A 57,339-nucleotide genomic window follows, 5' to 3' on the forward strand; every position below is an offset into this window, starting at 1 on the left:
CTTGCATCAATTTCAGAGAGCGACTCCTGCTGCAAATAGGGGTGAAGTTCAATCTGGTTGACTGCAGGAGTTACTCCCGTTGCCGAAATAATCTCAGTGAGGTGTTCCTCTTCAAAGTTGGATACACCGATGGACTTCACAAGACCTTTCTCGCGCATCTCGATGAGGGTTTCCCATGCAGCAAGAAAGTTGCCCCTCCATGGTGAAGGCCAGTGGATCAGATACAGATCAACATATTCGAGTCCCATGAGATCAAGGCTTTTGTGAAGGGCTGGCCAGGCAGCATCAGGAGCTTGGTCTGTGTTCCACAGTTTGGTTGTGACAAAAATCTCCTCGCGTGGCAAACCTGAGGCCTTCAGCGCAGCACCAACTCCGCGTTCGTTCTGATAGATGGCTGCCGTGTCGATGTGTCGGTAACCTGCCTCAAGTGCGTCTAGGACATAGTGCTCTGCAACGTCGTCCTCGACCTTGAAAACGCCATAGCCAATCTGAGGAATGACCAATCCGTCATTCATGTCAAGACGAGGACCGCCTCCGTGGTCAGTCATGATTACTCCAGATGGTTAGCCAAAGTATTTTGGCAGGGTTTCGTTACTGCGCTGCCTAATTTCCTCAACAGAGACCTCGAATAGTCCCTGAACGTCAAGCTTGGCATCTGCCCCGCCCTGGTCGGTAACACCAATACGCAAAACAGGGTAGTTGCGTGCTTCACACAGTCCCAGGAATCGAACGTCGTCTTCGCGAGGAACAGAGACAATCACACGACCGGTTGATTCAGAGAACAACGCGGTTGCGGCGTCGACACCATCGCGCTCGATGATTTCATCAAGCCAGACGCGTGCACCAACACCAAAGCGCATCACAGACTCAGCAAGTGCCTGGCCCAGCCCACCATCGCTGAGGTCGTGGGCAGAGAGAATCAAGCTCTCGATAGCAGCACCCTGGAGGAGATCAGCAAGCTCTTTTTCTTGAGCCAGGTCAACAACAGGTGGAACACCACCGAGGTGGTTGTGGATGGTGCCAGCCCATGCCGAACCATCGAGTTCGGTGCGGGTGTAACCCAGGAGGTAAATGTTGTTGCCCTCGTCCTGCCATGCGGAAGGAATACGACGGGCAACATCATCGATGACACCGAGCACACCCACAACTGGAGTGGGGTGGATAGGGGCGTCACCGGTCTGGTTATAGAAGGAGACGTTTCCACCGGTGACGGGGATCTCTAGCTCTAAACAACCGTCTGCCAGACCAGCAACAGCTTGCTTGAACTGCCACATCACTTCGGGGTTCTCTGGAGAACCGAAGTTGAGGCAGTCAGTGACTGCTGCAGGAACAGCACCAGATACGGCAACGTTGCGATACGCCTCAGCCAGCGCTAAGCGAGCTCCGTTGTAGGGATCAAGCTGGCAGTAGCGACCGTTGGCGTCAGTGGCGATAGCAAAGCCAAGACCAGACTCTTCGTCGACGCGAATCATGCCGGCGTCGTCAGGGAAGCTGAGCGCCGTGTTTCCCATAACGAAGTAGTCATACTGCGTGGTGATGAGGGACTTATCAGCCAGGTTGGGGCTGGCAACAAGCGTCAAGAACTGATCCTTGAGATCTGCACCCGAGGAGGGACGAGCCAGCTTGTCAGCAGAGTCTGCCTGCAGGGCATCAATCCATGCGGGGTAAGCAACGGGACGTTCATAGACGGGACCGTCAATGGCGACGGTGCGAGGGTCCACGTTCACAATTTCTTCGCCACCGTGGTGGATCACGAGGCGACCGGTGTCGGTCACTTCACCAAGAACACTGGTTTCCACATCCCACTTGTTGACAACAGCCATGAACTGATCGAGCAGCTCAGGCTTGACCACAGCCATCATGCGCTCTTGGCTCTCTGACATGAGGATTTCTTCAGCGGTGAGGGTGGGGTCGCGCAAAAGAACATTGTCGAGTTCAACAAACATGCCACCGTCACCGTTGGAGGCGAGCTCACTTGTTGCACAGGAAATACCTGCAGCACCGAGGTCTTGAATACCTTCGACCAGGCCTTCGCGGTAGAGCTCAAGACAGCACTCGATGAGGACCTTCTCAGCGAAGGGGTCACCAACCTGAACAGCAGGACGCTTGGTAGGTCCAGTTGAATCGAACGAGTCTGAGGCAAGAATCGATGCGCCACCGATACCGTCACCACCGGTGCGAGCACCGAAGAGAACAATCTTGTTGCCAACACCAGAAGCGTTTGCCAGGTGAAGGTCTTCGTGACGCAGCACACCAACAGAAAGCGCGTTCACAAGAGGGTTGCCCTGGTAGCAAGAGTCGAAGTAGGTCTCGCCACCAATGTTGGGTAGCCCCAGGCAGTTGCCATAGAAGCTAATACCGCCGACAACACCGTGGAGTACACGAGGAGTGTCAGGGTGGTCAATGGCACCAAAGCGAAGCTGGTCCATCACGGCAACGGGACGTGCACCCATCGAGATGATGTCACGGACGATTCCACCCACACCGGTGGCAGCGCCCTGGAAGGGCTCGATGTAGCTGGGGTGGTTGTGGCTCTCCACCTTAAAGGTGACAGCCCAGCCCTCGCCGACATCGACAACACCGGCATTCTCGCCCATGCCGACCATCAGCTTTTCTTTCATTTTCTCGCTGACCTTCTGGCCAAACTGACGAAGGTAAATCTTCGAAGACTTGTAGGAGCAGTGCTCACTCCACATCACCGAATACATCGCCAGCTCACCGGAGGTGGGGCGGCGACCGAGGATTTCACGAATCTTGGCGTACTCGTCATCCTTGAGGCCAAGGGCGCCGTAGGGCTGAACCTTGTCGGGGGTTGCGATGGCGTTCTCTACGGTGTCGGCGACGTGGCTGCTCACGCGTGAAGTCCCTTCTGATGGGTGTTGCGAAAAGTTGAATTGCTCATCTTCTTTAGCGTCCCCCGGGAGGACCGATGATGAGCAAAGTTGTGAAGACGGCGACAATCGCCAGAACAATAACCAGAATCAACAAAATCGGGTGGTTCAAGAACCAGCGGAAAAGTCGATCTAACGGACGGGCATCACGAGGATCATCCGTTGCCTCACGGCGCCAGGGTCCTTCGAGTGCTCCGCGCTTGGCTTGAACAAGTTCGAAAGGAATGGTGGCATAGGGCAGGATTGCCGTGATGACGGCAAGCAAACCCATCCAGAATCCCCAGCGCTGGTTGAAGGCGATGAGGATGGAGGTTGCGCCATAGGCAATAAAGACGAAACCGTGTAGTCCACCGATGGTGGTGAATAAGGTTTGGTCAATGCCGGTGGTAGCTCGCAAGATCAAGCCAGTGATCAACAGTGTCCAGGTGCATGCTTCCGCAATGGCGAGAACAAAGTAGAGCTTGCGGGGAGTGAAGCCCGGGGCGTGTGCTGTGTTTGCTGCGTTCACGAAGCTTATGCCTTTGACAGGATGGTGCTTTGGATGACGGAAGTAAAGAATTTGAGCCCATCAAGACCTGAGCGCATTGCTACCGCAGTGTCGGGGCCAAAGCCTGGCTCCACTGCGTGCTCGGGGTGAGGCATCAAACCAACCACGTTTCCGGCTTCGTTCGACACACCGGCAATGTCATCGATGGAACCGTTGGGGTTCACGCCGACATAGCGGAAGGTGACTTGACCGTTGTCTTCAATCCGTTTGATGGTGTCAGCGTCCGCGACGAAGCGACCATCTGCGTTCTTGAGCGGAATGATGATTTCTTCACCCTGGGCGAAGTCTTTCGTCCACGCTGTGGTGTTGTTCTCCACGATGAGCTTCTGATCGCGGCGTACGAAAGTCTGGCAGTCATTGCGGGTGTGAGCACCGGGAACCAGGCGAGCCTCAGCAAGCATCTGGAATCCGTTACAAATACCGAGCACGGGCATACCCTTGCGTGCTGCATCGATGACTTCAGCCATGATGGGGGCGTGGCTGGCAATAGAGCCTGCACGCAGGTAGTCGCCGTAGCTAAAGCCACCGGGAAGAATGATGGCTTCCACGCCCTCAAGGTCGTGCGCTCCGTGCCACAGGGCGACGGGCTCTCCACCAGCTAGCTTGACCGCACGTTGAGCGTCACGCTCATCAAGCGAGCCGGGGAAGGTGATTACTCCGACGCGCATTACTTGGCCTCGGAGATGCTGACGACATCTTCGATGACCGAGTTCGAGAGGATGTCCTCTGCGATGGTCTTGACGGCCTCAAGAGTTTCAGCGGTGACGGGACCGTCAACGGTGAGCTCGAAGCGCTTTCCGATGCGAACACCGGTGAATTGGTTGTGACCTAGACGGGTAAGAGCGCCAGCGACTGCCTTGCCCTGTGGGTCAAGAATTTCAGCCTTGGGCATTACCTCGACAACGATGGTGGGCATGGGGGCGACTCCAGCGATTTCGCGAGCAAGGGAATACCTCAATCCTACCGGAGGGAAAGGAGTGTCTCCTTGACCCTCTCCATGCCGAGGAAGACTTCCTGGAAAGAAGTTGTCAGTGGAGAGAGCCCAATGCGTAATCCATGCGGATCGCGATAGTCGGGAATGATGTCTTCTTTCCACATCAACGCATTTACTTCACGCATGTCTGGGTGGTTCAAGGTGACATGGCCACCTCGCTGGGCGGGGTCGCGTGGTGTTGCCACGGTCACGCCCAGTGGTGCCAGAACTTCGTCGGTGTAGTCGATGACGAACTGTGTCAGCAGAAGTGACTTAGCACGAATAGCTTCAATGCTGACCTCGCCGATGAGCTCAACAGGGTCAATCATGGCCTGCATTCCCACGACTGGAGTGGTACCCGTGATGAAGCGGCGCAGGTCGTTCTCAGGGTCATAGCCAGGACCCATCAGGAACATATTCTTAGTTCCCCACCAGCCTTGGATCGGTTGTTCAATCTGGGTCTGTAAGTCTCTGCGCACATACGCCCAGGCAGGAGCACCGGGGCCACCGCAGAGATACTTATAGGAGCAGCCCACGGCGATATCGACGTTCCAGTTATCCAGTTCAACAACGACAGAGCCCACCGAGTGGCTCAGGTCCCACACAATCAATGCGCCCGCGTCGTGGGTGATCTTCGTGATTGCAGGAGCATCTGCCATGAAGCCGGAGCGGTAGGCAACGTGGCTCAGTAGCACCAGAGCAGTGTTGGAGTTCACCACAGCAGAAACTTGTTCAGGCGTAACACCGGCACTGGTGTCAGCCTCAATCCACACCAATGTCATGCTGAGTTCGTCAGCAATACCTTCAAGAAGGTAGCGATCGGTGGGGAAGTTATCGGTGTCGAGGACAATCTCGGTGCGGCCTGGGCGCGCGGCAATCGCAGCTCGCGCCATCTTGTAGAGCAGCACGCTGGTGGAGTCACCGACAAAGGTTTGCCCAGGTGCAGCACCCAGTGCTGCACTACCAATCTTGTTGCCGAGTTCGAGGGGTAGGTTCAACCACTGCTCGTCCCAGCTTCGAATAAGGCGTGTTCCCCAGTCGTGACGTAAGAAAGCTTCAATGCGGTCAAAGCTGGCCTGCATGGGGCGGCCTAAGGAGTTGCCATCGAAGTACGCCAGAGGCATTCCTGGTGTCGAGGTACGGGTTGCTTCATCGGTTCCATAGAACTTGGCACGATGAACAGCTAACGGATCAGATTGATCAAGCTGCGCTGCGAGTGTTTCAAAACTTGTCATAGGTACTCCACTTCGGTGGTTTCGACGATACGCGCAGTAGCGAGCCAGGTGCAGAAATCTGCGGAGCTGCCGTCTGATATCTCGGAGATGAAGCTCACTCGTGTGGGGGGAGTCAGATCGTTTTTCGTTTCCCACCAGGACGTCAATGACTCACTGATTTGTAGAGGTGTCATTCCGCAGGCCTGCAATGCGGTGAGTTCTCGCACGTTGATCCCCAAAGGCAAAGGCCCATTACCCAGATCTGTGCCATAGAACACTGTTCCACCTGCAGCAATAAATCGACGCAGATTGGCACACGCAATATCGAAGGCATCGGAATAGGTGCCGTAACCATGAATATCCAGCGTGCTCATCCAGCCCACATTGGTGGCTGCGGCGTAACTGATTAGCTCGTCAGAGAGAATCTCAGTAAATGGAGTGTGAGCAAGCACCACGCTGCCGGCGCTAATGGCACGCTCTGCTTGCCCAGCTCCTTCCGCGTGAATCACAGGAGTAAGCCCACGCTGCTGTGTTGCGGTGACAAGTTGAGCAAGCACCTCATCTGAGTGCACAGGCCCGGCGTCAGCATTGAGTGTGATCTTGATTGCACGTGCACCTGCCACAACTTGGGTGGCAACAGCTTGCTCAGAATCCGAAACAAAGACCGTGGCATCCTCGGGAGCCCATGAGCGGTCAGAGGGGTAACCTCCGGGGGCCGCCAGAAAGTTACCGGCAAAGTCCACATCCAGACCGGGAATACTCCCAGCTGCCCACTCCTGCTGGGCCGGCAGTGACCAACCCGTATCTAGCACTCGACCAATACCTGCTACAGGTAAACCAGATGGATCAACAAGGCCAAGGTGAACGTGGGCATCACCAAAAAGCGGGAACACGGTCCCGCGCTCGCCGGATGTTAGGCGTGCTGGAGAACCAACCCCGTAAGGGTTGGTGTGTTCTCCTGAGCGCGCTGAAGACACTTTGGCTGACTACTTTCCAATCTCAGTGCGCACGGCAAAGAGTTCAGGGAAAAACGTCAGTTCGAGAGCTTTTTGTAAGAAAGGAGCACCTGAGCTTCCGCCGGTACCCATCTTCATTCCGATGATGCGCTGCACTGTGCGCAGGTGACGGAATCGCCAGAACTGGAAGTTTTCTTCTAAGTCCACAAGTTCTTCGCAGGTTTCGTAGGCTTCCCAGTGTTCCTCATGCTCGTTATAGATCGTGATAAACACCGACAGTAAATCTTCGGAAAACACCCATGCTTTGGTGACGTCGCGGTTGAGTACGACATCAGGGATGTCATATCCGCGACGAGAGAGATAACGCAGGAATTCGTCATAGATAGTGGGAGCCTTCAATGCGGTCACGAGAAGAGCTTGAGCTTCAGGATCAGCGTCAAAGACTTTGATCATCTTCTCGTTCTTATTGCCCAGCATGAATTCGATGGCGCGATATTGGTGTGATTGGAAACCGCTGGAGTTACCTAAACGGTCACGAAATTGTGCATATTCACTGGGAGTCAATGTGGCCAGGACAGACCACTGCTCGGTGAGGGTCTTTTGGATGTGCTTGAGCCGAGCAATGCATTTGAGAGCTTGACCCAAATCGTCGTTGCGCAGATAGTTCGCTGCACCGATAAGTTCGTGCACCATCAACTTCATCCACAATTCGGTGGTTTGGTGCTGAATGATAAACAGCAACTCATCGTGGTGATCGCTCAGCGGCTTTTGCGCCGACAGCAGGGTCCCTAGATCGAGATAGCCGCCGTAGCTCATCCGGTCGGTGAAGTCTGTGACGACGGTTTCTTCAATGTCGCGTGTGTTGTTTTCAACACCCATGTGTGGAACCTCCTTGTGGGAACCACAACACACTAGCCAGAAGTGGTGCTTCTTCGTCAGTGCTTGCCAGAAAAAAGTTTCAACTTTTTTCGCACGGCCCAAAGCCTAGGAGGCGACAGCCGAATAACCAGCCTCTTGGATTGCATCAATGACTGCTTGTTCAGGAATGGATTCCGTGCTCTCGACGGTCACTTTTCCTGCGTCAAGGTCAACCTCAACTGCAGTGACGTGATCTAGCCGAGAGACTTCAGTGGTCACGCTTGCCACACAATGCTGGCACGTCATTCCTGTGACCGTGTAGATCGACGTACTCATTACATTCCAGCCAAGAGAGTTTTCATCTTTTCGATCTCTGCAGATTGACTAGAAATAATTGCCGCAGCTAATTCCTTCGCCTCGGCATTGTTAGAACCAACAATCATTTGGGCCATCTGGATTGCTCCCTCGTGGTGGGCAATCATTCCCTGGAGGTAGAGCTTGTCGAATTCGGCTCCGCTTGCGTTGCTGAGTGCAGTCATTTGCTCGTCAGTGAGCATGCCACCCATGCCCATGTCATGACCCATATCCATTCCAGCGCCAGCGCTTTCAAGCCATGCAGCCATCTGCTTTATCTCTGGAGCTTGGGCATCTTTGATTTGTACGGCGAGAGCAAGAATCTCTGGGTTGGTCGAGCGAGTCTCGGCGAGTGTAGACATGTCAACTGCTTGTTGGTGGTGTGGAATCATCATCTGCGCAAACATGATGTCGTTACTGGAGAATCCCGAAGTGGATTCACTATTGCCCATCATGGAGTCATTCATTCCAGTGCCACCAATATTGATGGTGCAACCAGTGAGTAACAAGGCTCCAACCAGAATGCTTGAGCCGGCGACTACTGCACGAGATGTCTTATTCATAGTCCTCATTGTTTCAGAGTTTCCTATGAGCCAGCCGAGAGTGCGCTGGAAGGTTAGTGACCCTCGACTTCTTCCGGTTCTTTCACTTTGTCTAGGTTGAACCAGGGCAACATGACGTGAACGACAGGTCCGATGCTGAAGGCATAGATGATGGTTCCCAGGCCGACTGCGCCACCCATGACCCAGCCAAGCCCCAGCACGACGACTTCAATTGCCGTTCGAACAAGCCAGATAGGGCGACCAGTAATTCGCACGATTCCCGTCATCAAACCATCACGAGGCCCTGGACCTAGGCCAGCACCGATATACATCGAAATGCCGAGGCCGTTAATCAAGATGGCGACGAGGAAATACCCCAACCCCCACCAGAAATCTGGTGCCTTGGGAATGACGGCAATAAAGAGGTCTATAGAGATACCAATAGTGATGGCGTTGAGGATGGTGCCGATGCCCAGTTTTTGCTTGAGAAAAATCCAGAGAAAGAGAACAGCGAAGCCCACAATCACGACAACGAGCCCAATAGAGACCCCAGTGACTATTGAAAGACCTAAGTGGAAGGCATCCCAGGGGTCGAGCCCAATTGCAGCTTGCAACATAATGGCGAAAGCAAAACCGCAGATGATCAGGCCGGTCTCCACCAGAACCAATCGTTTCCACATCGGGGCACCACTACGGGGCACCTCGAAAATGGAATTGATAAATCTGCGCATGACTTCAGGCTAGGTGCACAGCACAATGTTGGGGAAACTTCACCACAGAATTATTACGGCTATCCCAGCATCCGGCTGATGAGCTCGCGATAGCGGTCAGCAGTTCTCTGAACTATTTCCTCGGGAAGAACGGGAGGAGTGCCCTGCTTGTCCCAATTGGCTGAAAGCCAATTGCGCACAATCTGCTTATCGAAACTGGTCATTTTTTCTGCAGGGGTAGTTCCTGCTTCATAAGCAGCTGCATCCCAGTAACGAGAGGAGTCCGAGGTGAGAACCTCATCAGCGAGGGTGATGACACCTGTTTCTTTGTCACGACCAAATTCGAACTTCGTGTCGGCGAGGATGATTTCCTTGGCGGCCGCGAGCTCGCTGGCCTGAGTAAAGATCTGAAGTGAAAGGTCACGCAACGCAGTAGCGTCTTCGAGCCCAATGAGTTCCACAGTTCTTTCAAAGCTGATGTTCTCATCATGTTCGCCAAAGGGCGCTTTCCACGCAGGGGTGTAAATCGGTTCAGGGAGTTTGTCCCCGTCTTTCAACCCTGCAGGTAAAGGAATTCCGCACACACTCTGGTGTTCGAGGTATTCGAGATAGCCGCTACCGGAAAGATAGCCACGGACTACACATTCCACGGGGAACATATCGAGGTTGGCAACCAACATTGCTTTGCCTTGAACCTCTGCAGGAATCTCACCAGTGCGCAGGTGGTTGGGAACACCAAGTTGATCAAACCACCACAGGCTCAAGGTGGTGAGCAGTTCGCCCTTACCGGGGATACCCGGTTCGAGCACGTGATCGAATGCGCTGACACGATCGCTCGCAACAACCAACACTCGAGGCGTTGACTCCAAAGATTCACCTGCGGGAACGTAGAGGTCACGAACTTTGCCTGAGTAGGCATGAGTCCAGCCAGGAAGGGTGAGTTTCTGACCACCGGTGAAACCGGACATTACTTCACAACCTTTTTGGCGATGTCTGTGCGGTATTGGCCGCCCTCAAGGGAAATCTTGGACAAGCCTTCGTAGGCGTGCGAGCGTGCCTCGGCGAAGTCTTTTCCACGGCCAACAACACTCAAGACGCGACCACCGGTGGCGACGAGCTCACCGTCTTGTTCGGTGGTTGCCGCATGGGTAACGTGCACACCCTCAATGGCGTTTGCCAGTGGAATACCGGTCAACACTCTGCCAGTAACAGGAGTCTCGGGATAGTTCTCGCTGGCGAGAACAACCGTGACGACTGCTTCATCTGAGAACTCAGGGCGCTCGCGACCGGCAAGACTTCCAGTAGCCGAAGCCATCATGAGTTCAGACAGTGGAGTCTTGAGCCTTGGCAGAACAACTTGGGTTTCAGGGTCTCCAAAGCGCGCATTGAATTCGATGACTCGGATTCCTTTGGAGGTGAGAATAAGTCCGCAGTAAAGCAAGCCTTGGAAGGGCGTTCCCTCGGCCTCAAGTTGGCGAATGGTGGGCAAAGCAATCGTTTCAATCACTTCGGTGACAAAAGCGTCTTCACTTCCAAACTGTTCTGCCAACCACGGAAGTGGTGAGTAGGCGCCCATTCCACCAGTGTTGGGGCCTTCATCATTGTCCTTGAGACGCTTGAAGTCTTGCGCTGGGGACAAGGGAAGAACGTCGTGGCCGTCGGCGAACATGAACAGTGACACTTCTTGGCCATCCAAGAATTCCTCAATGAGGACAGAACCTTGAGTGAGGTAGTGGGAGGCGTGCGCCACAGCTGCATCGCGATCGTGGGTTACTAGTACACCCTTACCGGCAGCGAGGCCATCAGCTTTGATGACGTAGGGAGCGCCGTAGTCATCCAATGCTGTCTCAGCATCAAGCAGTGTTGACACCTTGATTGCACGTCCTGTAGGAACTCCGGCCTCATCCATGATGCGCTTGGCAAAAGTTTTTGAACCTTCCAAAGCCGCTGCTGCCTGGTTGGGACCGAAGACAGGGATACCCATTTCACGCAGTGGGTCAGCGACTCCAGCAACAAGGGGTGCTTCAGGACCCACCACAACAAGATCAACGTCAAGGCCCTCAGCGAGGAAGGCCACGGCTTCTGGATCGAGGATGTCTGTGGTGACGCAAGGAACATCGAAAGCGATACCGGCGTTACCAGGGGCAACTGTTATTTCGTGGTTAGCATTTTCAGCCAGAAGTGCGGTAACTATTGCGTGCTCGCGGGCACCGGAGCCAAGAACCAGGATTTTCACGAGTTAAGCCTATTGCCCCCGGCTAAACTGGGAATTCACTTGCCTTCCACGTATGAGGATTATTTACCCCGTGACCAAGCTTCGACTGGCCATTGTTGGCGCCGGCCCCGCAGGAATCTACGCAGCAGATATTGCAATGAAAGCCGAACGCGACTTCGAACTTTCCATTGACCTTTTTGAACACCTCCCCGCACCCTATGGTTTGGTTCGTTACGGTGTGGCTCCCGACCACCCACGTATTAAAGGCATCATCACAGCCTTGCGCGAGGTGCTGGACCGCGGAGACATTCGGCTGTTTGGCAACGTGGAATACGGCGTTGACATCACGATGGATGATCTCAAGAAGCACTACAACGCCGTTATCTTTGCCACCGGTGCAACAAAGGATGTTCCGATGAACATCCCAGGGATTGAGCTCAATGGCAGCTATGGCGCAGCTGACTTTGTCAGTTGGTATGACGGCCATCCTGATGTTCCCCGCACGTGGCCACTGACTGCCCAATCTGTTGCTGTCATCGGTAACGGAAACGTGGCCTTGGATGCAGCCCGCATGCTCGCCAAGCATGCTGAGGACCTTCTCGTCACGGAAATTCCTGACAACGTCTATCAGGGCCTCAAGTCCTCTCCAGTAACTGATGTTCACGTCTTTGGGCGTCGTGGTCCCGCGCAAGCAAAGTTCTCTCCGCTGGAGCTGCGTGAACTGGGTGAACTTCGCGATGTCGACATGATCGTCTATGACGAAGACTTTGAAATTGATCCTGCAAGTCAAGCATTGATTGATTCCAACAAGCAGGTCTTTGTTCTCAACAAGGTGATGAACGAGTGGCGCACCCGCGAGACCGGCAAGGCATCTCGACGTTTGCATCTGCACTTCTATGCCAACCCTCTCGAGGTGCTCGGAGATGAAGAAGGCAACGTGACGGGCTTCCGTTATGAACGCACAGCCCCCGACGGCTCCGGGGGAGTTGTGGGCACTGGCGAGATCCGTGAAGTGGAAGTGCAGGCGTTGTATCGCGCTATTGGTTACTACAGCTCACCGCTGAAAGACGTTCCCTTTGATGTTGACAAGGGTGTTATCCCTAACCACGAAGGCCAGGTCATTGATGAGTCTGGAAAGCACATCCCTGGCGTTTATGCCACCGGATGGATTAAGCGTGGACCCGTAGGACTCATCGGTCACACCAAGAGCGACGCGATGGAAACCATTGCTCATGTGCTTGAAGATCAAGATTCATGGTGGACTCCGGAAGAGCCTGAAGAGGGTGCCATCGTTGATCTGATGGAAAGTCGCGGCATTGAATTCACCACAGCTCAGGGCTGGACTGCTTTAGATGAATACGAGCAGAAGCTTGGTGAGCCTGAAGGACGTGCGCGCATCAAGGTTGTCGAGAGAGAGACCATGCTGAAAGCCTCTCGCGCAGAATAAGTGCTCTAAATACTCAATGACTATGGCCACCCACCGGGTGGCCATAGTCATTGAAGAAGTGAAGCTAGAACTTTGCGTCAATCTCCGCGATAAGAGCTTCAATCTTGCCGCGGATTTCGTCACGAATGGGGCGGACAGCGTCCACTCCCTTGCCTGCTGGATCTTCCAGGGGCCAGTCAAGGTATTGCTTGCCAGGGAAAAATGGGCACTTGTCTCCACAGCCCATGGTGATGACATAGTCAGATGCCATGACAGCCTCGTCGGTGAGCTCCTTGGGTGTTGAGGTGGTGAGGTCGATTCCTTCTTCTGCCATCACGGCGATGGCAGAAGGGTTGACCTGGTCACGTGGTTCGGTGCCGGCAGAAAGAACTTCAACACGGTCACCAGCAAGATGTTGGAGATAGCCGGCTGCCATTTGTGAACGTCCTGCGTTGTGGACGCAGACAAAGAGGACTGTGGCTTTTTTATCAGACATGATTTTCTTTCTTGTGGGTGGAGTCAATGATTGCCCAAGCTAAGACGGCGCCGAGTGCGGCTCCAATGAGCTGTGCAAGAACAAAGGGCCCAACTGAGGGCGGGGCAATCCCAGCGAAGCTGTCGCTAAAGACACGACCAATGGTCACTGCAGGGTTTGCAAAAGATGTGGAGGAGGTGAAGAAGTAGGCCGAGCCAATCCATGCGGCGACGGCAAAGGGAACAAACCGTGCTTGCTCACGAGCAATGAAAACCAAAATCACAACTAGCAGGCCGGCTGTTGCAACTATTTCACCGATAAACAATCCGGGTGAGACCCGCTGCGTTGAAGCAATTTGGATAGGCGCTTGATCAAACATGATGTTCGCCAAGATTGCTCCGGAGATGGCGCCCGTAATCTGTGCGATGACATAGGGAAGAACGCGCACTCCTGGCTGGAGCTTCTTTGCCCACATCACGAGTGTGACCGCAGGGTTGAAGTGGGCGCCGCTGATGGGCCCCAAGATCAGGATGAGTAATGCCAGCACAAAGATGGTCGACAGCGTGTTGATCAAAAGTGCAACGCCGGGATCATCAGACATTTGGGTACCCATGATTCCGGAGCCCACAACGGTGGCTACGAGAACGAGAGTTCCGAAGAACTCTGCGAGGGCGAGTCTGAGTGTGTGCATGTATCTATTCTGATGTTGTTCTGATGTTGTGCTGGACAAGAGTGAAGCCCCATCTGTTCACTTCGAAACTGGTGGGGCTCCACAGAGAAAGACTTAGCAGCAGCCGGTGTCGCCGCAGCAACCGCCATCGCCGCCCGAGATTACGTTGAGCTTGATCATGGTTATTCCTTTCTCTCATATGAAGATGAATGGATTATGAATCGAAGTTTATCGATACGTTAATACAGTAGATCCTCATATCGATAAATGTCAATATATACTTGTGCCATGGCACTCACGCAGACAGTCACGGCTCCCAACGCCACAACTGAGCTTGCCCAACAGCTCAAAGCGCTCGGTGACGAGACACGATTGAACCTGCTGCTCAAGATTGCAGGAACCACTTGTGTTGACGGGGCGTGCATCTGTGATCTCACACCGGATACGAATCTGGCGCAGAGCACCGTGAGCCATCACATGAAACTGTTGGTTGATGCAGGTCTGCTCACCCGTAGTCAAAAAGGTAAATGGGCGTACTTCTCTCTCACTCCGGCAGCCAGCAACATCTTGCAGGCGTTAAACCTTGCTCCGGTCACGTGTTCCGACACCTGCTGCACGAGCTAGGAGTTTTCCGTGTCCACGTCGCAACAAAAAACTTTCTCACTGCGAAACCTTGACGAACAAGATGTGTCCTGGATCATTGAGGCGAGTAATGACTTGGCCATCCAACAAATGACGTCTCACGGCGGAGCACAAACTCAAGAAGCTGCACTCTCAGTTATCAACTGTTCTAATGGCGACTTCAAGTCTTGGGCAATTCTTGGTGACAATGAGCCACTGGGTGTTATCAGCATTCATTCTGTGGACGGACTCTCCGCAACTGCTGATGTGGGTTACTGGGTAGCCCCCTGGGCCAGGCGTCAAGGCGCTGCTGCCGCAGCGCTCAGGCTGCTCGAGAAAGAACTTTCTAGTTCCCCAGAAATCGCCTGCATTCAACTGAAGATTATGAATGCCAACGAACCTTCACTTGCATTAGCACGGTCATTAGGTTTTGAAGAGGTCTCTTCAGGGAGCTGCTCGTGTGGAACGCAGGGTGAAGTTTCTGCGAGAGTCTTCGAAAAGAAAATCTAGGCGTCGAAGCGATAACCCAACCCACGCACAGTTACTAAGTGCACGGGTTCAGCAGGGTCTGCCTCGATTTTGGAGCGAAGACGTTTGATGTGAACATCCAAGGTCTTGGTGTCACCGTAGTAGTCGGTTCCCCACACCCGGTCGATGAGCTGTCCACGGGTGAGAACACGACCCACGTTGCTCATCAAGTACTCCAAGAGTTCAAACTCTTTCAAAGGTGTTGCAACAAGCTCACCCTGAACATGCAAAGTGTGACGATCAGCATCAAGACGGATTCCAGCAATGTCGATGACTCCGTCATCGTTGCTGTCTTCTTCGCGAACATTGCGTCGAAGCACAGCTTTAATGCGGGCGAGAAGTTCACGTGTTGAGTAGGGCTTGGTGACGTAGTCATCTGCTCCCAGTTCCAATCCCACGACCTTGTCCACCTCAGTGTCTTTGGCAGTGAGCATGATGATGGGAATGTTTGAGGTGGTGCGAATCTGTCGACACACCTCGGTTCCAGGAACATGGGGAATCATGAGATCCAACAGGATGATGTCGAAGGAGCCGTTTGCAAAGACATCAAGTGCCTGCTGACCGTCCTCGGCAATCTCAACCTCGAAGCCTTCGCGTGTCAGCAAAAAGGCTAGAGGCTCGCTCAGTGCGCTTTCGTCTTCGACAAGGAGTATGCGGCTCACAAGTTATCCTTACTGGGTTGCTTCGGGGATGCGAATAGTGAAGGTGGAACCCTTACCTGGTGAAGACCAGACTCGGATGTCACCACCGTGGTTAGAAACAATGTGTTTCACAATGCTCAGGCCAAGACCAGTTCCGCCCGTGGAGCGAGAACGAGCTTGGTCGGTTCGGTAGAAACGCTCAAAAACACGTTCGACCTCTTCTTTGGTCATACCAATGCCCTGGTCTGTGACAGCAATCTCCACGAAAGAATTACGTCTGACAACACCAATACCGACCTGTGATTTGTCAGGGGAGTAGTGCACGGCATTGGCGATGAGGTTGCTTACCGCGACCACTAGCCGTGCAGGGTCTCCATAGATGGTGCTGTCGAGCTCGCCTCCGCTGACAAGTTTGATCTTGCGAGCCTTTGCAACCACTCGGTTGTAATCGATGGCTTGTTCAACAATGTCCCCAATGGTGACCTGTTCAAAATCAGCCAATGCACCCTCTGCCTGGAGGCGAGAAAGCTCAATAATTTCACGAGTGATATCACCCAAGCGCTTGGCCTCGGTGCCCAAGCGATCAGCAAAGTGACGAACCGTCTCTGGCTCGTCAGCTGCTTCCTGAAGTGCTTCAGCGAGCAGACCTACCGATGCAATTGGGGTCTTGAGTTCGTGGCTGACATTGGCCACAAATTCTCTACGAATATCGTCAAGGCGCTTGAACTCGCCACGGTCAACCACACTGATAAGAACAAAACGGCTTCTAAAGGGAGATGCGTGAACAGAGACCGTCAAGGTGGCATCGCCCAAAGGCCCGCGAGCAATTTCCATGTCGTCTTCGCGGACATCGTTACCCTTGAGCGCGGCCTCGGCAATCAAGACAATCTCAGGAATAAGGATCCGGCCTTGACCCACAATAGAGAGAATGCTCGCACCCTCAGATGCAGTGAGGACGTTGAGGGATTTGTCCACAACAAAGACAGCGCCATCGAGCCTGCTGACTACTTGTGCAACACCACGTGGCAGATCATTGGAGGAACGTTCGGCTTCTTCTTCGCGCTGACGCAGCACCCAGATGATGAGAAGAACAATCGCCGCGCCCGCGACAGCTCCTACACCAATGGCGAGCAAGATCAATGGGGCAGACATGATGCTCTAACGCTAACCCACCTTTGCCTTCCCTCAAAAAGAAAATAGGCAGGAGTAGGCTTGGAAAGTCAACTGTTAACCTGACTCGCTCTTTTCGTTAACCTGTGTGACAACTCAACTTCACTGTCACAGGGCTTACTGAGATAGCGGTTGATAAAAACTATGTATAAGGAATTCACATGCGCGACGTGTTTCAGCAAGAACTTCAGGAAGTTCAGCAGCGTCTAGTAGAGATTGCCGAGCTTGTTGCAGAAGCAATGCGCAAGGCCACCACTGCTTTTCAAGACAGCGACATCACTCTTGCCGAGGAAGTTATTGAAGAGGATGCTCACATCGATGAGTTGGCTCTGACACTTGACGAACTTGCAATTCAAATTCTTGCTCGCCAACAGCCTGTTGCTCGCGACCTCCGTGTTGTTGTAAGCGCACTGCGCATGAGCGCGAACCTCGAGCGCATGGGTGACATGGCCGAGCACCTCGCTCAGCTCACTCGATACCGCTTCCCTGACAAGGTGATTGCGAAGGGTCTTCGCACCACCTTCAAAGAAATGGGCGAAATAGACATCCAGATCGCTGAGAAGCTCATCAAGATGCTCAAGTCTCAAGAACTTAAGCAGCTGGAAAAGATTCGCGATCTTGACGACAAGATTGACTCGCTTCACCTTTCTGTCTTTGACAAGGTACTTTCTGATACTTGGGCGGGAACTTCTATGGACACCGTAGATGCCACGCTGGCCAGCCGTTACTACGAGCGCTTCTCGGATCACGCTATTTCGATTGCTCGTAAGGTTGCCTACCTCTCCACCGGAGAATGGGCACCAGATATCGACGAAATCACTGAATCTAAGGCGTAAATGCTTAGAGAAAAGACCCGCGATTAATTCGCGGGTCTTTCTTGTTTTCATGACATTTATCATCGTTCACCAACTGTTTACCTTGCGTGTGCCATCACGTCACCCACGTCCCATAACGTGAATTTAGGAATCACAACGATTCCTCACACCAAGAAGAAAATCCCGAAAGGATTACACGTGAACATCACACGTTTCGGCCGCCCCATGGCAGCCATTGCTATCGCAGCAACCACTGCTCTTGCTTTCAGTGCTTGTGCTGCTAACGAGCAAGGCTCTTCCACCAGTGACCTCACTGGAACTCTGGTAGGTGCAGGCGCATCCAGCCAGGGATCTGCTCAGGAAGCATGGATTGCAGCATTCCAGACTGCGAACCCCGGCGTCACCATCACCTATGACCCCTCCGGATCTGGTGCCGGTCGCGAAACCTTCATCGCGGGTGGATCCAACTTCGCTGGTTCTGACTCCTACCTCAAGGACGAAGAGCTTGCTGGTACTTTCGCAGCATGTGCTCCTGGAACCGCACCTTTCGAGGTTCCCGCCTACATTTCACCTATCGCTGTGATTTACAACGTTGATGGAGTTACTGACCTCAACCTGGACGCATCTACCATTGCGAAGATCTTCTCTGGTTCAATCACCAACTGGAACGATGCAGCAATCTCAGCACTGAACCCAAAGGCAAAACTCCCAGACCTTGCTATCACCGCTGTTCACCGTTCAGATGACTCGGGTACCACTAAGAACTTCTCTGACTACCTCTTCCAGACTGCAAAGGCTGACTGGGTAATTGACAAACCAGCTGATACCTTCCCCTTCCAGACCGGTGAAGGTGCACAGGGTACATCCGGTGTAGTCGACGCAGTCAAGAACGGAACTGGAACTATCGGTTACGCTGACGCTTCCAAGGCAGGTCAGCTTGGTATCGCCAACATCAAAGTTGGCGACAAGTTCATCAAGTACACCCCAGAAGCTGCTGCTGCAGTTGTCGCTGAATCCAAGCCAGTTGACGGTCGTGCAGACACCGACATGGCTATCAGCATCAACCGCACCACCACCGACCCAACTCACTACCCCATCGTTCTCGTCTCTTACCTCATTGGTTGCAACGAGTACGCTGAGGCCGGTGTCGCTGACCTGGTGAAGCCATACTTCACCTACATTCTCAGCGCACAGGGTCAGGCAGACGCAGCTGCAGCTGCTGGCTCAGCACCTCTAGATGCAGCAGTTTCCAAGCAGGCAACTGCCATCGTCTCTGCAATCAAGTAACAACCTCTAATGCCCAGCCTGGGGAATCATCAGATTCTCTAGGCTGGGCATTACCCAAATCCACAATTTTGCAGTAAGAAGGACTCGTGGCTATCGACGTTCAAGAACCGACTCAGGTCAAAGCACCCAGTCGCCGAGGAGATAAAGTCTTCTCCACTTCTAGCCTCGTTGCAGGATCCATAATCCTCGCCGTTCTCGCTGCTGTTGCCATCTTCCTCATCGCTCAAAGTATCCCGGCATTTATCGCTGATCCGTCCAAGGTAGGTAAGGGCGAGGGATTCTGGGCATATGTTTTTCCTCTCGTTTTCGGAACAGTCTGGGCTGCAGCACTAGCGCTCCTGATAGCTGTTCCGTTTGCAATCGGTATTGCGCTCTTTATTTCGCATTTCGCACCGCGCAAGCTCGCCCAAGGTCTCGGTTACGTCATTGACCTTCTTGCTGCAGTACCTTCGGTCGTTTTTGGCCTCTGGGGAATTACTGTTCTGGCTCCAGCTGTTCAGCCGTTCTTCTCCTGGTTGGTCGATAACCTCGGCTGGATTCCGATCTTCGCAGGCCCTGTCTCTGGAACTGGACGAACCATTCTGACCGTGGCCATTGTTCTGGCCGTCATGATTTTGCCCATCATCACAGCGATTACTCGTGAAATTTTTCTTCAAACCCCCGTTCTGCATGAAGAGGCAGCCCTCGCGTTGGGAGCCACACGCTGGGAAATGATTCAGACCGCAGTGCTTCCTTTTGCCCGCCCTGGAATAATCTCAGCAACCATGCTTGGTCTTGGTCGTGCTCTCGGTGAGACCATGGCTGTCGCAATGGTGCTCTCGCCATCGGTGATTATTTCTTTCGCTCTTCTGCAATCACAAAACCCCACCACCATCGCTGCAAACATCGCCCTGAACTTCCCTGAAGCTCACGATCTGGGTGTTAACGTCTTGATTGCTACCGGATTGATTTTGTTCCTCATTACTCTGCTGGTGAACTCGCTCGCTCGCATGGTCATTAACCGCCGCAAAGCATTCTCGGGAGCTAACTAATGACCGCCCTCGTTGTTCCTGCTCCGACCAGCGCTCGTCGGCTATCCAAACTCACGCTGTGGGCCACCGCTGGTGTGAGCGGTCTTGTTGCTTTCGGTGTCTTCGGTGTCCTCATGGCGGCTGGCATCTCCGAAGGATTCAACATTGTTGCTGCGGTCTTTGTGTCAGCAGTGCTTTTTGTTCTCCTTTCCTACATTCTTTCCCGCATCGTAGAGGGGCGTCGTAAAGCATCTGATCGCCTTGCTACAGGTCTGGTTACCACGGCTTTCATCGTCGCTTTGCTGCCCTTGATTTCTTTGGTCTACACCGCAGTGGTCAACGGTCTTCCTCGTTTCGATGCCACCTTCTTCAACTCCTCTATGCGCAACATCGTAGGCGCCGGAGGTGGTGGACTTCACGCCATCGTGGGAACCTTAGAGATTACGTTGGCAGCGACCATCATTTCGGTTCCAATCGGAATTATGACCGCAATCTATCTTGTTGAATACGGCAAGGGCCGCCTGGCTAAAGCAATCACCTTCTTCGTCGATGTGATGACGGGCATTCCGTCGATTGTTGCCGGTTTGTTCGCCTTCGCACTGTTTGCAATCTTCTTTGGTCCCGGAATTCGTTTCGGTATTGGTGGTGCGGTTGCACTGTCCATCCTCATGATTCCTGTTGTCGTTCGCTCCACCGAAGAAATGCTCAAGCTAGTTCCGAACGAGCTGCGCGAAGCGTCCTATGCACTGGGCGTTCCCAAGTGGCTGACGATTGTCAAAATCGTGATTCCCACCTCTATCGCGGGAATCATTACCGGTGTGATGCTGTCAATCTCACGCATCATTGGTGAAACAGCACCGCTGCTCATCATCGTGGGTATGAGTACGAGTATGAACTACAACCTGTTCTCAGACCGCATGGCAACACTGCCTGTGTTCGTGTACACCCAATACGCCAGCCAGGGTTCAGATGCTCAGGCTTATATTGACCGCGCCTGGACTGGTGCTTTGGTCCTGATCTTGATCGTGATGGCGTTGAACCTTATCGCCCGACTCGTCTCTAAACTCCTGGCTCCTAAGGGCCTCCGCTAAGTTTCACCACACCAGAAGGAAAACCTGTGTCTAAGCGCATCGAAGTCAAAGACCTCAACGTTTACTACGGCAAGTTCAAGGCCGTCGAAGACGTCTCGCTCACTATCGAGCCACGGACTGTCACTGCCTTTATTGGCCCTTCCGGTTGCGGTAAGTCGACCTTCTTGCGCACCCTCAACCGCATGCACGAGGTGATTCCCGGTGCCACCGTTGAGGGTGAAGTCCTCATTGACGGCAAAAACCTCTATGACCCAGATGTTGACCCCGTGATGGTTCGCCGTCAGGTCGGTATGGTTTTCCAGCGCCCCAACCCCTTCCCCACCATGTCGATCAAAGACAACGTCCTCGCGGGTGTGAAGCTCAACAACAAAAAGATTTCAAAATCAGATGCCGACACCCTTGTTGAGAAGTCGCTCAAGGGTGCCAATCTCTGGAAAGAAGTGAAGGACCGTTTGGATCTTCCCGGTTCTGGTCTTTCAGGTGGTCAGCAACAGCGTCTGTGTATTGCTCGTGCGATTGCGGTGTCACCTGAGGTCATCCTCATGGATGAACCCTGCTCGGCACTGGACCCCATCTCAACCCTGGCCATTGAGGACCTCATCGAAGAGCTCAAGGCCAAGTACACGATCGTCATCGTGACCCACAACATGCAGCAGGCATCGCGTGTGTCAGACAAGACCGCTTTCTTCAACATTGCCGGCACCGGTGAACCAGGAAAGCTCATCGAATTCGATGACACCACCACGATCTTTGAGAACCCTCACGTTCAAGCAACTGAGGACTACATCTCTGGTCGCTTCGGATAACCACTCAACTCAAGTAATGAAACCCCCTCCGTGGAGGGGGTTTCATTATGCCAAGTTCGAGATTTTCTCGATCGCTTTGAGCACCCTTCGTTCTTTTGTCTCTGGGGCATTGGCCTCGGATACTGCTCTCGCATATTCACGCCGGTGGGAGTAGCTCAGCTTGGCGAACACCTCTGTTAGGTTGTGCTCATCCAATGCAGATACAAGCTCTGGTGGAATTTCGACTTCTCGATATCCGGCATCAAGCTCGAGATCGACAGTTACTGTTTCGCCAGAAGAAACACCTGCAGCAGTTCGTTCTTTCTGAGGGAAGACAACCCTGCATTCTCCCGCCACTCCTGTTGCCGTGCTTCGGTAAGTGTGGCCATTGATGGTCACTTTCACTGGGGCGCGTTTATTCGTTCCCAAATCGGCGAGTACCGAGTCCGGAATCAACAGAGAGGCGTGGTTTCCTTCGCCCAGAACCTCGGTTGTGTAACGAACACCCATCGTCATTCCTTGGGTATTGTTAGCTCAACTCTGTGAGAACTGCATCAATGATGGCAAGACCTTCACGTGCTTCGTCTTCCGTGACCACGCACGGGGGAACAACGTGGAGACGGTTATCGGCCATGAAGGGGAGCAACTTGTGAGCCATGAGAGCTGCCTTGAGCTTGCCCATCCAGGCCGCGTCAACGGGCTCTTTGGTTTCGCGGTTAGCCACGAACTCCACAGCCCAGAACACACCTGAACCACGGACATCACCAATGATCTGGTGCTTGTCCTTGAGAGCGTTCAGACCGGGGCCCAGAACCGTTGCACCAATGTGCTTGGAGTTCTCAACAACTTTCTCTTCTTCCATTGCTTCGATGGTGGCAACAATTGTTGCGCAGGCGAGAGGGTGGCCTGAGTATGTGAGACCACCTGGGAAGACACGCTCGTCGAAGGCGTGAGCTATCTCGCTGTTGATGATGACTCCACCAACAGGGATGTAGCCAGAGTTCACGCCCTTGGCGAAGGTGATGAGGTCAGGAACCACATCGAACGCGTTGAAAGCGAACCATTCACCGGTGCGACCAAAGCCAGCCATGACCTCATCCAAGATGAGCACGATGCCGTACTTATCGGCCAGAGCGCGAACACCCTTGAGGAAGCCAGGAGGAGGAGTAAGAATACCTGCGGTGCCAGGAACAGATTCAATCAGGAAGGCCGCAATACTTGCAGGGCCTTCTGCTTGAATGGTGCGCTCGAGGAAGTGAAGAGCACGCTCTGATTCTTGTTCCGGGGTGGTTGCCCAGTATTCGGAACGGTAGAGGTAGGGGCCGAACACGTGCTTGTGGCCACGTGAGTATTCGTTTGGAATACGGCGCCAGTCACCGGTGGACACAATTGCAGCACCAGTGTTGCCGTGATAGGAGCGGTAGAACGAGATCACCTTGTCGCGACCAGTATGCAGGCGAGCCATGCGAATGGCGTTCTCATTCGCGTCAGCACCACCATTGGTGAAGAAGACTTTCTCAAAACCCTTCGGTGTGTGAGAGAGGATTTTCTGTGCTGCCAGCGCGCGAACATTGTTCGCGTGTGCTGGCGCCACAGTGGTGAGCACATCCGCCTGTGCTTTGATGGCGGCAATCACCTTGGGGTGCTGATGGCCAATGTTGACGTTCACCAACATGGAGGAGAAGTCGAGGTAGGTGTTGCCCTCGTAATCCCACACCCGGGCACCCTTCCCTCCAGCAATCACGAAGGGAGCAAGAGTTCCCTGCGCAGACCACGAGTGGAAGACGTTACTAATGTCTGCCTCGCGAACGGTCGCATTATCGGCAGGGTGCATTAATGGTGATTCAGTCATGAGGCTATTGTCCCAACAATTCTTTGATTGCTTCTTCGAAAACTTCGTGATGCTTCTGGACGTCCTCCACCGTGGTGGTGGGGCACATCAAGGCCATGTTGTGGAATGGGGTCAGCAAAATGCCTCGGTTAGCAAGGTAGAGGTGAAGGAAGTCTTCGAGCTCACCGTCGGCAGCGGCGTTCGCCTCAGTACCGTTCTTGGGGTAGGGCTTCGCAAAACGGTACTCAGCCCGTGCGCCCAACTGGTTGATCGACCAGGGTAGGTCGTACTTGTCAAAGAGAGCCTGCACGCCATCGTTGAATACGGTGGCGGTGGCAATCATCTTCTCGAAAGCTTCCTCAGTGAGGACGTTTTCGAGAGTTGCGCGCATCGCGGCAACAGAAAGAGGGTTACCTGCAAGAGTTCCACCCACACCACCCATGTCGACCAAGTCGAGGTCGGTGCGAGCCAAGGCTTTCTCGGCGAAGTCTGCACTGAGGCCGTAGGCACCGGTGGGAATACCGCCGGCAATGGACTTACCAATAATCACAATGTCAGGCTCCAGGTTGTCACGCTGGGTCATACCACCGGGGCCTGCAGAGAACGTGTGAGTCTCATCGATGATGAGCAGGGTTCCGTATTTGCGAGTGAGTGCACGAACACCTTCGTGGTAACCAGGATCTGGAAGCACAATACCGATGTTGGTCAAAGCTGGCTCGATGAGTACAGCCGCAACATCGCCGTTGGCCAATTCACGCTCGAGCATCTCGAGATCATTGAACTCTGCAACACGGCTGGTCATCGTGACATCTACGGGTTCACCCACGTTGCCTGGTCGACTCATTCCGTGACCGTCAGGTCCCACCACAATCAAGGACTCATCAACTGAACCGTGGTAGCAATAAGAGTGGAACAGGATTTTGCTGCGACCGGTCAGTGCACGTACCAATCGGATAGCCCAACGGTTCGCATCAGTTGCTGTGAGAGAGAAGCTCCACTTATCCATTCCGAAGCGGCGTGACAGTTCTGCACCCACCCACTCGGCATCTTCGGTGGGAAGCATGGTGGTGAGACCACCTTGCTCGTCGACACGCTTTTTTATGGCGGCGACAACGTCAGGGTTGGAGTGACCTGCCATCGAGCCGGTGTCTCCAAGAGCAAAGTCAATGTATTCGTGTCCGTCAATATCCCACACGCGGTTTCCTTTGGCGCGGTCGAGATAAATGGGGAAGCCACCAGCTTTCTTGTTCATCCAGGTCATGGGAACGCGGCCAAAGAGGTGGGTAGCGTTCTCGTAGGCGGCCTGTGACTTGGGGTGCGCGGCTGTGAATGTGGCGCGCTCGCGGTCAAAGAGTTCAGCTAAACGGTTTCTGTCGATCATCATTTTCCTTTGCGGATACGAAATAAGTAGCAAATTTGAGAATTTACTGGCGAAATTGATAGTTCGTATCCATATTTACTGAGGATTTCCTCACTATATGATGCTAATCCGTGAATTCACAGTCCCACAACATATTTCGGGTACACAATGGAAATGTGGATAAGTCAGTCACCTGGAAACCCGACGTATTAGGTATTGGGTATTTGCAGGCAACCCTCGAACTCAAACCTGACGCCGAGGGTGAAGTGGTCGCAACCCTGGTCAAAGCACTTCCTCCGAAGGTGCCATCCTTCTTTTCACGTTTAGTGGGTAAAGCAGAGCAGGTTGCAACCAATACCGATGTTCTCTACATCCATGGCTGGTCAGATTATTTCTTCCAAAAGAACTTGGCGGAGTATTGGCGCTCGCAGGGAGCCCAGTTTTATGCACTCGACTTGCGCAAATATGGCCGGAGTATTCGACCAGGTCAATCCGAAGGTTTTATTGAAGACCTGTCTGACTATGACGAAGAAATCGAGCTGGCACTTGAAGTGATGGGACACGGCACCGAGAAGTCACACTCTGACTCTCGAGCTGCTGCTGGGAGGAAACTTGTATTAATGGGCCACTCCACCGGCGGACTGGTGTTGAGCTTGTGGGCAGATCGCAATCCTGGCCGCGCCGATGCAGTTGTGCTTAATAGCCCCTGGTTGGAGTATCAGCTCACTGCTGCGGCACGAGCACTGGTGACGCCCGCCTTGCGTGCGGGAGCGAAACTCAACCCTAAAACCAAGATGCCGAGTATTGACTTTGGTTTCTATTCACGCACCATCGATATTCATAAAGATGGTGAATGGGAATTCAATCTTGACTGGCGCCCAGAACACGGTTTTCCCGTTCGTCCTGCCTGGTTAAACGCGATATTGACAGGCCACGCCAAAGTTGCTGCCGGCTTAGATATTGATGCGCCGGTTTTTACCTGGTTATCCACCAAGAGTTTGCTGGTGCCCAGATGGAGCCCAGAACTGAAGAAAGCAGACGTGGCCATCGATGTGAACATCGTGGCTGCCCGCGTTCACCATCTGGGGAAACTCGTCACCTTGTCCCGTATCGAGAACGCTATGCATGATGTCATCCTTTCTGCGCGTCCCGTGCGGCAGAAAGCATTTGCTGAACTTACCCGCTGGTTGAAGGCATACCTTTAGAACATGGACGCTTTTTCTGACCCCTCTCTGCTCGTTGCCACAACAGCTGGAGTAGTGCGCGGCACCCAAGATGGAAACACACACCGCTGGTTAGGTGTGCCCTATGGAAAAGCTCCTGTGGGGGAGCTTCGCTACCGCAGATCGTTACCGGTTGAACCGTGGCAGGGCACTCGGGACGCACTCGAGTTTGGAAACATTGCGCCTCAGGAACCTACCAAGCTCATCCCTATCCCCACGGGAGTTGAGATTAATGAGGATTGTCTCAATCTGAATATTTGGGCACCAATCCCCAAACCCGGAGATAAGCCCAAGCCCGTCATGTTCTGGATCCACGGCGGAGCATATTTCATCGGTTTTTCTTCCCAGGCTGTTTATAACGGCCGTTCCCTGGCAGAAAATGGCGATGTCATTATCGTCACCGTGAACTATCGACTTGGTGCACTGGGATGGCTCGATTTCAGTTCGCTCGATCCCAGTTTCGAGAACAACATGGGACTGACCGATTTAGTGCTCGCGTTGAACTGGGTCAAAAACAACATCGCAGCCTTTGGAGGTGATCCTGAGGACGTCACCATCTTTGGCGAATCCGCAGGTGGCGGTTGTGTGACTACTCTCATGACAATGCCTGAAGCCAAAGGGCTCTTCCACCGCGCTATTGCAGAAAGCTCGCCCGCCACGAGCGTCTACAAACCAGAACGCGCAGCTTTGGTTGCTCATGCCTATCTCGACCTGATGGGTGTCACTGCTGAAGAGGCCCCAAGATATCTGCGCCAGACTGATGCCAAGACATTGGCATCCTTCACAACGAAATTGCTTGATCATGTGGCACTGACCTGGCCTGGAACAGTTGCATTTGCTCCGGTAGTGGACGGCACATTTGTGCCGCACTACCCCGTTCAAACTTTCCGCGATGGCAACCAACACAAGGTTCCCCTCATCATTGGAACAAACAAGGATGAAGCCGCTTTGTTCAAAATGATGAAATCTCCGTTGATGCCCATCAGCGAATCCAGCATTCAAGAGATGTTTGATTTGGTCGCCAAGGATCACCCCGGTAAAGACTTTGATGAAGAGAGAATTCTGAGCGCCTACCCCGAGTTCCCGAAACAAAAGGGAGCCATGGAAATCTCTCGAGACGCAGGATTCCGCATGCCGTCAATATGGGTTGCTGAGGCACACTCACGGGTGGCGCCAACGTGGATGTATCGGTTCGACCAGGCACCACCCTTGATGAAACTGCTGGGTATTGGGGCAAGTCACGCTACTGAGCTGCCCTATGTCTTTGGCACCTTGCCAGAGAAGATGAATAAGAAGGCACTGCAGTTCCGACTCGGTGGCCTCAAAGAAGCTAAGAAGATTTCACGCCGTATTCAAGCCAGGTGGCTCAGTTTTGCTCGGACGAGTAATCCGGTGACCGTAGACAGTGAAACAGGTCAGGATCTTCAGTGGCCTCGTTATGACGAGAAGACCCGAAGCACACTGATTATTAACGCAACCGACTCCATCGAGAATGACCCCGATGGTGATATCCGTAAGGCATGGGGAGAACAGATACTGGGCTTCAAATAAGCCGGAAGGTTTAGCGGAAGTTTACGAACTGCAAAGCAACCGGAAGGTCTGCATTTTTGAGCAGGGCCATGGTTGCTTGCAGGTCGTCGCGGCTCTTTGAAGAAACACGTACCTCGTCACCTTGAATCTGTGCTTTAACAGACTTGGGGCCCTCGTCGCGAATGAGCTTGGTAACCTTCTTTGCGTTTTCCTGATCGATGCCTTCTTTCATTTTGGCTTCGATGCGGAATTCTTTACCCGAGGGGAAGGGGTCACCTGCGTCAAGACTGCGTAATGAGATTCCGCGCTTGATCAGCTTCTGTTCGAAAACGTCGAGGATGGCTTTGACTCGTTCTTCCGAGTTTGCCTTCATCAGAATCTTGTCGCCGCTCCATTCGATGGATGCGCCTACGTTCTTGAAGTCATAACGCTGTTCAACCTCTTTAACTGCTTGGTTGAGTGCGTTATCGGTCTCCATTTTGTCGACCTTGCTTACTACGTCAAATGATGAATCTGCCATGAGTCCATGTTATCTAAGCCCAGCCTTCGGCAGATTGTCAGCTGTGCCCCTCAGAATGGAAGTACATGGCTTCCAAACGGGTACGACGTAACCGCACACTCACGGTGTTTGCGGTGTTTGTGCTGGGAATGTGGTGGTTCACCTCATGCGTCGGCGGCCAATCGTCAGTTGCTGAGAACACCCCCACGGCAACCCCTACCCCCACCCCGACCGTAGATGAGTTTGCGATTTCTCTCCTTCCCGAGGCAGCCGCGCTACCTCCCGTGAAGGAGGGAGTCACCAACTATGACTTAGCTAACTCACCCGTTGCAGGCTTGGCAGATCCTGCGTGGGTCAAAGCCACGTCAGAAAAAACGGGAATCCCAAAGCGCGTGCTCACCGCTTATGCCGGTGTTGCGCTGCAGCTGAACGCCTATAAGCCAGAGTGCAAGTTGTCGTGGAACACTCTTGCCGGAATTGGTTGGGTGGAATCTCGACACGGAACCATTTTTGGTGGCAAGGTCAAGAGCAACGGAAATATGAGTGAGCCAATTTATGGCATTCCTCTCGATGGCAAAAACAACACCAAAGCCCTCCCCGATTTTGATGACGGAAACTTTGACGGCACTGCAGAATTTGACCGTGCTGTTGGCCCCATGCAATTCATCCCACCAACCTGGGCTGCCTGGCATAGCGACGGTAACGGAGACGGAATTGAAGATGGCCAAAACATTGATGACTCTGCATTTGCAGCCGGCCGTTATCTCTGTTTCAGCGGGGGAGACCTCTCCACACCTGAAGGGTGGCGCAAGGCTCTCCGGGGATACAACGCCTCAAATACTTACGCTAAAGACGTTTCTAATAAAGCCAAAGAGTACGCCGAAAAAGCCAAATAACTCACTTCGATTTTCGACAATCGCATCAGCCCGGTATTGTTGAGAGGCGCTCTTGAGTAATCAATGAGGTTCGCAACGGCAAGTTACCCTAGCGGCCAAAGGGATCTGACTGTAAATCAGACGGCTCAGCCTTCGGGGGTTCGAATCCCTCACTTGCCACAATAAAAAAAGCCTCCCAACTCGGGAGGCTTTTTCATTCGCTATTTTTCAGCTTCTGCTTTGTATGCCGTCAGCATCAGGGCAAGGTACTTTTCCACTGCGGCTCGTTCTTCCTCGTTCATGTCATCGAGGATAGTTTCACTGGCACTAATCAAAGGCATGATTCTTTGCCATGCACTTGCAACAGATTGAGGGTTGGGAACAACAACCACCGCCCTGCGGTCTGTGGGATGAGATTCTCGTGAGACGTGGCCAACCTCAACAAGCCTGTCAATCATGGTGGTGCCTGCCGCGGGGCTGAGCCCGACAGACTTGGCAAGGTCTCCTGCGGACATCGGTCCATTTTCAATGAGATGCGTCATTGCTTGGAGATCAGTCTGATTAACCATCAGATGTTGGCCAACAGTTTTTGAGTATTCTTCACTCTCTTGAATGACAGAGCGAAGCAGCCGTGTGGCGCGGTGGCCATACATGGCTGGTTCTGTTTGGCTTTGTTCACTCATTGTTATATATTTTAGCTATCGAATAGTTCGACTGTCGAATTAAGTTGACTACATTTAGCCAACTGTGTCGAAGGTTGTCACAACTCAAGGAAATTCATGAATCGTCTCATCTCATTCATTACCGGTAGAAAAACTGCCTGGGCCACCATCGTTGTGGGTTTCATTTTGGCGGCATTAGCGCTGGGACCATTCCGCGCAGCCACGACAGAAACAAACCCAACAAACGGGCTCCCATCTGACAGCGAGACATCATTGGTCAATGAAGCTGTGAAGGATTTGCCTGGGGCGAATTCCACCGCTGCTGTTGTCGTCTACAAATCAGACAGTACTTTCACCGATTCTCAACTTGAGTGGTTACAGGGAACCTTTAACCCCATTGTTCAGCTCCCCACGGGTGGTGTGAACGAGCAATTCACCGAATTCACAAACGCAGAAGTCAACGGCAAGCCTTTCGTTCCTCCAGCAATTGTTTCTGAGGACAACACCACTGCAGTCGTGACCATTCCTTTGGAAAAGAGCGATGAGACTGAGGTTGTTTCCGAGCGCATCAAGGAAATTCGTGCCACCGCTCAAGAGGGTCTGCCGAGCGGAATCACCACCTATGTCACAGGGCCTGAGGGATTCCAAGCTGACCTGGTTGGTGTTTTCGCTGGAGCAGACTTCACACTGTTGCTCTTCACAGTGATTGTTGTTGCAGTTCTGCTGATTGTGACCTATCGCTCACCTGTTCTGTGGATTGTTCCGCTCTTGGTAGTGGGAACCGCAGATGGTGTTGCTGGCCAGGTTGGCCGAAATGTTGCAACTGCTTTTGGAATTGTTCCTGATGGTTCCGTCACGGGTATTTTGTCTGTTCTTGTATTTGGTGCGGGAACGAACTATGCCCTGCTACTTATTGCCCGCTACCGTGAAGAACTTCTCCGCAATGAAGATCGTCACGTTGCAATGGCCGCCGCTTTGCGCGGTGCGGGCCCCGCAATCATTGCCTCCGGTTCTACGGTGACTTTGGCGTTGCTGACCCTCACCCTTGCTGAGCTGGGGGGAAACCGTGCACTGGGTCTTGTATGTGCAACCGGAATTGTGATTGCCATGATTGCCGCGTTGGTTTTCCTACCAGCATCACTGGTGGTATTTGGTCGAGGACTGTTCTGGCCATTCGTTCCCAAGCTTGGCGCAGAGAACAAATCACTCAACGGTGTGTGGGGCAAGCTCGGACGCGGCGTTGCCAAGCGTCCGGTTATCATCTCCATCGTTGGATTTGGAATCCTATTTGCCCTCGCTCTGGGGGCAACTGGAATCAAGGTTGGTCTGTCCAGCACTGAACAATTCCGAGTTAAGCCTGAGGCTGTTTATGGTCAGGAAGTCCTTGCCGAAGCATTCCCCGCGGGTGCAACCACTCCCACGATCGTAATTGTGAACAAAGACAGTGCTGACAAAGCAATTGCAGCTGCAGAAACAGTGAGCGGTGTTGCGTCGGCAACTGAAGTTTCACAGAACGATTCCATCGCCCGCATCGATGTGATCTTGGACGGCGAACCAGGCTCTGAAGAGGCATATCAGTCCATCAAGGACCTGCGCACTGAGCTGGCAACCGTTGACGGCGCAGATGCTCTCGTCGGTGGACTCGACGCTGAACAACTCGATGTTCGCACCGCTTATGCACACGACCAGATGATTGTGATTCCACTCATTCTGCTACTCGTATTTGGTGTTCTTGTCTTCTTGTTGAGGGCTTTAGTAGCACCAATCCTGTTGCTGCTCACAGTTGTGGCATCCTTCTTCGCAGCTCAGGGAGCAGCATGGCTGTTGTTCACCAACGTGTTAGGAATCCCCGCGCTTGATCTGAGTGTGTTCCTCTTCTCCTTCCTGTTCCTGGTTGCTTTGGGTGTTGATTACAACATCTTCCTTGTTGCCAGAGCCCAAGAAGAAGCAGTGCACTTTGGCACAAAGGAGGGCATGATTCGCGCCCTTGCAACAACTGGTGGCGTGATTACCAGTGCGGGTATTTTGCTCGCAGCGGTATTCGCGGTTCTCGGTGTCTTGCCTCTGATCGCTCTCTACCAGATCGGCATCATCGTCGGTATTGGTGTTTTGCTGGACACCCTCTTGGTAAGAACAGTGATCGTTCCAGCCCTGGCATTCATGACAGGGGACAAGTTCTGGTGGCCACGAAAGAAACTCACGGCTCCCAAATTTGGATAACTGAACCAACCGAAAGCGCCAGGACTTTTGTCCTGGCGCTTTCGTCTTTGCCCGCGAAGGGCCCTCAAGAAAAATAGCTCGATATCAAGATACTTTTAGGTAGACTTGAGGCAGAGATTGTTGAGCCCCAACACCCACGAAGAATGGCATGTACGTGAACGAATCGACCATTGTCTACACCTACACCGATGAAGCACCCGCGCTTGCGACAGCTTCATTCCTTCCCATCGTCCAGGCATATGCCAAAGCAGCGGGAGTTTCTATCGAGACTCGCGACATCTCACTTGCCGGTCGTATTCTCTCCGCATTCCCAGAGCGACTCAGCGCAGATCAGCAGGTTGCTGACGCACTCAAGGAACTTGGTGAACTGGCAAAGACACCCGAAGCAAACATCATTAAGCTTCCCAACATCTCTGCATCAATCCCTCAACTCAAAGGCGCAATCGCCGAGCTTCAGGCAGCAGGATTTGACGTTCCCGACTATCCAGACGAGCCCAACTCGGATGAAGAAAAGGATGCACGTGCACGTTACGACCGCATCAAAGGTAGTGCGGTAAACCCTGTACTTCGTGAAGGAAACAGCGACCGTCGTGCTCCGATGTCGGTGAAGGCATACGCTCGCAAGCACCCCCACGTGAACAAGCCTTTCGCTGCAGGATCAAAAACCCGTGTGGCAACCATGGGTCACGATGACTTCTTCTCGAACGAAAAATCAGTCGTGCTCCCAGCAGCGGACACACTCACCATCCGGCACACCGCAACTGATGGCACCGAGACTGTGTTGAAGTCCGGACTTAAGGTTCTCGAGGGTGAAATCGTAGATGCCACATTCATGTCCTCGGCTGCACTGGATGAATTCCTTGCCGAAACACTTGAACAAGCCAAGAAGGATAACGTTCTCTACTCCGTTCACCTCAAGGCAACCATGATGAAGGTGTCTGACCCCATCTTGTTTGGCCACGTTGTGAAGGCATTCTTTGCTGGCGTTTTCGACAAGCACGGAGCACAGCTCGAGGCAGCAGGCTTAACCGCCAATGATGGCCTTGGCGCAATTCTGGCTGGACTCAATGATGTTGCTGGTGGCGATGCTATTGTTGCCGAGTTCTCAGCAGCCATTGCTGCAGGCCCACGCCTGAGCTACACCAACAGCGATAAGGGAATCACCAACCTTCACGTTCCTTCCGATGTCATCGTGGACGCATCCATGCCGGCCTTGGTTCGCAATGGTGGAAAGCTGTGGGGTGTTGATGGTGGAGAAGACGACACCATTGCCGTCATTCCTGACTCCTCTTACGCCGGTGTGTACCAGGCAACTATTGAAGACGTCATTGCTAACGGCCCACTCGATCCCGCCACCATTGGAACGGTTCCCAATGTGGGCTTGATGGCTCAGGCAGCTGAAGAATACGGTAGCCACGACAAGACGTTCGAGATCGCTTCCGCTGGACGAGTTGAGATCATCAACTCTGCCGGAGAAGTTCTCATCTCGCACAATGTCGACAAAGGTGACATTTGGCGTGCAACCCAAACTAAAGACATCCCTGTTCGCGACTGGGTCAAGCTTGCAGTCACTCGCGCTCGTGCAACAGGCGTCCCTGCAGTGTTCTGGCTTGATGAGAAGCGTGCACACGATGCGCAGATAATTAAGAAGGTCAAGACCTACCTCGCCGATCACGACACCACTGGTTTGACCATCGAGATTATGCCTCCCGCAGAAGCGACCAGGTACTCACTTGCTCGTATCCGCAAGGGCGAAGACACCATCTCGGTAACCGGTAACGTTCTGCGCGACTACCTCACCGACCTCTTCCCCATTCTTGAAGTGGGAACAAGCGCCAAGATGTTGTCGATTGTTCCACTACTTGCCGGTGGTGGACTGTTTGAAACCGGTGCTGGAGGCTCTGCCCCCAAGCACGTTCAGCAGCTGCTCGAAGAGGACTTCCTTCGTTGGGACTCGCTGGGTGAATTCTTCGCGCTCGCCGCGTCACTCGAGCACTTGGCAGACACAACTGGAAACACTCAGGCAAAGGTGCTTGCTGACACGCTCGACCGTGCAACGGGAACCTTCCTCGAGGAAGACCGTTCACCCGGACGCAAGGTGGGCACCATCGACAACCGAGGAAGCCACTACTACCTCGGCCTCTACTGGGCTCAAGAATTGGCTAAGCAGACAGAGGATGCTGCTCTGGCTGCAAGGTTCGCTCCCGTGGCAGAAGCACTCGCTTCACAGGAAGAGCAGATTGTTGGTGAACTTATTGCTGTTCAGGGTAAGCCAGTCAACATTGGTGGCTACTACCGCCCCAAGACCGAACTGGTCGACCAGGTCATGCGTCCTTCGGTGACGTTGAATGGTGTCATTGATTCAATCAACTAATTATTTGATTGCCTAATTGAAAGAACGCCTCCCCTAGGGAGGCGTTCTTTTTTGGCTTTAGCTAGGAAGCTAGGTCCGGCTTTTTATTTAAGCCGCCTCGCCAAAACAAGCCTCGTTCAATGGCGAGAACTAGGAGGCAGGCAACCGCCGCGATGATGGTGGCATAGAGGCGATCGTGTGAGACAGTGGCCAACTCAGCGGGCTTTCCAGAGATCAACACCACACCAGGCGTGAGGAACATGACGTACTCCCAATACTTCTTGCCAGGAACAATACGCATCAACAGTGCAATCTCGAGGAAAACAAAGGCGGCTGCGTAAAACAGGAAATCGGGCAATCCTGATGCACCCACTCCAATAGCTATCAAGAAACCAAGTATTGTTCCTGCAGCACGTTGGATAGCTCTGCTCGTGCTCTGGCCCGCATAGGGGTAGATCAAAATAATCACGATGGTCAGCGTGAGCCACACACCTAATTGTTCGTGGCGGTAGATCGAGCTGAAATAGCCGGCGGCAGCGAGAAGTAACCCTAAGTTCACGGCATACATCACGTTGACCTTGAGAGGGTAAACCGTGATCTCTTTCTGGCGAGGCTCTTTCACAAGAATCATGGTGAGCACAGCAGCGAGAATCAATGACCCCATTGCTATTCCACTGGTGAGGAGTGCGTTGGGGAGAGCTCCTGTAGCAACCTTGGGGGGTTGAGCAATAACTGCAGCAGCGAAGACAGGGAACATGAAGTTCCACAAAGACAGGCCCCACTTGTTGACGGCTCCAAGGCCAGCGCCACAGATCAACATCAAAACTGCCGAAGCCCATGGATTATTACTGACCAATGAGGCGACAAATGTCGTAACTCCCGTAGCGATCACCAGGAGTAGCATTCCTCGGCCGTGCAACCCAATCATGGAGAAGAGTCCACCCATGGCCGCAAGCATTGCCAGTGAGGCAGCAGATTGCCACCCGACCAACACAACCAAAATTGTGGGAATGAGCATAAACACAATGCTCGAGAAGAACATGATGTTTGCTTTGAGAGCTGGTCTAACCATGGGCTTAGTCAATCAGATTTCGCTGCTACGTTGAACACAGAACAAAACAAAGGAGTTCGAATGTCTACAGGATGCTGTTCAGCCCACCCCCTCTCCAGAGAACACATAGGTGCTGCGCTGAGCACCGCTGGAAGCACCATCACTCCCGCCAAGCACGCTGCGGGGCTCCAGGTTGGCCACGCCGCAGAGACACTTGTAGTGGGAACTATTGCCACAGGGAATCCTGCCGCACCCCTTGCAGAAGCAATGGCTATTTCTGGTGGTGTGATTATTGGAATAGGTGCACTCAAAGACGTTGAAGGCCTCACAGACTCTTCCACCACAACCGTCACGCCAGAGGGTGTCGTCATTCCTGGCTTGATAGAGCCCCACATGCACATCTGGTCATCACTACTCAACCTCACGTGGACTGACGTTTCTCACGAAGTGTGTGCAACCTTTGATGATGTTGTCGCCACCCTCAAGCAAACAGCTGCTAGAACCCCTGCCGGTCAATACGTCCTCGGAAAGCTTTTTGACCCCAGCTTGTTCCCTGGCGAACCTGATCTCACCCGCGACATTTTGGATCAGATTGCACCCAACAACCCTGTCCTTGTGATGAATGCGTCGATGCACTACCTCTATGCCAACAGTGCCGCATTTGAACTAGCTGGAGTCAACTACCAGACTATGGACCCTCCGGGCGGAACATTTTTCCGTGCAGATGGCAAACTCACTGGCGTTATTGGTGAGATCCCTGCCATGTTGATGATGTTGGCGAAATTCCCCAAGCCTTCCGCCGCAGATATGGCTGCTGGCATTACCGAGATTTTGAAGGAGTGTGCCAAGCAGGGTGTTACCTCCCTGCGTGAAGCAGGAACCGGAAGCCTTGTTGGTGTGAGTGAGTTAGCGTTGCTGCACCAAATGAATGGGGCAAAGCGTCTTCCCGTTCGAGTTTCCACTGCTCAGTTCGCGATCATGGCAGGCAAGACACCTGCTGAGGTTGCTCAAACCTGGAAGGACGCGGGTGTCACTCCGTTCAGCGGAGACGAAATGGTTCGCGCAGACGCGTGGAAGGTTGTCGCTGATGGTTCTAACCAAGGCCGCTCCGGCTACTTCTCACAGCCCTACCTCGGCGAAGACAATGGTGGTCACGCCGACTGGACTCCAGAAGGTTTGCGTGGTGCGTTGAAGGCTGGTCTCGATGACGGTTGGCAGATCATGGTTCACACCAATGGTGATGCTGCGGTTGAAATGGCGTTGGAAGCCATGGAAGAGATTCTTCCTGGTTATGGAGCCAACGACCTGCGACACCGTTTCGAGCACGTGTCTTTCACCACAGATGACCACCTTGCTCGTCTCGCCAAAGCGAACATTAGCCCCAGCTTTCTGATGAACCACGTGTACTACTGGGGGGCTGCCTTCCGCGACACCATCCTTGGCCCGGAGCGTGCTCAACTACTTGATCGGGTTGCATCAGCATATAAAGCAGGGCTTCGCCCTAGCCTTCATTCCGATTACAACGTGAGCAAGGTTCACCCTCTTCAAAGCGCACGCACCGCTGTGCTGCGACAGCTGCAAGCGGATGGTTCTGTCCTCAACGCTGCTGAATGTGCTACTCCCGCGCAAGCACTTGCCGCGATCACCACGAATGCTGCCTGGCAGATTCACGCAGATGACCGGGGTTCACTGGAAGTTGGAAAGCGTGCCGACTACGCGGTGGTTGATAGTAATCCGTGGACGTCAGACCCAGCTAGCTGGGACAAGATTGTGGTAAACGAAACCTACATCGACGGAACGCTCGCTTTCCAGGCATAGCATTCCGAAGCATCAAGTCCTCTCTAAGTTTGCACCTCGAGCTCTAAGCAGATCGGTTAATCATGAACACGTCACCTTCAACGAATCTCACTCTTGCGCTCGATGCTGGGCAGACTGGTGTTCGCACTCTTCTCATCGATGGGGAGATCCGTTCCCTGCAGCAATTTCCGGGAATTAAAACAGATCGGGAACTGTTTCCTCAGCTAGCGGAGTTCATCACTACTTCTTTGGATGGAGTGAACGCACCCGTTTCACTCTCGATAGGGATGACAGGGCTAACTACAGCTCAGAGCAAGCCAGCAGAGTTACTTGAACTTTTGCCTGTCAATGTTCGAGACGTGTCCCTTGCTCATGATTCGATTACTGGATTCTTAGGTGCATTGGGAACACAGATCGGCGTTGTCACAGCTGTGGGAACAGGGGTGGTCACCCTCGGTGTCGGTGAAAACGACATGGTGCGCATTGACGGTTGGGGAAATCTCATAGGAGATGCTGGTTCTGCCTATTGGATTGGTCGAGCAGGGTTAGAAGCCGGCATGCGAGTTTACGACGGCCGTATCCCGTCAAGCGGTTTGCTCTCCTTGCTCACCGAAAACTTCTCGCATCCTGAAGAGGCATACATCGAGTTGCAGACAAGCAATGACCGCGTCGCAAGGATCGCGTCTTACGCTAGGCGAGTCATCGAGCTCGCCGAAGACGATGAAGAAGCTCGCAGAATCGTCAACGCAGCTGGCCATGAGTTGGCTCTATCCGCTGTGACGGCTGCTCAACGAGTTGGTTTGCGTGATTCAGATTCACCTCTGTTTAGCTGGGTTGGAAATGTTATGAAAGCTGAGATGCTCAAGGACGCTTTCGTTTCCGCCGTTGTAAATGCCGTACCCCAGGCGCAGTTTGTCTCCCCACTGGCAGAGCCGATTGAGGGTGTTGCACTCATGACTTCCCTACCTGAAGCTTCTCCCTTGCGCGCGAGGATTCATACGGCCTCCCGCGACTAAAACAACTTGTAGCCTTGGAGCATGGCTGTTTCTCCGACCGATCTTCTCGCTATTGCTCGCACCGTTGCTCTTGAAGCGGGTGAGCTTGTCGCACGTCGACGCAGTGAAGGTGTGACGGTTGCAGCAACGAAGTCAACTTCTATTGATGTTGTGACACTGGCAGACCGTGAGTGCGAGGAGTTCGTCAAGGCACGTCTTGCACAGCTTCGTCCCGAGGATGGTTTCTACGGTGAAGAGGGTAGTGATAGCTCAGGAACATCTGGGTTGACATGGATCCTTGACCCTATCGATGGCACCGTCAATTACCTCTATGACATTCCTCAATATGCGGTGAGCATTGCTGTGGTTGAAGGGGTTGCCGACCCCGCTAGCTGGAAGCAGCTTGCTGGTGTTGTTTACAACCCAGCCATCGAAGATTTGTATTACGGAAGCGTCGGCGGCGGTGCATTCCAAGAATGGAATGGAACGACAACGCAATTGCGAGTCAACGAAGAAACCCTTCTTGCTCATGCACTTTTTGCTACAGGATTTGGTTATAGCGCTGAGGTTCGTAGCGAACAAGCGCATGTATTGAACACAATTCTTCCCGCTGTGAGAGATATTCGCCGCGCTGGAGCAGCGTCTTTGGACTTGTGCGCGGTGGCTTCGGGTCGGCTTGACGGTTACTTCGAGCGCGGCACCAAGCCTTGGGATCATGCAGCCGGTAGTTTGGTTGCCCGTGAAGCCGGTGCCGTCGTTGGTGGTCTCAACGGGGCTCCTGAGGGCGAATCTATGCTTGTGGCAACGAATAAACAACTGTTTCCTGAAATTGAAAAACTCCTGATTAAGTAGGATTTTTACCCCTAGTTAGACCTATTTTCGGTGGAGTTTCTCAGGCTTGCCGGGTAACCTTAATCATTCCGTTACATTTCGAGGGTGCTTTTTCGCGCCCACAAATTGGATGAGAGTGCATGGCCGGAGAATTCGAAGAGAACGTTGCCGCGGCAACTGGCTCTGCGCTGACCCCTCCTGCAGGACTCACCAGACGAGAACTGCGTGAGTGGGAGCGCAAGAACGGTGTCAACCCCGTTGTTTCTGCACAGCAAGATGTTCCTGTGCAGGAACCTGCTGTTTCTGCGACACCTCACAACCCCACGCCACTAACTTCAGCGCCCCAAGCACAGCCTGTGGTTGCGCTTCCAAGTGATCAGCCTTTGACGCGTCGCGAACTTCGCATGCGGGAACAAGGACTTGTCCCATCTGTATCAGCACCAGAACATGAGATTGTTTCATCTGCTGCTGAGGGAGAGGAAGAAGTTCTTCTCCCTGAGATCGTCACAGAAGCAGAACCGATAGATGCCCCAAGTGCAGTGCGTGAGCCAGAACGAGCTTCGGTTCCCGAAATCATCGTTGAAGAGACAACCCCAGAACCTGAGGTTGAAACTGCCGGCGACTTTGTTGTGCCAGCCGCCGAGGAAGAAGTTTCCGTCGAAGCCCATGGCGAAACCGAGCCTCAGCTAATCGAAGCTCCTTTGAGCTCAGAACCTATTGTTCCGGCAGCAGCTCTCACTATTGCTCAAACTGTTGCAGCTGAGAACGCTTCGGAAGATCTGGGCGTGCGACCTCACAAATTGGTGAAGCGAGCAATCCCACGACGCCCTGCATTCTTGAGCAATCGCAGTCAACGTGATCGCAGTGCAGCGGACCGACGCCGCCAGATTTCTCAACGAGTATTTTCTGTACTTGCTTTGGTTGCGTGCTTCGCTTTTGCACTGTCCATCTCAATTCCCGCGAATGCTTTATTAACCCAATCCGACGTGGCAAAGATCAAGATGCAGGCATTTTTGGATGAGCAAGTGTCATTGGCAAGCCAGTCCATGAACGTCGATTCAGACGCAACGACTGCGACCGCTTCTCGCGATGGTGTAGATGTCACCCTGGCCGCCAAAGCGGCCCCAATCAAGTTCTATGGAAACTCTGGTTTGTGTGGTGAAGAGACAGCCGTCAACCCACCTGCGTCTGGTGGTTCTATCAACTGGCCTCTTGCGAACACCAAGGTTTCTTCCGGTTATGGATACCGCTGGGGTTCTCTGCACGCAGGTATTGACTTTGAAGGTGAAACTGGAACCCCCATTTATTCTGCTGCCGACGGAATCGTCAAGGCTGCTCAGCCTTCACCCAATAACAGCTTGGGCATTTGTGTCATCATCGCGCATAACGTGAATGGTGTTCAGTTCGATACCCTCTATGGCCACCTCAGTCGTCTAGATGTGGGTGTTGGCCAAGGCGTCGGTGCCGGTCAGGTCATTGGTGCGGTAGGAAGCACCGGCCAATCAACAGGTTCTCACCTTCACTTTGAAGTGCACGTGAATGATGTCCAGATTGATCCAGGACCATTCATGAGCAACTACGCAGGTTAGAACTAGACCAACCACACCGCAGTAGCAGGCTTGAGAATCCCGTCACTACTGTCAGCACTATCGAGGATGATCTTTCCCGCTGGAAGAGCAAAGTCGTCCTCGCTGTAGTTGATAAACACCGTGACGTCACTGTTGCGGAAACCAAGAATGTTCTCGGGAGTTCCTTCAATCCACTCCAGGTCTCCCTCGCCAAGACGCAACTCTTTACGCCCCGCTAGCGCTGCTTTATACAATGACAGTGTTGAGTCAGGGTCTGCTTCTTCGAGATCACGAGAATACGCGCGGTAAACCTCAGGCTGAGGCAACCAAGGTTCTCCCGCAGGACCAAAACCATAGTTTGTCTCTTCGGCTTCCCAAGGAAGAGGAACGCGGCAGCCATCACGACCATAGGATTCGCCAGCTGTTCTAAAGAACGTAGGGTCTTGGCGTTTATCATCAGGAATATCAACAGCTTCGGGAAGACCCAGCTCTTCACCCTGATACATGTACGCAACCCCAGGCAAAGCGAGCATCATCACGGACGCTGCTCGCGCGCGGGCAAGACCTAAAGCTGGATCTGGCTTGGGTTCCGTCAATGGTCCAATACCGGTAATGCGATCTGCGGTGTTGGTGTTGGGGTCCAGAGCTAATCGAGTGGCATGTCGCACCTGGTCATGGTTGGAGAGCACCCACGTACTTGGTGCACCCACCTCGCCAAAAGCGGAGATGGAATCCTTGATAACCTGACGCATCTGTTCGCCATTCCAGCGTGTGACGAGGAAGGGGAAGTTGAAGGCCTGCTGCATTTCATCAGGTCGAACCCACAAGGCCATCTTGGTCAAAGGCTCCACAAAAGCCTCGGCACACAAAATGCGCTCGCCGGGGTATTCGGCAAGAACCTTGTTCCACTCTCGGTAGATTTCGTGCACACCTTCGTGGCCGAAGTAGGGGTTGTCGATGCGCTCCTCGGGAGGAGTGTTCCAGTACTCCTCGTCACGGCGGAAATCAGGAAGCCCAGGTGCTTTAGAAAGTCCGTGTGCAACATCAACACGGAAGCCGTCAACTCCACGGTCGAGCCAGAACTTCAGAATTTCAATGAAGCGCTCGCGTACCCAGGGGTTGGTCCAGTCGAAGTCGGGTTGGCTGGAATCAAAGAGGTGAAGATACCACTGTCCAGGTGTTCCGTCAGGATTGGTGGTTCGAGTCCATGCCGGACCGCCAAACACAGATTCCCAGTTATTGGGCGGAAGTTCTCCGTTTTCTCCTTTTCCTTCCCGGAACATAAACCGAGCGCGCTCCGTGCTGCCCTCACCGGCAGCAAGAGCTTCAACGAACCATGGGTGCTCGGAAGAGCAGTGGTTGGGAACTAAATCCACAATCACTTTGAGACCGAGACTGTGTGCTCGGGCCTCAAGTGCATCGAAATCTGCAAGTGTGCCAAACAGGGGGTCAACATCGCAATAGTTGGCGACGTCATATCCGGCATCTTTTTGCGGGCTAGTCATAAATGGTGACAGCCAAATAGCATCAACACCCAGCTCTTTGAGCTTGGGAAGGCGTGAGGTAATTCCCGGAAGATCACCAATGCCATCACCGTTGGAATCGGCAAAGGACCTGGGGTAAATCTGATAAATAACGGAGGAACGCCACCACTCTTTTTCAACCATGAAAGCAAGTTTAGGTAGCTGAGCTCAGCAGTGAAGTAGCCTCGCGAGTAATCCCTCGAGCTTCTGAGTTTTTCGCAAATGCTCAGAGGTGATAATCTCTAACGGTGCCAATTTTCGGGAGTAATCCTGAAGGTCTGGATACGCCCCGATAGCTCAGTGGTAGAGCACTTCCATGGTAAGGAAGGGGTCGCGAGTTCAATCCTCGCTCGGGGCCCGATCATTCTTCGACTGCTGCAGGTTTCCTGTTCCACAAGATGAGTGTTCGTGGCTGGGTAGCTCAGGTGGTTAGAGCGCACGACTCATAATCGTGAGGTCGCGGGATCGAGCCCCGCTCCAGCTACATAAGAAAATCCCCACACTGTGGGGATTTTTGTTTTAGTACTTCTGGCCTTCGCGCTGTTCTTCTTCAGCTTCGCGAACCTGCTGTTCAGCCATTTCTTGTTTGGCAATGCGAGCATTTTCTTTGGCTGCTTCGCGAAGGTCTTCTTCGTTTGTTCGGTTGTTCTTGACCATGGTGCTCCTTTCGGAGAGCATTCTGATCGTGTTGCTCAATCATATTTCTCTCCTTGCTCCCTCCGATAGGGCTGAAATCAAACGGGTTCAGTCTTTCTCGGGGCTTTTTCAAGAACACAAACTAGTTTGGAATAAGAGCTAGTCCAGACCTTGTCCGTGGCCGTGGAGGTGAGCTGTCATGAAACTTCTGTCTCGAGTTTCTAATGTGAGCAATAATGTTCTGCCCATAGTGGCGTTGGCGAGTTTGTTGGTTTTTTGGAATTCCACACCCTCCCTTTTTGTCATGGTTCTTCTCGGAATCCTGCTGGCAGTTTCTGTGTTGGCAGCTGTTCACCATGCTGAGGTAATAGCCCACAAGGTGGGTGAACCTTATGGTTCTCTCATCCTTGCTGCGGCTGTCACCGTGATCGAAGTGGGCATGCTGGTGACGTTGATGATTGCCTCACCACAGGAATCGGCAACGCTAGCCAGGGATACTGTCTTTTCCGCGATCATGATTATTTGCAATGGAATCGTGGGCATCTCGTTGATTGTGAAAGCTCAACGTAAACGAACAGCGACTTTCAACGCAGAAGGCATTGGTGGTGCACTGGCTGCGATTACAGCCTTGACAACGATGAGTTTGATTTTGCCCTCTTTCACTACGTCAACACCGGGCGCAACCTTCTCACCTGCTCAGCTTGTTTTTGCAGCAGTAACTGCCTTGGTGATTTATCTCGTCTTTGTTTTCATTCAAACGGTTCGGCACCGGGACTTCTTTTTGCCTCCGCCAGTATCAGAGAACAGCACGACTTTGGTTGCTGAGCACAAAGAACCCCCAAGTTCACGGCTGGCATGGATCAGTTTTGCGCTTCTGGTCGTTGCGCTGGTGAGCGTTGTTGGTTTGGCCAAAATCACGAGCCCCCTTCTGGAGACAGCGATTTATGGGGCGGGGCTTCCCTCAACACTGATTGCTGTGAGCATTGCCGGGCTTGTGCTGTTGCCTGAATCAATTGCCGCGGTCCGGGCTGCCTATTTTGGCCGGACTCAAACCAGCCTGAACTTGGCATATGGCTCTGCAATGGCGAGCATTGGGCTAACCATTCCGGTTATTGCGGTGATGTCAATATTCTTTGGCTTCCCCATCGTTCTAGGTTTGAGCGCAACTGAGCTTGTTCTCTTTGTCTTGACGGTTGCCGTGAGTATTCTCACCGTGGTGCCCGGGCGGGCAACCATATTGCAGGGAGCAATTCACCTCAGTATTTTTGCCGGCTTCATCTTCTTCATAATCAACCCCTAGCCCGCCTCAATTGAGGGGTGAAACTTAGGCGATGAGCTGTGCGAACCACACGAATACAGGGATACCAATCAGCAGGTTGAAGGGGAAGGTGATTCCCAAGCTGGCCGTGAGGTAGAAGCCTGGGTTTGCTTCGGGCAAAGAAAGTTTCACGGCTGCCGGTGCCGCGATGTAGGAGGCGCTGGCACAGAGCACACCAAACACGGCAGCACCTCCGGCGCTCAGCCCGATAAGTGTTGCTAGTCCGACTCCCGCGATACCAATCACGAGAGGGAATGTGATGGCAAAGACGAGCAATCCCCAACCTGCCTGGGGGAGTTCTTTGAGGTGCGATCCTGCCTGAATGCCCAGTTGCAGAAGAAAGAGAGTGAGCACGCCAACAAAGAGGGCACCGAAGAAGGGCTCCACACGCTCATAGCCGACAGGGCCACTGACCGCACCGATGACAAGACCACCGACGAGGAGGAGGATGGATTTTCCTGTGAGAACCTCGTGCATGAGGGGTCCCCAGCTTTGTTGCTTGCTTGCTTTGCGAGCAAGCACAAGCCCAACAATCAGACCTGGTACTTCCATGATGGCAAGCAGTGTCGCGAGGTAACCTTCAGGATCAAGACCAAGTGACTCGACAAACATGAGGCCTGCGGTGAAGGTCACAAGAGAAGTTGAGCCATAGTGAGCGGCGATTGCGCCGCGCTCGGTTTGGTTCAGCGGTGTGAGAACTTTGAGGACTGCGAATGCGGCGATGGGTATCGCGAGTCCCACAATGATCGCGAGGGCGATAGGTGCGGCGATGTCGGCTGGCTCTGCCATTCTGAGCCCCACCCCGCCTTTGATGCCGATAGCAAGTAGGAGGTAGATAGAGAGGGCACTGAAAATCTGTGGTGGAATCTCTAGTCTCGAGCGTAGCCCTACAGCAATAAGTCCCAGCACGAAGGCTAGGACTGGGGGTGAGGTCAAGTTGCTCACAGCGAGCTCGAGAGATTCAAACATTTTTAGTCCAATCAGTTGACTAGAAGAATAATACAGGAAATAATATTCAGTAATCAATCTTCTTTAGTAAGGATGTCATGAACGTAGAAATCTGGATGTGGCTCGCAGTACTCGCAGCAATTATTGTGATGCTGCTTATTGACCTCTTTGCTCACCGCAAGGCGCACGAGATCTCTCTTCGCGAGGCCGCAGCATGGTCCGCTTTCTGGGTAGCCACTGGTATTGGTTTTGGTGTCTTGGTCTGGAATTACTTTGGCGCCGAATACGGGCAGCAGTACTTCGCCGGATTTGTCATTGAGAAATCTCTAGCTGTAGATAACGTCTTTATCTGGGCATTGATCTTCGCTTCCTTCAGCGTCCCACGCAAGTATCAGCACCGCGTCCTCTTCTTAGGTGTTCTGGGTGCGCTGGTCTTCCGTGGAATCTTCATCGCACTCGGTGCGGTAATTCTCGAAAACTTTGCCTGGGTTCTCTACCTCTTTGCGGCCTTCCTGATCTACACCGGTATTCACATGCTCATCAAGCGGAACGAGCATGCTGATCCCACTCAAGGACGCTTCTTCAAGTGGTTCTCTTCGGTCGTTCCTTCAACCCAGAAGTACTACGGGCAGAAATTATTCGTCCGTGTTGGAGGCGTCCTCCTAGCAACACCATTGCTTATGGTGTTGGTTCTGGTTGAGTTCACCGACATCATTTTTGCGGTTGACTCGATCCCCGCAATCTTCGCGGTGACCTCTGAACCGTTCCTCGTCTTCACCGCCAATGCATTCGCGATCTTGGGTCTGCGTGCAATGTACTTCTTGCTAGCTGACCTGATGTACCGATTTGTGTACCTCAAGATCGGACTTGCGTTCGTACTAGTCTGGGTTGGTGTCAAGATGGGCCTGCACGACATCGTCAAGGTTCCTACTGGCATCTCACTGACAGTGATCCTGACCATCCTGACCGTTTCTATCGTTGCGAGCTTTATCGTCAGCAGAAACAAAGAAGCCGAGCACATCGAGCCTGCCTCACGTCAGCAACTCCCTGAAGCAACAGAGGAGGAAATGGCGGCATTGGCTCCAACCTGGCGAAAGTCTGGAAAGATGTAGCCATGGCCAACTGGACATTCCTCACCCACCACGGGCACGTGCTCGTTGCGGTGTCGCAACATTCAGACCTCACAGTCGATCAAATTGCGGCAAAGGTTGGAATTACTGCCAGGGCAACCGCGGGAATCCTCAACGATCTTGTTGAGGCCGGTTACGTTGAAAAGACCAAGCACGGTCGGAACAACCACTACACGGTTCATGGAGAGATTCCATTGCGTCACCCGCTCAACAACCAAACCCCTATCGCAGAACTGTTGTCCCTGTTTTCCGAAGGAAGCTGAAGTACCTCTCAAGCTCCAAGGAACGCTGGGGATTCTCAAGGAAGTTCAGCCCGCGTAAAGTTCACACGGAGATTAACGAACTGTGGCCTCCCAATAGGGGAGGCCACAGTTGATTGTTCGTAAAGTGACTAGTCGCGAGCGATAGCCAGGAACTGGAGGATCTGGAGGTAAAGCCAGACCACCGTCACCATAATGCTGAACGCACCGGTCCATGCGAACTTTGCAGGAGCCTTGTTTGCAACACCGCGCTGGATCATGTCGAAGTCCAGTACGAGTGAGTAGGCAGCAAGCAGAATCACCAGTGGGCCAATGATCAGACCGAGGGGGATACCAAAGATCTCAACACTGTTGAGGCCAAACGTTCCGCTGGTTGCGCCAAACAGCTGCATGAAGAAGCTAACCAGGCTAAAGACCAGGTAGGAAATGATTCCGATGAAGAAGATCTTTGTTGCACGAGCCGAAGCACGAATCTTGCCACTGGCGAATAGTGCCAGGGTGACACCCACCACGACGATGGTTGCGATGACAGCCTGGGCAACGATGCCACTCCACTGAGCGTCAAAGACCAGCGAGATGCCACCGATGAAGACACCTTCAAGAGCTGCATAGCCCAGGATCAGTGCAGGAACTGGCTCCTTTTTGAAGATGTTTACCATTGCGAGAACGAGAGCACCAATGGCCGCAAACATGACCAGTGTCATTCCAAATGCGGGGTTGGTGGCAGTGATCATCCAGCCAGCTACGGCACCAACAAGAAGAACGGCGAAGGAAATAAACGACTTCGCAATTGTTGCTTCATAGGTGAGGGCAGGCTCTGGCGCACGGTTAGCAGAGGGTGCGTCGTAGAGCGCTTGGAGCTCTTCGGCAGTTGCGTTCGGTGAGAACGCCTTGTTGCCAGCAAAAGCAGGGTTGTTAACAGCCATGACGGTTGTTCATCCTTTCGAGGAGTTGGGCGCTGTGAAGCGCTACCTCCACGATACCGAGTGTGGGTAGTGAGTTTTCCGAGAATTAGCTGTGTTTTCCCCTGTTTTGGGCAGATCTGATCAGACCGAGAGTACTGAAGAACAGTTGCAGTCGTATTCCTAGTGAATAATCAGCATCTTTACTCGTGTGCTCTGCCATTCTTGGAACATGACTTCACCTCTCGTCATTGCCCATCGCGGTGCAAGTGGCTACCATCCTGAGCACACTCGGAAGGCCTACCTCACCGCAATTGAACAAGGCGCTGACGCAATAGAACCAGATCTGGTGATTTCCCGAGACGGGGTCCTTGTTATCCGCCATGAGAATGAAATCTCTGGCACTACAGATGTGGCGAGCAGACCAGAGTTTGCTCACCTGCTCACCACAAAAGTGGTGGATGGGGAAGAGCTCACGGGATGGTTCACCGAAGATTTCACCTGGGCAGAGCTTTCCACTCTGCGCTGCATCGAACGTGTGCCCCAGTTGCGGCCACAAAATGCTCTCGAGAATGGTGAATATGCCATGCTCCGTTTCATAGATTTGTTAGAGATTGCCGACCAAGCACCGCGAAAGCTCACGCTGGTCGTAGAGATTAAGCATCCGACCTATTTTGCACAGCAGGGCTTTGCCTTTGAGGACCTCATTGCTCAAGATCTGTTTCTTGCAGGCTGGCACTTAAACGATTCCCGAATCTTCATTGAAAGCTTCGAGAAGAGTGTCGTGATGCGCTGCAAAGACAAAGGCGTTGGCGCACGCCATGTGTACATCATGGATTTTGGTTACACCGCTTTTGATGAAGTGCAGTGGGCGCTCTCCGAAGGTGTTCCTTCCATTTCTAATCTGGATGAACTGTCTAATGCTGGTTTAGATATCTTCGCGGAGAAACTTGACGGTGTAGCTCTCGCCTGGAGCCTGCTCATGGGGAGAGATTCCACCTTGGATGTTGAGCAAGGACGCAGAATTGTTGAAAGTGCACATCAGCGTGGTTTGACCGTGTGGGTGTGGTCATTGCGGATAGAGAACGTCTTTCTTCCCGAAGAATTCCGCACTGATGGCGCAGAACACGAACCGGGTAAATGGGAAGAGTTCTTTGCGTTGTTATGGTCTCTGGGCGTTGATGGGGTGTTCAGTGACTTCCCTGACTTGGCTGTCCGTACGCGCCCATAGACTTAAGGCGCAATGAGTGAGCTTTCATCGCCCAACCCTTTACTGGATGGGCTTAATCCCCAGCAGCGAGAAGCGGTGGAATACCGCGGTCCCGCCTTACTCATTGTTGCCGGAGCAGGTTCGGGAAAAACCAGCGTCCTCACCCGACGTATTGCTTCACTGATTAGTAATCGGGAAGCGTGGCCCAGCAATATCTTGGCCATTACGTTCACCAACAAAGCTGCCGCAGAAATGCGCGAACGTGCAGAAAAAATGCTGGGTGCGGCAACCGAAGGAATGTGGATTTCCACCTTTCACTCTTCTTGCGTTCGCATACTGCGACGTGAGGCAGAGAACTTTGGCTTCACCAAAGCGTTCACCATCTATGACTCACATGACTCACGCACCCTCATCAAACGCCTGATTAAGGAGTATGAAGCAGACACGTATGGGCTCTCTGTTTCGGGTGTTGCGGGAAAGATTTCTCGACTCAAAAATGAGCTCTCAGATGTTGATAGCTATTCGCGCAATGCAAATCTCAATGATCCAACCGAGGTGAAGTTCCTCGAAATTTTCCGCGGATACACTCGCGCGCTCCAGGCAGCCAATGCCTTTGACTTTGATGATCTCATTGCCCAGACAGTGTTCTTATTTCGGGCATTCCCCCATGTTGCCGATCACTATCGCAAACAGTTTAGGCACATCTTGGTGGACGAGTATCAGGACACCAACCACGCACAATATGCACTGATTCATGAGCTCACCCGAGAAACAGCAGGTGGTCTTCCTGGCGCTTCACTGACTGTGGTGGGTGATTCCGATCAGTCCATTTACGCTTTCCGGGGCGCTGATATGCGCAACATTGCTGAGTTTGAGCGTGATTTCCCTGGCGCGCACGTGGTCATGCTGGAGCAAAACTACCGTTCAACGCAGACGATTCTTTCCGCAGCAAATGCGGTCATTTCCAACAACTTTGATCGCAAGGATAAAAAGCTGTGGACCGATGTGGGCGATGGTGATCTCATTGTTGGATTCACCGGTTACTCAGCACACGATGAGGCGCAGTTTGTCGTCGATGAAATTAGTGCCCTTCACGCCCAAGGGATGGGCTACAACGAGATAGCGGTTTTCTATCGAACGAACTCTCAAACGCGTGCGCTGGAAGAAATCTTTATCCGCTCTGCTCTTCCCTACAGAATCTTAGGCGGCACGAAGTTCTATGAACGTGCAGAGATCAAAGACATCCTGGCGTACTTAGTTGCTGTGGCGAACCCAGCTGATTCGCTCGCTGTGCGCCGTATTCTCAATGTTCCCAAACGCGGGATTGGTCCAGCCACCGAAACAGGTTTGCAGAACTACGCCGACACCAACCAGATCACGTTGCGCGAAGCATTGCGCTCTGCAGACTCCCTCGGTCTTGGCCCCAAGGTCTCTGGCGCAATTGCCAAACTCTCAGGCCTCATTGATGAAGCAACCTCGTTGGCCGAATCTTCACCAGTTGCTGAAGTCCTCACACGCATTCTGGAAGAAACTGGATACGTTGATCTGCTCAGAGCAACCCGTGATCCTCAAGACGAAGCACGAGCTGAAAACGTCGAAGAACTCTTTGCGGTGACCAAAGAGTTCGATAAAAACAACCCAGGCGGCACGCTCGTTGATTTCTTGACCGAGGTCTCTCTCGTGGCAGCCGCTGATGAGCTCGACGATGCCAGTGGCACCGTCTCGCTCATGACCTTGCACACCGCAAAAGGTCTGGAATACAACGCCGTGTTCATTACTGGTGTCGAAGAAGAACTTCTTCCTCACCGGATGTCCGCTGGTGAACCTGGTGGACCTGCTGAAGAACGCCGCTTGTTCTATGTGGGCATTACACGTGCGCGCAAGAAATTGTTCCTGTCTTTGGCGATGAGTCGAGCACAGTTTGGTCAAACCAATGTGGCGATGCCTTCTCGCTATCTGCAAGAGATACCTTCAGAGCTCATTGACTGGCGCCAGTCACCCGGAACAGTGAACGGGCGTGACGGTTATCAATCACGAGCACTCAATGCCCGAGGCTCACGCTATGACGGCGGCTTTGGTTCGAGTGAGCTAGGTGGTTGGGGATCAACCGAGGGTGGCTGGAATTCTCTCGAGGCCGCCCCTAAACCAAAGACCGAATGGGCTAACCGGGTCACGAATAAGATTCGTGACAACGGGGACCTCGTTCTTGTCGCTGGCGACCGAATTTCTCACGCTGACTTTGGTGAAGGAACTGTGAACCAGGTAACGGGCGAGGGCGCAAAGAGCGTAGCTCACGTGAAGTTTGATACCGCTGGAGCAAAGAAGCTCCTGATTAAGATTGCGCCAATCGAGAAGCTTTAAGGAGAGCGCAAACTTAGATTGCTGTGCCACCGCCTAAAAGTGAACCAATGAAGTAAGTCACAGCAAGGGCAAGTGCTCCACCGATAGTCACACGCAGAATTGCGCGTGGAACTGGTGCGCCTCCGATGTAGGCACCAATTCCGCCGGTCAGTGCCAGCGCCAAGAGAGACGCTGCCACTGTGGCGGCAATCTTGAAGGGTTCTGGAGTGAGTAAGACAGCTAACAGTGGAAGAAGTGCTCCCACGGTGAACGCAATCGCAGAAGAGATAGCTGCGTGGAGCGGGTTAGTGAGCTCGTCCTGGTCAATACCCAGCTCAACATCGAGATGTGTCTTGAGTGCATCCACCTCGGTCATTTCAACGGCAACCTGTCGAGCTGTTTCTGGCTTGAGGCCCTTGGCTTCATAGAGCGCAACGAGTTCTTCGAGTTCTTCCTCGGGGAACATTTCCAGTTCACGGCGTTCTTTATTGACCCACGCCTTTTCGGAATCTCGTTGGCTAGAAACAGATACATATTCTCCCAGCGCCATTGAGATAGCGCCGGCAGCGAGGGCGGCAATACCAGTAAGCAAGATGACAGCAGGATCACTTGTTGCGGCAGCAACACCTACAACCAGTGCAGCAATGGACACAATGCCATCGTTTGCGCCGAGAACTCCGGCTCGAAGCCAGTTCAGTTTGCTGTTGGACGCAGCGTCGTGAGGTTCAAATCCGTGTTCAAGAGTTGGTTCTGCCATGACACCAGCTTGGCAGTTTGTCTCATTGGTATCTAGTTAGGTGAGCCAAACCTTGTTCAGGGGTGTATTTGGCTGAAAAAAGGGGTAAAGTCGAACTGGTCAATTTATCTTGATATCAAGTTACTTTTAACTTTCGCCAGTGGCGGTCCGATCGCTACTGACTATTTATCGCTCAATGCGGATTGGGAATCACGTGGATTTATACGAATACCAAGCCAGGGACCTGTTCGAGAGTTATGACGTTCCCGTACTGGCGGGCATCATCGCAGACACCCCTGCTGAAGCACGTGCTGCAGCTGAAAAGCTCGGTGGCGTAGTTGTCGTCAAAGCTCAGGTTAAGGTCGGTGGCCGCGGTAAGGCCGGTGGCGTCAAGGTTGCCAAGACCCCTGAGGAAGCTGAAGAAGCCGCCAAGGCCATTCTTGGACTCGACATCAAGGGACACGTCGTCAAGCGCGTCATGGTTGCAGCTGGTGCTCGCATCGCTCAGGAGTTCTACTTCTCGGTGCTGCTTGACCGTGCAAACCGCTCCTACCTTTCCCTCACCTCCTACGAAGGTGGCATGGAGATTGAGCAGCTCGCTGTGGAACGCCCCGAAGCTCTCGCTCGCATCGAAGTAAACCCCATCAAGGGCATCGACCTCGAGGAAGCTAAGAAGATTGCTGTGGCAGCAAAGTTTCCATCTGAGCTCGTGGATAAGGTTGCTCCTGTTTTCGTCAAGCTCTATGAGGTCTACACCGGTGAAGACGCAACCCTGGTTGAAGTGAACCCACTGGTTCTCACCGAAGAAGGCGACATTATTGCCCTCGACGGTAAGGTCTCGCTCGATGAGAACGCTGAGTTCCGTCACGAGAACCACGCAGCACTCGAAGACAAGGCAGCTGCAGATCCACTCGAGGCTAAGGCTAAGGCTGCAGACCTCAACTACGTCAAGCTTGACGGAGAAGTCGGCATCATCGGTAACGGTGCTGGTCTCGTGATGAGTACCCTCGACGTTGTTGCTTACGCTGGTGAAAACCACGGTGGTGTCAAGCCCGCGAACTTCCTCGACATCGGTGGTGGAGCTTCTGCTGAAGTGATGGCGGCTGGTCTCGACGTCATCCTCGGTGACGCCCAGGTCAAGAGCGTATTCGTCAACGTCTTCGGTGGCATCACCGCATGTGACGCTGTGGCGAACGGTATCGTCCAGGCACTGGCAACCCTTGGTTCCGCTGCTAACAAGCCTCTGGTTGTTCGCCTTGACGGCAACAACGTCGACGAGGGTCGTCGTATCCTCGCCGAGGCAAACCACCCACTTGTAACCCTCGCAGACAGCATGGATGACGGCGCCGACAAGGCCGCTGAACTCGCTGCCCGCTAAGCCCTCACGAAAACTCAAGGATAAGAAATGTCAATCTTTCTGAACAAAGACTCCAAGGTCATCGTGCAGGGCATCACCGGTGGTGAAGGCTCCAAGCACACTGCCCGTATGCTCGCTGCCGGAACCCAGGTTGTTGGTGGTGTGAACGCACGCAAGGCTGGCACCACCGTTACTCACGGCGACGTTGAGCTCCCCGTCTTCGCAACTGTTGCTGAGGCAATGGCTGCAACCGGTGCTGACGTCTCGATCGCATTCGTTCCTCCTGCATTCTCCAAGGACGCTGTTATCGAAGCTATCGACGCAGAGATTCCTCTGCTCGTGGTTATCACCGAGGGCATCCCCGTTCAGGACTCTGCTGAGTTCTGGGCCTACGCCAAGGAAAAGGGTGGCAAGACCCGCATCATTGGTCCTAACTGCCCCGGCATCATCACCCCAGGTGAAGCACTCGTGGGTATTACCCCTGCGAACATCACTGGTAAGGGTCCCATCGGTCTGGTTTCCAAGTCGGGAACCCTGACTTACCAGATGATGTTCGAACTGCGTGACCTCGGTTTCTCGACCGCTATCGGTATTGGTGGAGACCCCATCATCGGCACCACTCACATCGATGCACTCGCTGCATTCGAGGCGGACCCCGAGACCAAGGCCATCGTCATGATTGGTGAAATCGGTGGTGACGCTGAAGAGCGCGCTGCAGACTTCATCAAGGCGAACGTGACTAAGCCTGTAGTTGGCTATGTTGCTGGCTTCACCGCTCCCGAAGGTAAGACCATGGGTCACGCTGGTGCGATTGTTTCTGGTTCTGCTGGAACCGCTCAGGCAAAGAAGGAAGCCCTCGAGGCTGCCGGCGTCAAGGTAGGAAAGACTCCCTCCGAGGCTGCACGTCTGATGCGTGAAATCATGCAGAACCTCTAAACAGAACCATTATTCACATGGCGCTCACCTACGGGTGGGCGCCATGTGTTTTTACCTGTTGAATGCAAATGGGTTGGGTTAAACGAATTCTCGATGGCAGACTTGAACAACTAAGACCTTCTTCAAAGGGGAAAACTGTGGCTGAAGCTGTAAAGAAGAGCGCTGGACGTGCCTGGCTCTCGAGCATTCTGATTATTGTCGCAATGGTGTTGACACCCGTTGCCATCGTCAGCCACTGGGCAACCAGTGAAGTGACCAACACTGAGCGCTTTGTCAGCACGCTCTCTCCCTTGGCGTCCAACCCTGAAGTTCAGCAGGTTGTCATCGATGAAGTTTCTGGGGTTATCAAGGAATCTGTTGATATTCCTAAACTGACTGATTCCCTGTTCACTGGACTTGCTCAAGCCCTCAACCTTCCAGAGCCTGCACAGAAGGCTCTCGAGATGCTCAGCACCCCAGTTGCAAGTGGTGTTGACGCGCTGATTACGGACGTTGTGACGAAAGCAGTTGAATCTGATGCCTTCCAGCAGGCATGGACCAAGACCCTGACACTCACTCAGGAACAAACTGTTGCGTTGCTCTATGGTGATCCCGAATCATTGATTCAGCTCTCCAATGATGGAACTCTCACACTTCCCCTCAAGCCCATCATTGTCGACATCAAGGCTGCCCTCGTGAAGCAAGGTGTTGGTTTTGCTAACGCTATTCCCGAAGTAGATAAATCCATAACCTTGGGTCAAATCCCCGAGTTAGCTCTCGCCCGCGTGATTTACCAGGTTGGTGTGGGCGTCGGAACCTGGTTGCCATGGATCGTTGCTCTGATGTTTGCTGTCGGTATTTTTGCCGCACGTAACCGTCCCCGTGCAATCATGGCCACCAGCATTGTATTTGCCCTCGTCATGGGCTTCATGGGCTTCCTGTTTGGAACCGGTCGCATCTTGGCCACCACGGTTATTGATCCGGCCATTGCTGGAGCAGTAGCGGTGATTTATGACGCAGTTGTTGCCTATGTCATCAACGTGGTTGCTGCACTCGGTGTAGTTGCGATATTCGCTGCTATTGCCGCTTGGGCTTTTGGATCCTCAGAGTCAGCTGCCAAGCTACGCGCTTTCTCCAACAAGCAGATTGATACTGTTCGCAAGGCTGTTGACCCTCAGAACAAGACCTTCTCTGGTGTAAGCCCAGTGATGAACAAGTACCGCGTTCTTGCTCGCGTTCTGATTATCGGCATCATTGCCTGGATTGTTGCACTTCAACAGCCCGTAACTGTTCCCATGATCATTTGGAACACATTGCTCATTCTGGTTCTGCTCTTTGTCTATGAAGTACTGCAGCGCACCAACGGCAAGCCTGTTGTTGCGGCAGCAGCAGCTCCCTCAGCTCCGGTAGCACCTGCACCTTCGACTGCGAAGCCTGCAGCCAAGAAGGCACCTGCAAGGAAGCCTGCTGCAAAGGCGACAACTTCGGCAAAGCCAACAGCTAAGAAAACTACCGCTACGAAGCCTGCTGCGAAGAAAGCTCCTGCAAAGAAGCCTGTCGCGAAGAAGCCTGCTGCTAAAAAGTCATAGCATCAAGAGGTGAACCGCACCCTCATAGCTCTGCTTGCTGCCCTCGAGGCATTCATTGCGCTAGCTATTGGGGTCGGTATCTCTCTCGTCCCGCTGAGTTTGATGTGGGCGGTGCAATTTGATTCCGGTGTGAGCTGGGATGTTTTTTATCGCGCTTCGGCAGATATTTGGCTGGTCGGCCACGGTGTCGATTTGAAAATGACCTTGGACCCTGTTCTGGCTGCTGCAGTCAACCTTCCAGGTGGAGACAAGCCCTTCCTCATCTCGATTGCACCGCTGAGCTTTTCGCTGCTCACAATCCTGCTTGGCGTTCGACTGGGAAGAAAGTCTTTTGAATCAGGTGCACGCTTTGTGGGGCCGCTGTCTGCAGTGGCAACCTTCGGCTTCTTCACGATCCTCATTGCTCTCTCTGCTGTTCATGTCAATGCCACTCCGGTGATGTGGATGGCTGTGTCCTTCCCGACCGCCATCTTCGCTCTGGGAGTTTTCATTGGGGCCCGAGGTGAAGTCGGTCACTCTGGAGGCCGTGCCGAAAGAGTGCAACAAAAAGTGGTGGGTTGGGCAACCGGACTTTCTTCACAAGTCAAAGCCGTGCTTTCTGCTTCATTGCGGGGAGGTCTCATCACGGCCGCACTCGTCATTGGCGCCTCAGCCGTTGCGCTATCTATATTGATCATTGCGAACTTCGCCAGTATTTTGGGCATCTATGAAGGCTTGCAAGGAGGCGGTGGCGGAAGCCTCATCCTTACGGCAGCCCAATTGATGTTTATGCCCAACTTTGTGATGTGGGTGGTGTCGTGGTTTATCGGTACTGGCTTCGCACTCGGCACCGGTTCTTCAGTTTCTCCAGTTGGCACAGACTTAGGTCTTGTTCCTGCTCTTCCCATTCTGGGAGCTATGCCCACGAACGATTTAGCGTTTGGATTCCTCGGGCTTTTGGTTCCCTTGCTGGCTGCATTTTTGGCAGCGTGGTTTATTCGACCAGCATTACTTCGCGCCCTCGGTTCTGACGTGTCTTTCCGCTGGATATCACTGACCGTGCTGGGCATTGCGCTCGTTGCAGGAATCCTCATCGGTTTACTGGCATGGGCCAGTGGTGGTGCTGCCGGTCCGGGTCGATTGGCAGATGTGGGACCGAATGCTTTACGCACTGGCGGTATTGCTGCACTCGAGTTCCTTATTGCGGCATCGCTTGGAATGTATGCGCGTTCGGGCGTGACGACAGTGAAGCAAAAGTAACAGGCCCGAATTTCGCTCTATTTCTAGCCGGTAGGCTTAACCTGTGCTGAAACTTGTCGTCCTGATCTCGGGGTCAGGTTCTAATTTGCGTGCTCTTCTTGAGGCCGCAAACGACGACACTTACCCTGCTGAAATTGTGGCCGTTGGTGCCGATAATGCTGCAAGCGGTTTAGCTCACGCTGTTGAGTTTGGTGTGCCCACATTTATTGTTGCTCCGCAGGAATACGCCAATCGTGAAGCGTGGGGACAAGCCCTCGCCGCAGCCATTTCTGAGCATCAACCAGACTTGGTTGTGTGCGCTGGATTTATGCGAATCCTTCCCGCAGATTTCGTGGGGTTGTTCTCGCCACAGCTGATCAATATGCACCCAGCCCTCTTGCCTTTGTATCCAGGAGCACACGCAGTGCGCGATGCTCTGGCGGATGGGGCAACTGTTACAGGTGCTTCAGTGCACATTGTGGATGAGGGTGTCGACACAGGTCCTGTTATTGAGCAAGTTCAGGTGGCCATCAACGCTGATGACACTGAAGAGTCTTTACATGAACGTATCAAAGCGGTGGAACGAGAACTTATTGTTCGCACCGTGAAAAACATTGCCACTAAGAACATCAACCTTCAGGAGTTAGCACGCAGATGAGCGGTCCTTCTCACGATCCCAACTT

The 57,339-nt window shown here is 53.1% G+C and carries 56 protein-coding genes and 3 tRNA genes (2 of these 59 only partly in view); 31 read left to right on the forward strand and 28 right to left on the reverse strand.

Annotated features, from left to right (window positions below):
• From AUMI_RS07720 to purD, 13 genes are all read right to left on the reverse strand, one after another.
• Positions 1 to 548, reverse strand: partial view of an aldo/keto reductase gene (locus AUMI_RS07720; RefSeq protein WP_096383173.1) — the 5' portion only. It extends 289 nt beyond the left edge of the window; the window shows 548 of its 837 coding nt (coding positions 1–548); the start codon lies at positions 546 to 548; its stop codon lies off the left edge, out of view.
• A 15-nt stretch (positions 549 to 563) separates the two neighbouring features.
• Positions 564 to 2,855 carry a phosphoribosylformylglycinamidine synthase subunit PurL gene (gene purL / locus AUMI_RS07725; protein ID WP_096383176.1) on the reverse strand — a complete coding sequence of 764 codons (2,292 nt, stop codon included), beginning with the start codon at positions 2,853 to 2,855 and terminating at the stop codon, positions 564 to 566.
• 52 nt (positions 2,856 to 2,907) lie between these two features.
• Positions 2,908 to 3,399, reverse strand: coding sequence for a DUF3817 domain-containing protein (locus AUMI_RS07730; RefSeq protein WP_096383178.1), 492 nt, complete (start codon positions 3,397 to 3,399; stop codon positions 2,908 to 2,910).
• Between the two features lie 5 nt (positions 3,400 to 3,404).
• On the reverse strand, positions 3,405 to 4,106 hold the full coding sequence (gene purQ, locus AUMI_RS07735; protein WP_096383180.1) for a phosphoribosylformylglycinamidine synthase subunit PurQ: 702 nt from the start codon (positions 4,104 to 4,106) through the stop codon (positions 3,405 to 3,407).
• Positions 4,106 to 4,354 (reverse strand): phosphoribosylformylglycinamidine synthase subunit PurS, encoded by a 249-nt coding sequence (purS, locus tag AUMI_RS07740; RefSeq protein ID WP_096383182.1) that lies wholly within the window; start codon positions 4,352 to 4,354, stop codon positions 4,106 to 4,108. The genes purQ and purS overlap by 1 nt, the downstream gene beginning before the upstream one ends.
• 44 nt (positions 4,355 to 4,398) lie before the next feature.
• A complete protein-coding gene (locus AUMI_RS07745) occupies positions 4,399 to 5,646 on the reverse strand; it encodes a kynureninase (RefSeq protein ID WP_096383184.1) in 1,248 nt (415 codons plus the stop codon).
• Entirely contained in the window at positions 5,643 to 6,602 is a 960-nt protein-coding gene (locus AUMI_RS07750; protein ID WP_096383187.1) for an amidohydrolase family protein, read from the reverse strand. Before AUMI_RS07750 ends, AUMI_RS07745 begins: the two co-directional genes overlap by 4 nt.
• 9 nt (positions 6,603 to 6,611) lie before the next feature.
• The gene (gene kynA / locus AUMI_RS07755) at positions 6,612 to 7,460 is read right to left on the reverse strand and encodes a tryptophan 2,3-dioxygenase (protein ID WP_096383189.1); all 849 of its coding nucleotides are present in this window, start codon (positions 7,458 to 7,460) and stop codon (positions 6,612 to 6,614) included.
• A gap of 105 nt (positions 7,461 to 7,565) precedes the next feature.
• Positions 7,566 to 7,775, reverse strand: coding sequence for a heavy-metal-associated domain-containing protein (locus AUMI_RS07760; RefSeq protein ID WP_096383191.1), 210 nt, complete (start codon positions 7,773 to 7,775; stop codon positions 7,566 to 7,568).
• Positions 7,775 to 8,356 (reverse strand): DUF305 domain-containing protein, encoded by a 582-nt coding sequence (locus AUMI_RS07765; protein ID WP_197702066.1) that lies wholly within the window; start codon positions 8,354 to 8,356, stop codon positions 7,775 to 7,777. Before AUMI_RS07765 ends, AUMI_RS07760 begins: the two co-directional genes overlap by 1 nt.
• Before the next feature lie 53 nt (positions 8,357 to 8,409).
• Positions 8,410 to 9,066, reverse strand: coding sequence for a membrane protein YczE (yczE, locus tag AUMI_RS07770; protein ID WP_096383195.1), 657 nt, complete (start codon positions 9,064 to 9,066; stop codon positions 8,410 to 8,412).
• A gap of 59 nt (positions 9,067 to 9,125) precedes the next feature.
• Positions 9,126 to 10,013, reverse strand: coding sequence for a phosphoribosylaminoimidazolesuccinocarboxamide synthase (locus tag AUMI_RS07775; RefSeq protein WP_096383197.1), 888 nt, complete (start codon positions 10,011 to 10,013; stop codon positions 9,126 to 9,128).
• On the reverse strand, positions 10,013 to 11,281 hold the full coding sequence (gene purD / locus AUMI_RS07780) for a phosphoribosylamine--glycine ligase (RefSeq protein WP_096383200.1): 1,269 nt from the start codon (positions 11,279 to 11,281) through the stop codon (positions 10,013 to 10,015). Before purD ends, AUMI_RS07775 begins: the two co-directional genes overlap by 1 nt.
• 70 nt (positions 11,282 to 11,351) lie before the next feature.
• On the opposite strand from purD, the gene AUMI_RS07785 reads away from it, so the two are divergent.
• Positions 11,352 to 12,707, forward strand: a complete 1,356-nt coding sequence (locus AUMI_RS07785; protein WP_096383202.1) for an FAD-dependent oxidoreductase — start codon at positions 11,352 to 11,354, stop codon at positions 12,705 to 12,707.
• Between the two features lie 64 nt (positions 12,708 to 12,771).
• Here AUMI_RS07785 and AUMI_RS07790 read toward each other — a convergent pair whose 3' ends face one another.
• Complete coding sequence (locus AUMI_RS07790) at positions 12,772 to 13,182, reverse strand: arsenate reductase ArsC (RefSeq protein WP_096383204.1); 411 nt, start codon at positions 13,180 to 13,182, stop codon at positions 12,772 to 12,774.
• Complete coding sequence (locus AUMI_RS07795; protein WP_096383207.1) at positions 13,175 to 13,852, reverse strand: MIP/aquaporin family protein; 678 nt, start codon at positions 13,850 to 13,852, stop codon at positions 13,175 to 13,177. The genes AUMI_RS07790 and AUMI_RS07795 overlap by 8 nt, the downstream gene beginning before the upstream one ends.
• Positions 13,853 to 14,119: 267 nt before the next feature.
• On the opposite strand from AUMI_RS07795, the gene AUMI_RS07800 reads away from it, so the two are divergent.
• Both AUMI_RS07800 and AUMI_RS07805 read left to right on the forward strand, forming a co-directional pair.
• Positions 14,120 to 14,455, forward strand: coding sequence for an ArsR/SmtB family transcription factor (locus AUMI_RS07800; RefSeq protein WP_096383209.1), 336 nt, complete (start codon positions 14,120 to 14,122; stop codon positions 14,453 to 14,455).
• A 9-nt stretch (positions 14,456 to 14,464) separates the two neighbouring features.
• A complete protein-coding gene (locus AUMI_RS07805; RefSeq protein WP_096383211.1) occupies positions 14,465 to 14,962 on the forward strand; it encodes a GNAT family N-acetyltransferase in 498 nt (165 codons plus the stop codon).
• Here AUMI_RS07805 and AUMI_RS07810 read toward each other — a convergent pair.
• Together AUMI_RS07810 and AUMI_RS07815 are read right to left on the reverse strand one after the other, a co-directional pair.
• A complete protein-coding gene (locus AUMI_RS07810) occupies positions 14,959 to 15,642 on the reverse strand; it encodes a response regulator (protein WP_096383213.1) in 684 nt (227 codons plus the stop codon). The genes AUMI_RS07805 and AUMI_RS07810 overlap by 4 nt on opposite strands.
• A 9-nt stretch (positions 15,643 to 15,651) precedes the next feature.
• Complete coding sequence (locus AUMI_RS07815; RefSeq protein WP_231951747.1) at positions 15,652 to 16,773, reverse strand: sensor histidine kinase; 1,122 nt, start codon at positions 16,771 to 16,773, stop codon at positions 15,652 to 15,654.
• Between the two features lie 179 nt (positions 16,774 to 16,952).
• On the opposite strand from AUMI_RS07815, the gene phoU reads away from it, so the two are divergent.
• From phoU to pstB, 5 genes are all read left to right on the forward strand, one after another.
• Positions 16,953 to 17,627 carry a phosphate signaling complex protein PhoU gene (phoU, locus tag AUMI_RS07820; protein ID WP_096383218.1) on the forward strand — a complete coding sequence of 225 codons (675 nt, stop codon included), beginning with the start codon at positions 16,953 to 16,955 and terminating at the stop codon, positions 17,625 to 17,627.
• Positions 17,628 to 17,804: 177 nt separating this feature from the next.
• Positions 17,805 to 18,893, forward strand: a complete 1,089-nt coding sequence (gene pstS / locus AUMI_RS07825; RefSeq protein ID WP_425338924.1) for a phosphate ABC transporter substrate-binding protein PstS — start codon at positions 17,805 to 17,807, stop codon at positions 18,891 to 18,893.
• Positions 18,894 to 18,979: 86 nt separating this feature from the next.
• Positions 18,980 to 19,924, forward strand: a complete 945-nt coding sequence (gene pstC, locus AUMI_RS07830; protein WP_231951749.1) for a phosphate ABC transporter permease subunit PstC — start codon at positions 18,980 to 18,982, stop codon at positions 19,922 to 19,924.
• The gene (pstA, locus tag AUMI_RS07835) at positions 19,924 to 20,994 is read left to right on the forward strand and encodes a phosphate ABC transporter permease PstA (RefSeq protein WP_096383220.1); all 1,071 of its coding nucleotides are present in this window, start codon (positions 19,924 to 19,926) and stop codon (positions 20,992 to 20,994) included. Before pstC ends, pstA begins: the two co-directional genes overlap by 1 nt.
• 26 nt (positions 20,995 to 21,020) lie before the next feature.
• Entirely contained in the window at positions 21,021 to 21,800 is a 780-nt protein-coding gene (gene pstB, locus AUMI_RS07840) for a phosphate ABC transporter ATP-binding protein PstB (RefSeq protein WP_096383222.1), read from the forward strand.
• A gap of 45 nt (positions 21,801 to 21,845) precedes the next feature.
• Here pstB and AUMI_RS07845 read toward each other — a convergent pair whose 3' ends face one another.
• From AUMI_RS07845 to AUMI_RS07855, 3 genes are read right to left on the reverse strand one after another with little or no spacing between them, the layout of a single operon-like run.
• The gene (locus tag AUMI_RS07845) at positions 21,846 to 22,289 is read right to left on the reverse strand and encodes a YdeI/OmpD-associated family protein (protein WP_172418292.1); all 444 of its coding nucleotides are present in this window, start codon (positions 22,287 to 22,289) and stop codon (positions 21,846 to 21,848) included.
• Positions 22,290 to 22,308: 19 nt separating this feature from the next.
• Complete coding sequence (locus AUMI_RS07850; RefSeq protein ID WP_096383227.1) at positions 22,309 to 23,631, reverse strand: aspartate aminotransferase family protein; 1,323 nt, start codon at positions 23,629 to 23,631, stop codon at positions 22,309 to 22,311.
• A 4-nt stretch (positions 23,632 to 23,635) separates the two neighbouring features.
• Entirely contained in the window at positions 23,636 to 24,994 is a 1,359-nt protein-coding gene (locus AUMI_RS07855; RefSeq protein WP_096383229.1) for a transaminase, read from the reverse strand.
• Between the two features lie 152 nt (positions 24,995 to 25,146).
• On the opposite strand from AUMI_RS07855, the gene AUMI_RS07860 reads away from it, so the two are divergent.
• The gene (locus tag AUMI_RS07860) at positions 25,147 to 26,175 is read left to right on the forward strand and encodes an alpha/beta hydrolase (protein ID WP_096383232.1); all 1,029 of its coding nucleotides are present in this window, start codon (positions 25,147 to 25,149) and stop codon (positions 26,173 to 26,175) included.
• A 3-nt stretch (positions 26,176 to 26,178) separates the two neighbouring features.
• Positions 26,179 to 27,744, forward strand: a complete 1,566-nt coding sequence (locus AUMI_RS07865; RefSeq protein ID WP_096383234.1) for a carboxylesterase/lipase family protein — start codon at positions 26,179 to 26,181, stop codon at positions 27,742 to 27,744.
• A 10-nt stretch (positions 27,745 to 27,754) separates the two neighbouring features.
• Here the strand turns inward: AUMI_RS07865 and AUMI_RS07870 are convergent, their stop codons facing one another.
• A complete protein-coding gene (locus tag AUMI_RS07870) occupies positions 27,755 to 28,243 on the reverse strand; it encodes a YajQ family cyclic di-GMP-binding protein (protein ID WP_096383236.1) in 489 nt (162 codons plus the stop codon).
• A gap of 65 nt (positions 28,244 to 28,308) precedes the next feature.
• On the opposite strand from AUMI_RS07870, the gene AUMI_RS07875 reads away from it, so the two are divergent.
• Entirely contained in the window at positions 28,309 to 29,118 is an 810-nt protein-coding gene (locus AUMI_RS07875) for a lytic transglycosylase domain-containing protein (RefSeq protein ID WP_096383238.1), read from the forward strand.
• Between the two features lie 77 nt (positions 29,119 to 29,195).
• Positions 29,196 to 29,277, forward strand: a tRNA-Tyr gene (locus tag AUMI_RS07880).
• Positions 29,278 to 29,318: 41 nt separating this feature from the next.
• On the opposite strand, the gene AUMI_RS07885 is transcribed toward AUMI_RS07880, so the two are convergent.
• Positions 29,319 to 29,780, reverse strand: coding sequence for a MarR family winged helix-turn-helix transcriptional regulator (locus AUMI_RS07885; RefSeq protein ID WP_096383240.1), 462 nt, complete (start codon positions 29,778 to 29,780; stop codon positions 29,319 to 29,321).
• Positions 29,781 to 29,876: 96 nt separating this feature from the next.
• On the opposite strand from AUMI_RS07885, the gene AUMI_RS07890 reads away from it, so the two are divergent.
• Both AUMI_RS07890 and AUMI_RS07895 read left to right on the forward strand, forming a co-directional pair.
• The gene (locus AUMI_RS07890) at positions 29,877 to 31,979 is read left to right on the forward strand and encodes an MMPL family transporter (protein WP_096383242.1); all 2,103 of its coding nucleotides are present in this window, start codon (positions 29,877 to 29,879) and stop codon (positions 31,977 to 31,979) included.
• A gap of 154 nt (positions 31,980 to 32,133) precedes the next feature.
• Positions 32,134 to 34,353, forward strand: coding sequence for an NADP-dependent isocitrate dehydrogenase (locus tag AUMI_RS07895; protein WP_096383570.1), 2,220 nt, complete (start codon positions 32,134 to 32,136; stop codon positions 34,351 to 34,353).
• Positions 34,354 to 34,414: 61 nt separating this feature from the next.
• Here the strand turns inward: AUMI_RS07895 and AUMI_RS07900 are convergent, their stop codons facing one another.
• Positions 34,415 to 35,404: an FUSC family protein gene (locus tag AUMI_RS07900; protein ID WP_096383245.1), complete on the reverse strand. Its 990-nt coding sequence runs from the start codon at positions 35,402 to 35,404 to the stop codon at positions 34,415 to 34,417.
• Positions 35,405 to 35,464: 60 nt separating this feature from the next.
• Between AUMI_RS07900 and AUMI_RS07905 the strand changes: the two genes are divergently transcribed.
• From AUMI_RS07905 to AUMI_RS07920, 4 genes are all read left to right on the forward strand, one after another.
• Complete coding sequence (locus AUMI_RS07905; RefSeq protein ID WP_096383248.1) at positions 35,465 to 37,201, forward strand: amidohydrolase; 1,737 nt, start codon at positions 35,465 to 35,467, stop codon at positions 37,199 to 37,201.
• A 62-nt stretch (positions 37,202 to 37,263) separates the two neighbouring features.
• Positions 37,264 to 38,196, forward strand: coding sequence for an N-acetylglucosamine kinase (locus tag AUMI_RS07910; RefSeq protein ID WP_096383249.1), 933 nt, complete (start codon positions 37,264 to 37,266; stop codon positions 38,194 to 38,196).
• A 21-nt stretch (positions 38,197 to 38,217) separates the two neighbouring features.
• Positions 38,218 to 39,027 (forward strand): inositol monophosphatase family protein, encoded by an 810-nt coding sequence (locus tag AUMI_RS07915; protein ID WP_096383252.1) that lies wholly within the window; start codon positions 38,218 to 38,220, stop codon positions 39,025 to 39,027.
• 119 nt (positions 39,028 to 39,146) lie between these two features.
• Positions 39,147 to 40,595 carry a M23 family metallopeptidase gene (locus AUMI_RS07920; protein WP_096383254.1) on the forward strand — a complete coding sequence of 483 codons (1,449 nt, stop codon included), beginning with the start codon at positions 39,147 to 39,149 and terminating at the stop codon, positions 40,593 to 40,595.
• 2 nt (positions 40,596 to 40,597) lie between these two features.
• Here AUMI_RS07920 and AUMI_RS07925 read toward each other — a convergent pair whose 3' ends face one another.
• A complete protein-coding gene (locus AUMI_RS07925) occupies positions 40,598 to 42,241 on the reverse strand; it encodes a glycoside hydrolase family 13 protein (RefSeq protein WP_096383257.1) in 1,644 nt (547 codons plus the stop codon).
• 142 nt (positions 42,242 to 42,383) lie between these two features.
• Between AUMI_RS07925 and AUMI_RS07930 the strand changes: the two genes are divergently transcribed.
• Positions 42,384 to 42,455: transfer RNA gene (locus AUMI_RS07930), tRNA-Thr, on the forward strand.
• A 52-nt stretch (positions 42,456 to 42,507) separates the two neighbouring features.
• Positions 42,508 to 42,581 (forward strand) — tRNA-Met (locus AUMI_RS07935).
• A 35-nt stretch (positions 42,582 to 42,616) separates the two neighbouring features.
• Here AUMI_RS07935 and AUMI_RS08205 read toward each other — a convergent pair.
• Positions 42,617 to 42,754, reverse strand: a complete 138-nt coding sequence (locus tag AUMI_RS08205; RefSeq protein WP_162784092.1) for a hypothetical protein — start codon at positions 42,752 to 42,754, stop codon at positions 42,617 to 42,619.
• A 178-nt stretch (positions 42,755 to 42,932) separates the two neighbouring features.
• Here AUMI_RS08205 and AUMI_RS07940 point away from each other — a divergent pair, with 178 nt between their 5' ends.
• Entirely contained in the window at positions 42,933 to 44,033 is a 1,101-nt protein-coding gene (locus AUMI_RS07940; protein ID WP_096383258.1) for a calcium:cation antiporter, read from the forward strand.
• A gap of 24 nt (positions 44,034 to 44,057) precedes the next feature.
• Here the strand turns inward: AUMI_RS07940 and AUMI_RS07945 are convergent, their stop codons facing one another.
• The gene (locus tag AUMI_RS07945; RefSeq protein WP_096383261.1) at positions 44,058 to 45,020 is read right to left on the reverse strand and encodes a sodium-dependent bicarbonate transport family permease; all 963 of its coding nucleotides are present in this window, start codon (positions 45,018 to 45,020) and stop codon (positions 44,058 to 44,060) included.
• Between the two features lie 77 nt (positions 45,021 to 45,097).
• Between AUMI_RS07945 and AUMI_RS07950 the strand changes: the two genes are divergently transcribed.
• Positions 45,098 to 46,111, forward strand: coding sequence for a TerC family protein (locus AUMI_RS07950; protein WP_096383264.1), 1,014 nt, complete (start codon positions 45,098 to 45,100; stop codon positions 46,109 to 46,111).
• A gap of 2 nt (positions 46,112 to 46,113) precedes the next feature.
• Positions 46,114 to 46,392, forward strand: coding sequence for a helix-turn-helix transcriptional regulator (locus AUMI_RS07955; RefSeq protein WP_096383266.1), 279 nt, complete (start codon positions 46,114 to 46,116; stop codon positions 46,390 to 46,392).
• A 128-nt stretch (positions 46,393 to 46,520) separates the two neighbouring features.
• Here the strand turns inward: AUMI_RS07955 and AUMI_RS07960 are convergent, their stop codons facing one another.
• Positions 46,521 to 47,315, reverse strand: a complete 795-nt coding sequence (locus AUMI_RS07960) for a Bax inhibitor-1/YccA family protein (protein WP_096383268.1) — start codon at positions 47,313 to 47,315, stop codon at positions 46,521 to 46,523.
• 208 nt (positions 47,316 to 47,523) lie between these two features.
• Between AUMI_RS07960 and AUMI_RS07965 the strand changes: the two genes are divergently transcribed.
• Positions 47,524 to 48,522 carry a glycerophosphodiester phosphodiesterase family protein gene (locus tag AUMI_RS07965; protein ID WP_096383270.1) on the forward strand — a complete coding sequence of 333 codons (999 nt, stop codon included), beginning with the start codon at positions 47,524 to 47,526 and terminating at the stop codon, positions 48,520 to 48,522.
• Positions 48,523 to 48,534: 12 nt separating this feature from the next.
• Positions 48,535 to 50,862, forward strand: a complete 2,328-nt coding sequence (locus tag AUMI_RS07970) for an ATP-dependent helicase (protein WP_096383273.1) — start codon at positions 48,535 to 48,537, stop codon at positions 50,860 to 50,862.
• 13 nt (positions 50,863 to 50,875) lie between these two features.
• Here AUMI_RS07970 and AUMI_RS07975 read toward each other — a convergent pair whose 3' ends face one another.
• On the reverse strand, positions 50,876 to 51,598 hold the full coding sequence (locus tag AUMI_RS07975; protein ID WP_096383275.1) for a VIT1/CCC1 transporter family protein: 723 nt from the start codon (positions 51,596 to 51,598) through the stop codon (positions 50,876 to 50,878).
• A gap of 193 nt (positions 51,599 to 51,791) precedes the next feature.
• Between AUMI_RS07975 and sucC the strand changes: the two genes are divergently transcribed.
• The 6 genes from sucC to purH all read left to right on the forward strand — a co-directional run.
• Entirely contained in the window at positions 51,792 to 52,955 is a 1,164-nt protein-coding gene (gene sucC / locus AUMI_RS07980; RefSeq protein WP_096383277.1) for an ADP-forming succinate--CoA ligase subunit beta, read from the forward strand.
• 27 nt (positions 52,956 to 52,982) lie between these two features.
• Positions 52,983 to 53,870 (forward strand): succinate--CoA ligase subunit alpha, encoded by an 888-nt coding sequence (gene sucD, locus AUMI_RS07985; protein ID WP_096383279.1) that lies wholly within the window; start codon positions 52,983 to 52,985, stop codon positions 53,868 to 53,870.
• A gap of 137 nt (positions 53,871 to 54,007) precedes the next feature.
• Positions 54,008 to 55,438, forward strand: coding sequence for a hypothetical protein (locus tag AUMI_RS08225; protein ID WP_096383281.1), 1,431 nt, complete (start codon positions 54,008 to 54,010; stop codon positions 55,436 to 55,438).
• 9 nt (positions 55,439 to 55,447) lie between these two features.
• Positions 55,448 to 56,677 carry a cell division protein PerM gene (locus AUMI_RS07995; protein ID WP_096383283.1) on the forward strand — a complete coding sequence of 410 codons (1,230 nt, stop codon included), beginning with the start codon at positions 55,448 to 55,450 and terminating at the stop codon, positions 56,675 to 56,677.
• A gap of 43 nt (positions 56,678 to 56,720) precedes the next feature.
• Entirely contained in the window at positions 56,721 to 57,314 is a 594-nt protein-coding gene (gene purN, locus AUMI_RS08000; protein WP_096383286.1) for a phosphoribosylglycinamide formyltransferase, read from the forward strand.
• A protein-coding gene (gene purH, locus AUMI_RS08005) for a bifunctional phosphoribosylaminoimidazolecarboxamide formyltransferase/IMP cyclohydrolase (RefSeq protein WP_096383289.1) crosses the window boundary here: on the forward strand, positions 57,311 to 57,339 show its 5' portion. It continues 1,570 nt past the right edge of the window; 29 of the gene's 1,599 nt are visible here — the first part of the coding sequence; its start codon is at positions 57,311 to 57,313; its stop codon lies beyond the right edge, outside the window. The genes purN and purH overlap by 4 nt, the downstream gene beginning before the upstream one ends.

Source organism: Aurantimicrobium minutum, assembly GCF_002355535.1.
GTDB lineage: Bacteria > Actinomycetota > Actinomycetes > Actinomycetales > Microbacteriaceae > Aurantimicrobium > Aurantimicrobium minutum.

Coding starts and splice junctions, on each gene's coding strand:
- AUMI_RS07790 (WP_096383204.1), bottom strand. CDS start 13,182: ATGTCTGATAAAAAAGCCACAGTCCTCTTTGTCTGCGTCCACAACGCA.
- purS (WP_096383182.1), bottom strand. CDS start 4,354: ATGCCCACCATCGTTGTCGAGGTAATGCCCAAGGCTGAAATTCTTGAC.
- phoU (WP_096383218.1), top strand. CDS start 16,953: ATGCGCGACGTGTTTCAGCAAGAACTTCAGGAAGTTCAGCAGCGTCTA.
- AUMI_RS07920 (WP_096383254.1), top strand. CDS start 39,147: ATGGCCGGAGAATTCGAAGAGAACGTTGCCGCGGCAACTGGCTCTGCG.
- sucD (WP_096383279.1), top strand. CDS start 52,983: ATGTCAATCTTTCTGAACAAAGACTCCAAGGTCATCGTGCAGGGCATC.
- AUMI_RS07745 (WP_096383184.1), bottom strand. CDS start 5,646: ATGACAAGTTTTGAAACACTCGCAGCGCAGCTTGATCAATCTGATCCG.
- AUMI_RS07795 (WP_096383207.1), bottom strand. CDS start 13,852: ATGCACACACTCAGACTCGCCCTCGCAGAGTTCTTCGGAACTCTCGTT.
- AUMI_RS07955 (WP_096383266.1), top strand. CDS start 46,114: ATGGCCAACTGGACATTCCTCACCCACCACGGGCACGTGCTCGTTGCG.
- AUMI_RS07875 (WP_096383238.1), top strand. CDS start 28,309: ATGGCTTCCAAACGGGTACGACGTAACCGCACACTCACGGTGTTTGCG.
- yczE (WP_096383195.1), bottom strand. CDS start 9,066: ATGCGCAGATTTATCAATTCCATTTTCGAGGTGCCCCGTAGTGGTGCC.
- AUMI_RS07945 (WP_096383261.1), bottom strand. CDS start 45,020: ATGTTTGAATCTCTCGAGCTCGCTGTGAGCAACTTGACCTCACCCCCA.
- AUMI_RS07815 (WP_231951747.1), bottom strand. CDS start 16,773: ATGTCTGCCCCATTGATCTTGCTCGCCATTGGTGTAGGAGCTGTCGCG.
- AUMI_RS07885 (WP_096383240.1), bottom strand. CDS start 29,780: ATGAGTGAACAAAGCCAAACAGAACCAGCCATGTATGGCCACCGCGCC.
- AUMI_RS07975 (WP_096383275.1), bottom strand. CDS start 51,598: ATGGCAGAACCAACTCTTGAACACGGATTTGAACCTCACGACGCTGCG.
- AUMI_RS07925 (WP_096383257.1), bottom strand. CDS start 42,241: ATGGTTGAAAAAGAGTGGTGGCGTTCCTCCGTTATTTATCAGATTTAC.
- pstA (WP_096383220.1), top strand. CDS start 19,924: ATGACCGCCCTCGTTGTTCCTGCTCCGACCAGCGCTCGTCGGCTATCC.
- AUMI_RS07905 (WP_096383248.1), top strand. CDS start 35,465: ATGTCTACAGGATGCTGTTCAGCCCACCCCCTCTCCAGAGAACACATA.
- AUMI_RS07970 (WP_096383273.1), top strand. CDS start 48,535: ATGAGTGAGCTTTCATCGCCCAACCCTTTACTGGATGGGCTTAATCCC.
- AUMI_RS07865 (WP_096383234.1), top strand. CDS start 26,179: ATGGACGCTTTTTCTGACCCCTCTCTGCTCGTTGCCACAACAGCTGGA.
- AUMI_RS07940 (WP_096383258.1), top strand. CDS start 42,933: ATGAAACTTCTGTCTCGAGTTTCTAATGTGAGCAATAATGTTCTGCCC.
- AUMI_RS07900 (WP_096383245.1), bottom strand. CDS start 35,404: ATGGTTAGACCAGCTCTCAAAGCAAACATCATGTTCTTCTCGAGCATT.
- AUMI_RS07775 (WP_096383197.1), bottom strand. CDS start 10,013: ATGTCCGGTTTCACCGGTGGTCAGAAACTCACCCTTCCTGGCTGGACT.
- AUMI_RS07845 (WP_172418292.1), bottom strand. CDS start 22,289: ATGGGTGTTCGTTACACAACCGAGGTTCTGGGCGAAGGAAACCACGCC.
- AUMI_RS07870 (WP_096383236.1), bottom strand. CDS start 28,243: ATGGCAGATTCATCATTTGACGTAGTAAGCAAGGTCGACAAAATGGAG.
- AUMI_RS07950 (WP_096383264.1), top strand. CDS start 45,098: ATGAACGTAGAAATCTGGATGTGGCTCGCAGTACTCGCAGCAATTATT.
- AUMI_RS07910 (WP_096383249.1), top strand. CDS start 37,264: ATGAACACGTCACCTTCAACGAATCTCACTCTTGCGCTCGATGCTGGG.
- AUMI_RS07850 (WP_096383227.1), bottom strand. CDS start 23,631: ATGACTGAATCACCATTAATGCACCCTGCCGATAATGCGACCGTTCGC.
- AUMI_RS07890 (WP_096383242.1), top strand. CDS start 29,877: ATGAATCGTCTCATCTCATTCATTACCGGTAGAAAAACTGCCTGGGCC.
- AUMI_RS07965 (WP_096383270.1), top strand. CDS start 47,524: ATGACTTCACCTCTCGTCATTGCCCATCGCGGTGCAAGTGGCTACCAT.
- AUMI_RS07800 (WP_096383209.1), top strand. CDS start 14,120: ATGGCACTCACGCAGACAGTCACGGCTCCCAACGCCACAACTGAGCTT.
- AUMI_RS07960 (WP_096383268.1), bottom strand. CDS start 47,315: ATGGCTGTTAACAACCCTGCTTTTGCTGGCAACAAGGCGTTCTCACCG.
- kynA (WP_096383189.1), bottom strand. CDS start 7,460: ATGGGTGTTGAAAACAACACACGCGACATTGAAGAAACCGTCGTCACA.
- AUMI_RS07855 (WP_096383229.1), bottom strand. CDS start 24,994: ATGATGATCGACAGAAACCGTTTAGCTGAACTCTTTGACCGCGAGCGC.
- AUMI_RS08205 (WP_162784092.1), bottom strand. CDS start 42,754: ATGGTCAAGAACAACCGAACAAACGAAGAAGACCTTCGCGAAGCAGCC.
- purQ (WP_096383180.1), bottom strand. CDS start 4,106: ATGCGCGTCGGAGTAATCACCTTCCCCGGCTCGCTTGATGAGCGTGAC.
- AUMI_RS07915 (WP_096383252.1), top strand. CDS start 38,218: ATGGCTGTTTCTCCGACCGATCTTCTCGCTATTGCTCGCACCGTTGCT.
- AUMI_RS07765 (WP_197702066.1), bottom strand. CDS start 8,356: ATGAATAAGACATCTCGTGCAGTAGTCGCCGGCTCAAGCATTCTGGTT.
- AUMI_RS07760 (WP_096383191.1), bottom strand. CDS start 7,775: ATGAGTACGTCGATCTACACGGTCACAGGAATGACGTGCCAGCATTGT.